Origin of the sequence: Cysteiniphilum sp. JM-1 (assembly GCF_008711525.1) — a bacterium.
In the GTDB taxonomy this organism is placed as follows: domain Bacteria; phylum Pseudomonadota; class Gammaproteobacteria; order Francisellales; family Francisellaceae; genus Caedibacter.
In genome coordinates this window covers 1-57,671 of sequence record NZ_VXKS01000014.1, presented here as the reverse complement: position 1 = coordinate 57,671, position 57,671 = coordinate 1, and the positions used below count along the sequence as shown (strand labels likewise).

The 57,671-nt window shown below is 36.2% G+C and carries 51 protein-coding genes (1 of these 51 running past the window's edge); 21 read left to right on the top strand and 30 right to left on the bottom strand.

What is annotated here, in order from left to right:
- Positions 1–4,024, bottom strand: partial view of a conjugative transfer relaxase/helicase TraI gene (gene traI / locus F3D68_RS07540; RefSeq protein ID WP_151193833.1) — the 5' portion only. It extends 2,423 nt beyond the left edge of the window; only the first 4,024 of its 6,447 coding nucleotides appear in the window; the start codon lies at positions 4,022–4,024; its stop codon lies off the left edge, out of view.
- A 207-nt stretch (positions 4,025–4,231) separates the two neighbouring features.
- On the opposite strand from traI (F3D68_RS07540), the gene F3D68_RS07535 reads away from it, so the two are divergent.
- Positions 4,232–4,642: a hypothetical protein gene (locus F3D68_RS07535; RefSeq protein WP_151193832.1), complete on the top strand. Its 411-nt coding sequence runs from the start codon at positions 4,232–4,234 to the stop codon at positions 4,640–4,642.
- Positions 4,643–5,103: 461 nt separating this feature from the next.
- Here F3D68_RS07535 and F3D68_RS07530 read toward each other — a convergent pair whose 3' ends face one another.
- The 4 genes from F3D68_RS07530 to F3D68_RS07515 all read right to left on the bottom strand — a co-directional run bounded on the left by F3D68_RS07530 (position 5,104) and on the right by F3D68_RS07515 (position 9,973).
- Positions 5,104–6,036 carry a DNA cytosine methyltransferase gene (locus F3D68_RS07530; protein ID WP_151193831.1) on the bottom strand — a complete coding sequence of 311 codons (933 nt, stop codon included), beginning with the start codon at positions 6,034–6,036 and terminating at the stop codon, positions 5,104–5,106.
- The gene (locus tag F3D68_RS07525) at positions 6,029–6,931 is read right to left on the bottom strand and encodes a type II restriction endonuclease (protein WP_151193830.1); all 903 of its coding nucleotides are present in this window, start codon (positions 6,929–6,931) and stop codon (positions 6,029–6,031) included. Before F3D68_RS07525 ends, F3D68_RS07530 begins: the two co-directional genes overlap by 8 nt.
- A 193-nt stretch (positions 6,932–7,124) precedes the next feature.
- Entirely contained in the window at positions 7,125–9,095 is a 1,971-nt protein-coding gene (gene traD / locus F3D68_RS07520; RefSeq protein WP_151193829.1) for a type IV conjugative transfer system coupling protein TraD, read from the bottom strand.
- A gap of 104 nt (positions 9,096–9,199) precedes the next feature.
- Positions 9,200–9,973 carry a complement resistance protein TraT gene (locus F3D68_RS07515; protein ID WP_151193828.1) on the bottom strand — a complete coding sequence of 258 codons (774 nt, stop codon included), beginning with the start codon at positions 9,971–9,973 and terminating at the stop codon, positions 9,200–9,202.
- A gap of 86 nt (positions 9,974–10,059) precedes the next feature.
- Here F3D68_RS07515 and F3D68_RS07510 point away from each other — a divergent pair, with 86 nt between their 5' ends.
- The 3 genes from F3D68_RS07510 (at position 10,060) to F3D68_RS07500 (ending at position 11,086) form a co-directional block, all read left to right on the top strand.
- A complete protein-coding gene (locus F3D68_RS07510; RefSeq protein WP_151193827.1) occupies positions 10,060–10,326 on the top strand; it encodes a type II toxin-antitoxin system RelB/DinJ family antitoxin in 267 nt (88 codons plus the stop codon).
- Positions 10,313–10,594, top strand: coding sequence for a type II toxin-antitoxin system YafQ family toxin (locus tag F3D68_RS07505; RefSeq protein WP_151193826.1), 282 nt, complete (start codon positions 10,313–10,315; stop codon positions 10,592–10,594). The genes F3D68_RS07510 and F3D68_RS07505 overlap by 14 nt, the downstream gene beginning before the upstream one ends.
- An 84-nt stretch (positions 10,595–10,678) precedes the next feature.
- A complete protein-coding gene (locus F3D68_RS07500) occupies positions 10,679–11,086 on the top strand; it encodes a hypothetical protein (protein WP_151193825.1) in 408 nt (135 codons plus the stop codon).
- 7 nt (positions 11,087–11,093) lie between these two features.
- Here F3D68_RS07500 and F3D68_RS07495 read toward each other — a convergent pair whose 3' ends face one another.
- Positions 11,094–11,966, bottom strand: a complete 873-nt coding sequence (locus tag F3D68_RS07495; protein ID WP_151193824.1) for a hypothetical protein — start codon at positions 11,964–11,966, stop codon at positions 11,094–11,096.
- Between the two features lie 223 nt (positions 11,967–12,189).
- Between F3D68_RS07495 and F3D68_RS07490 the strand changes: the two genes are divergently transcribed.
- From F3D68_RS07490 to traI (F3D68_RS07445), 11 genes are all read left to right on the top strand, one after another.
- Positions 12,190–17,133, top strand: coding sequence for a DUF4347 domain-containing protein (locus tag F3D68_RS07490; RefSeq protein ID WP_151193823.1), 4,944 nt, complete (start codon positions 12,190–12,192; stop codon positions 17,131–17,133).
- A gap of 44 nt (positions 17,134–17,177) precedes the next feature.
- Positions 17,178–18,851, top strand: coding sequence for a TolC family protein (locus F3D68_RS07485; protein WP_151193822.1), 1,674 nt, complete (start codon positions 17,178–17,180; stop codon positions 18,849–18,851).
- Positions 18,852–18,996: 145 nt separating this feature from the next.
- Positions 18,997–19,821 (top strand): efflux RND transporter periplasmic adaptor subunit, encoded by an 825-nt coding sequence (locus F3D68_RS07480; protein WP_151193821.1) that lies wholly within the window; start codon positions 18,997–18,999, stop codon positions 19,819–19,821.
- Between the two features lie 12 nt (positions 19,822–19,833).
- Positions 19,834–21,174, top strand: coding sequence for an efflux RND transporter periplasmic adaptor subunit (locus F3D68_RS07475; RefSeq protein ID WP_151193820.1), 1,341 nt, complete (start codon positions 19,834–19,836; stop codon positions 21,172–21,174).
- Between the two features lie 3 nt (positions 21,175–21,177).
- The gene (locus F3D68_RS07470; RefSeq protein ID WP_151193819.1) at positions 21,178–23,367 is read left to right on the top strand and encodes a biotin/lipoyl-binding protein; all 2,190 of its coding nucleotides are present in this window, start codon (positions 21,178–21,180) and stop codon (positions 23,365–23,367) included.
- A gap of 178 nt (positions 23,368–23,545) precedes the next feature.
- A complete protein-coding gene (locus tag F3D68_RS07465; protein WP_151193818.1) occupies positions 23,546–24,223 on the top strand; it encodes a recombinase family protein in 678 nt (225 codons plus the stop codon).
- A gap of 4 nt (positions 24,224–24,227) precedes the next feature.
- Positions 24,228–27,278, top strand: a complete 3,051-nt coding sequence (locus F3D68_RS07460) for a Tn3 family transposase (RefSeq protein ID WP_151193817.1) — start codon at positions 24,228–24,230, stop codon at positions 27,276–27,278.
- A 58-nt stretch (positions 27,279–27,336) separates the two neighbouring features.
- Positions 27,337–28,023 carry an RHS repeat-associated core domain-containing protein gene (locus F3D68_RS11415; RefSeq protein WP_224728266.1) on the top strand — a complete coding sequence of 229 codons (687 nt, stop codon included), beginning with the start codon at positions 27,337–27,339 and terminating at the stop codon, positions 28,021–28,023.
- A gap of 3 nt (positions 28,024–28,026) precedes the next feature.
- Entirely contained in the window at positions 28,027–28,449 is a 423-nt protein-coding gene (locus F3D68_RS07450) for a hypothetical protein (protein ID WP_151193815.1), read from the top strand.
- A 529-nt stretch (positions 28,450–28,978) separates the two neighbouring features.
- Positions 28,979–29,152: a hypothetical protein gene (locus F3D68_RS11250; RefSeq protein WP_191092749.1), complete on the top strand. Its 174-nt coding sequence runs from the start codon at positions 28,979–28,981 to the stop codon at positions 29,150–29,152.
- A 16-nt stretch (positions 29,153–29,168) separates the two neighbouring features.
- A complete protein-coding gene (traI, locus tag F3D68_RS07445) occupies positions 29,169–35,786 on the top strand; it encodes a conjugative transfer relaxase/helicase TraI (protein ID WP_151193814.1) in 6,618 nt (2,205 codons plus the stop codon).
- An 83-nt stretch (positions 35,787–35,869) separates the two neighbouring features.
- Here the strand turns inward: traI (F3D68_RS07445) and F3D68_RS07440 are convergent, their stop codons facing one another.
- From F3D68_RS07440 to F3D68_RS07425, 4 genes are all read right to left on the bottom strand, one after another.
- Positions 35,870–36,205 carry a hypothetical protein gene (locus F3D68_RS07440; RefSeq protein WP_151193813.1) on the bottom strand — a complete coding sequence of 112 codons (336 nt, stop codon included), beginning with the start codon at positions 36,203–36,205 and terminating at the stop codon, positions 35,870–35,872.
- The gene (locus F3D68_RS07435) at positions 36,196–36,642 is read right to left on the bottom strand and encodes a hypothetical protein (protein WP_151193812.1); all 447 of its coding nucleotides are present in this window, start codon (positions 36,640–36,642) and stop codon (positions 36,196–36,198) included. The genes F3D68_RS07440 and F3D68_RS07435 overlap by 10 nt, the downstream gene beginning before the upstream one ends.
- 761 nt (positions 36,643–37,403) lie before the next feature.
- A complete protein-coding gene (locus F3D68_RS07430; protein WP_151193811.1) occupies positions 37,404–37,715 on the bottom strand; it encodes a hypothetical protein in 312 nt (103 codons plus the stop codon).
- On the bottom strand, positions 37,687–38,034 hold the full coding sequence (locus F3D68_RS07425) for a type II toxin-antitoxin system RelE/ParE family toxin (RefSeq protein WP_151193810.1): 348 nt from the start codon (positions 38,032–38,034) through the stop codon (positions 37,687–37,689). The genes F3D68_RS07430 and F3D68_RS07425 overlap by 29 nt, the downstream gene beginning before the upstream one ends.
- 127 nt (positions 38,035–38,161) lie before the next feature.
- On the opposite strand from F3D68_RS07425, the gene F3D68_RS07420 reads away from it, so the two are divergent.
- A complete protein-coding gene (locus F3D68_RS07420) occupies positions 38,162–38,437 on the top strand; it encodes a hypothetical protein (protein WP_151193809.1) in 276 nt (91 codons plus the stop codon).
- 28 nt (positions 38,438–38,465) lie between these two features.
- On the opposite strand, the gene F3D68_RS07415 is transcribed toward F3D68_RS07420, so the two are convergent.
- The 16 genes from F3D68_RS07415 to F3D68_RS07350 all read right to left on the bottom strand — a co-directional run bounded on the left by F3D68_RS07415 (position 38,466) and on the right by F3D68_RS07350 (position 49,570).
- Positions 38,466–39,407, bottom strand: a complete 942-nt coding sequence (locus tag F3D68_RS07415) for an ArdC family protein (RefSeq protein ID WP_151193808.1) — start codon at positions 39,405–39,407, stop codon at positions 38,466–38,468.
- A gap of 272 nt (positions 39,408–39,679) precedes the next feature.
- Positions 39,680–41,308, bottom strand: coding sequence for a DUF4942 domain-containing protein (locus F3D68_RS07410; RefSeq protein ID WP_151193807.1), 1,629 nt, complete (start codon positions 41,306–41,308; stop codon positions 39,680–39,682).
- Between the two features lie 57 nt (positions 41,309–41,365).
- Entirely contained in the window at positions 41,366–41,941 is a 576-nt protein-coding gene (locus F3D68_RS07405) for a single-stranded DNA-binding protein (RefSeq protein ID WP_151193806.1), read from the bottom strand.
- 54 nt (positions 41,942–41,995) lie between these two features.
- Positions 41,996–42,142 carry a hypothetical protein gene (locus F3D68_RS11245; protein WP_191092748.1) on the bottom strand — a complete coding sequence of 49 codons (147 nt, stop codon included), beginning with the start codon at positions 42,140–42,142 and terminating at the stop codon, positions 41,996–41,998.
- A gap of 58 nt (positions 42,143–42,200) precedes the next feature.
- Positions 42,201–42,413, bottom strand: coding sequence for a hypothetical protein (locus F3D68_RS07400; protein WP_151193805.1), 213 nt, complete (start codon positions 42,411–42,413; stop codon positions 42,201–42,203).
- A gap of 265 nt (positions 42,414–42,678) precedes the next feature.
- Positions 42,679–43,566, bottom strand: a complete 888-nt coding sequence (locus F3D68_RS07395; RefSeq protein ID WP_151193804.1) for a hypothetical protein — start codon at positions 43,564–43,566, stop codon at positions 42,679–42,681.
- A gap of 189 nt (positions 43,567–43,755) precedes the next feature.
- Positions 43,756–44,571 carry a PD-(D/E)XK nuclease-like domain-containing protein gene (locus F3D68_RS07390; RefSeq protein WP_151193803.1) on the bottom strand — a complete coding sequence of 272 codons (816 nt, stop codon included), beginning with the start codon at positions 44,569–44,571 and terminating at the stop codon, positions 43,756–43,758.
- Complete coding sequence (locus tag F3D68_RS07385) at positions 44,568–44,813, bottom strand: hypothetical protein (RefSeq protein ID WP_151193802.1); 246 nt, start codon at positions 44,811–44,813, stop codon at positions 44,568–44,570. Before F3D68_RS07385 ends, F3D68_RS07390 begins: the two co-directional genes overlap by 4 nt.
- Entirely contained in the window at positions 44,810–45,100 is a 291-nt protein-coding gene (locus F3D68_RS07380) for a hypothetical protein (RefSeq protein ID WP_151193801.1), read from the bottom strand. Before F3D68_RS07380 ends, F3D68_RS07385 begins: the two co-directional genes overlap by 4 nt.
- On the bottom strand, positions 45,097–45,324 hold the full coding sequence (locus tag F3D68_RS07375) for a hypothetical protein (RefSeq protein ID WP_151193800.1): 228 nt from the start codon (positions 45,322–45,324) through the stop codon (positions 45,097–45,099). The genes F3D68_RS07380 and F3D68_RS07375 overlap by 4 nt, the downstream gene beginning before the upstream one ends.
- Before the next feature lie 71 nt (positions 45,325–45,395).
- The gene (locus tag F3D68_RS07370) at positions 45,396–46,070 is read right to left on the bottom strand and encodes a hypothetical protein (protein ID WP_151193799.1); all 675 of its coding nucleotides are present in this window, start codon (positions 46,068–46,070) and stop codon (positions 45,396–45,398) included.
- Between the two features lie 83 nt (positions 46,071–46,153).
- Complete coding sequence (locus tag F3D68_RS11240; RefSeq protein ID WP_191092747.1) at positions 46,154–46,330, bottom strand: hypothetical protein; 177 nt, start codon at positions 46,328–46,330, stop codon at positions 46,154–46,156.
- Positions 46,331–46,779: 449 nt separating this feature from the next.
- Positions 46,780–47,550: a hypothetical protein gene (locus F3D68_RS07365; RefSeq protein ID WP_151193798.1), complete on the bottom strand. Its 771-nt coding sequence runs from the start codon at positions 47,548–47,550 to the stop codon at positions 46,780–46,782.
- The gene (locus F3D68_RS07360) at positions 47,550–48,464 is read right to left on the bottom strand and encodes an Rpn family recombination-promoting nuclease/putative transposase (protein ID WP_151193797.1); all 915 of its coding nucleotides are present in this window, start codon (positions 48,462–48,464) and stop codon (positions 47,550–47,552) included. Before F3D68_RS07360 ends, F3D68_RS07365 begins: the two co-directional genes overlap by 1 nt.
- 9 nt (positions 48,465–48,473) lie before the next feature.
- Positions 48,474–49,157, bottom strand: a complete 684-nt coding sequence (locus F3D68_RS07355; RefSeq protein ID WP_151193796.1) for a hypothetical protein — start codon at positions 49,155–49,157, stop codon at positions 48,474–48,476.
- Positions 49,151–49,570: a hypothetical protein gene (locus F3D68_RS07350; RefSeq protein WP_151193795.1), complete on the bottom strand. Its 420-nt coding sequence runs from the start codon at positions 49,568–49,570 to the stop codon at positions 49,151–49,153. Before F3D68_RS07350 ends, F3D68_RS07355 begins: the two co-directional genes overlap by 7 nt.
- A 171-nt stretch (positions 49,571–49,741) precedes the next feature.
- Between F3D68_RS07350 and F3D68_RS07345 the strand changes: the two genes are divergently transcribed.
- The gene (locus tag F3D68_RS07345) at positions 49,742–50,047 is read left to right on the top strand and encodes a hypothetical protein (protein ID WP_151193794.1); all 306 of its coding nucleotides are present in this window, start codon (positions 49,742–49,744) and stop codon (positions 50,045–50,047) included.
- Here the strand turns inward: F3D68_RS07345 and F3D68_RS07340 are convergent.
- From F3D68_RS07340 to F3D68_RS07325, 4 genes are all read right to left on the bottom strand, one after another.
- Positions 50,044–50,328, bottom strand: coding sequence for a hypothetical protein (locus F3D68_RS07340; protein ID WP_151193793.1), 285 nt, complete (start codon positions 50,326–50,328; stop codon positions 50,044–50,046). The two genes, F3D68_RS07345 and F3D68_RS07340, sit on opposite strands and share 4 nt — an antisense overlap.
- A 43-nt stretch (positions 50,329–50,371) precedes the next feature.
- Positions 50,372–50,623 carry a helix-turn-helix domain-containing protein gene (locus F3D68_RS07335; RefSeq protein ID WP_151193792.1) on the bottom strand — a complete coding sequence of 84 codons (252 nt, stop codon included), beginning with the start codon at positions 50,621–50,623 and terminating at the stop codon, positions 50,372–50,374.
- 857 nt (positions 50,624–51,480) lie between these two features.
- Entirely contained in the window at positions 51,481–52,095 is a 615-nt protein-coding gene (locus tag F3D68_RS07330) for a recombinase family protein (RefSeq protein WP_224728265.1), read from the bottom strand.
- 146 nt (positions 52,096–52,241) lie between these two features.
- Positions 52,242–52,472, bottom strand: a complete 231-nt coding sequence (locus F3D68_RS07325) for a hypothetical protein (protein ID WP_117001776.1) — start codon at positions 52,470–52,472, stop codon at positions 52,242–52,244.
- Positions 52,473–52,650: 178 nt separating this feature from the next.
- On the opposite strand from F3D68_RS07325, the gene F3D68_RS07320 reads away from it, so the two are divergent.
- From F3D68_RS07320 to dnaB, 4 genes are read left to right on the top strand one after another with little or no spacing between them, the layout of a single operon-like run.
- Positions 52,651–53,616, top strand: a complete 966-nt coding sequence (locus F3D68_RS07320) for a ParA family protein (RefSeq protein ID WP_151193791.1) — start codon at positions 52,651–52,653, stop codon at positions 53,614–53,616.
- A 4-nt stretch (positions 53,617–53,620) separates the two neighbouring features.
- The gene (locus F3D68_RS07315) at positions 53,621–55,339 is read left to right on the top strand and encodes a hypothetical protein (protein ID WP_151193790.1); all 1,719 of its coding nucleotides are present in this window, start codon (positions 53,621–53,623) and stop codon (positions 55,337–55,339) included.
- A 4-nt stretch (positions 55,340–55,343) separates the two neighbouring features.
- Complete coding sequence (locus F3D68_RS07310) at positions 55,344–56,150, top strand: DUF2786 domain-containing protein (RefSeq protein WP_151193789.1); 807 nt, start codon at positions 55,344–55,346, stop codon at positions 56,148–56,150.
- Entirely contained in the window at positions 56,147–57,505 is a 1,359-nt protein-coding gene (gene dnaB / locus F3D68_RS07305) for a replicative DNA helicase (protein WP_151193788.1), read from the top strand. Before F3D68_RS07310 ends, dnaB begins: the two co-directional genes overlap by 4 nt.
- The last annotated feature ends 166 nt before the right edge of the window (positions 57,506–57,671 follow it).

Sequence of the window (57,671 nt, the reverse complement as noted above, 5' to 3'; positions counted from 1 at the left end):
TTAATACATCCTTAGCAATCGCATCATATAAATTAGTTAACGAGGGTTTGCCGTTGTCATCTAGTAATACTTTGCCTTGACCATCCTTTGCAGCACCAACTTCAATAAACGAAATAGACTCGCTACTGTAAAAATCCTTACGCTGAATATGATCAAAAGGATTAATACTTTCAAGATTGATCAATGCTCTAGCGGGTTGCTTATCTGCGGCTAGTACCGCCGACATTTTTAATTGTGGGTTAGGATTTTGGCGCACAATTTCATTCATTGAGGCATATTTTAAGCCGTTATTCATGCTTAACTCTTGTGGTTTCCCGCTTTCAATTGCCACCTGCTGCTTAATGTCGCCTGAGAAGATGCCCCTGGCATTGAGACTAACAATTTTCTTTTGAATATCATGATAAATACGATTACCTAACATCGAGGACTCATCAATAATAAACAGTGTTTTGTTGTTATCTATCTTGTTCGTATCGTGTCCATCATGCGTTATATTTGCTTTATTAATAAAACTATGTGCAGTAATCACCGGTATCCCTGCTTTTTCAAAGCGACTACCCGTCACTTCTTTATTGATAGACTCATCAAGCATTTGCACTGCCTTATGTGTTGGCGCAATGCCAATGATATTGAATCCAGCCTTTTCAGCATGTTGTTTTAACTCTTTCATCATCGTGGTTTTTCCTGTACCGGCAAGCCCTTGCACTCCAATGAAACGATCATTGGTGGTTAAGGCTAAGCTCACCGCATCTCTTTGTCCTTGGGTGAAGCTTATTTCTTTACTTAGTGTTGGTGCTTTATCGTAGATGGGCATAACACTGCCGTGGTTGTCTTTAACGGTTTGGATAATGCTTTTTTCTAACTGATAGGCACAAGGTGTTGTGACCGCTTGTCCCGTGACTAGCAAATCCCCTTGCTTGGACTTATCAGCAATGATTTTTTCAATCTCCTCAAGTGATACCGAACCAAGAGCATATTTCATCGACTCTTTGAGTAAGTCGTTCAGATGAAATCCTGCTTCACGTTCAGCAAGTTTCGCAATACCATAAGAAACAGCAGTATCCGCCTTGGTTTTGTCATCACCGGATAAGGCTTTAGCCACCACCTCTAAGTCTTTTCTAATAGCTTCCTCAGTCCGTACAATCGGGTTATAGCTTTGTGCTTTACCACTGGCGACATCTAATGCTAACCATGAGACTTGCTGTGCATTTAAAGCTTGGGTGCTTTTTTCCGGATTGTCGGTAAAAAGGGTGACTTTTTTCGCAAACTCAGCAATCTCACCAATGTTATTTTGATTAACCTGATAACTTGAAAGCGCAGTTAAAGCACTATCAGTATCTTTGTTTAACTGATGCGGCTTAATGACATAGCCATGCTCAATAAAACTTCTTTGCAGCTTTTCATTGGCTACAAAAATGGTTTTATCTTTTTTATTGTCGTGCTGAATATGGATACCATTTTCAGCAATTGATAGCACTTTAAAGGTGCTGTTTTTGTCAATTTTGACGGTTTCAACTGTTTCAACCTTGCTATTCTTATTACTTTCACTGCTTTTAGCATCGTTGTTTACTGAATCCACCGGATAATCCAGATAAAGGTTACGAGTGGCGCGCAGTGTTTCACCGACAGCAATTGCCATTGTTTTGCTTTTATTGGCTTCAAAATTAACTTTAAAGCTGCCATCAGCATGAAATAAATCTTCCTTTTTCAGTGACAATTGCGCTGTCTCACCGTGACGGTTCGTTAAATGTAAAGCTTGATTGTCGCGATCAATACCGGTCACAAGATAGTTTTGCTGTTTGTGCTTTTCGCCATTTTTTTCATTTTTTACACCTTTTTCATTTTTCCCAGTTTGGGCAAACGGATTCAATGTCACACTATCACCAAGTTGATAGCATTGTGTTTTGGTTTTTTCAATGTCACTTAAGCGACTGGTTGATAGTGTTTGGTAGTGGTTCTCCTGCAAGGAAAGTTCGCCCTTTTCTTTCAAGTGGTCACGAATCTCTCCAGTAATTTCTGCTTGCGCTTTATTGGTAAAAGCCACAACAGGCATATTTTCTTTAGCTTCATTATCTAAGCCAGCATAATGATATGCTAAAGCCTTATGTGATTCACTGGAGCTTGCCACCTCCACTAACGTGTCTTTGGAAATGCTTTGTGATTTTAACTGATTAACACCAGACTCTTTTAATAGCTTCATTGGATTGCCCGCACTAAAACCAAGAGTTGATTCGGTGTTATTTAAAAAGGCAATCTTAGCCTTACCTTTTTCGGCTAATGTATTTAAACGTTCAACGTCTTTAATGCCAAGTTTTTGGCTATCTGCGACAATAATTAAATCCTGCTTTTGGCTTAATTTAGCAAAGGGATTATTGAGCTTTTGCGTATAATCATGCTCAAACTTACCAACGGTTTGCAGTAAGTCATGCTTGAAATGGTTTTTAAAGGTTTTCCATAAGCTTGACCCATCACGCTTGACATCTTCTTTAAGCATATTTAAGCGCGAGTAGTTTTGATGCAATACATAGACATTTAAACCGTTGTTCTCAGCCGTTTTAACCAGTCCATCAATAAGTTTCGCCTCATTGCGTAAGCCTTTAACATCAACCAATTGCAAACGATCTTTATGGTCAAATAATGAGGCGTCTAATCCAGAGCGATTAAGATTGACTGACCATGAACTAGCCATTGATGCTTTGGCAGACTGCATGAAATCTTTTTCACCTTTTACTAATTGATCTGTCGTATAGTATTGATGTTCACGCCCAATAAGCTCACCTGTTTTAAGCTTATCCGACAATACCGCTTCTAAATGATCATGCTCAACCAGTCCGGCTGAAAAAACAAAGGCTTGGCGAATAATATCCCCATGCTTTATCTGCACGCCATATTGAGATAAATGAGCAATCGCGTCACTAATGGCTTCTTTAGCGTTATGTGATCGTGTTTGTAAGTCACTGGTAACATAAGTTTTTGTGGTTTGCTGTGTCTTCAGCGTATTGTTTTTAGTGCTATTGGTTTCATTTACCTTTTCTGCTTCTTTTGTTTCTTTTGCTTCTTTTTTGGCATCTTGCTCAAGGTTGTTAATAGACTCCATAAACACTTTGCCAAGGCTAACCCCTTGTGCTTTCGCATCTTCAATCCATGCGGCTTTTAATTCATCCGGTGAAATATTACTTTTAGCAATACGACTGTCTAAGCAAGCGTTTTGCGCAGCTTTAGCGCCACTAAAGCCTTTTTCTTCTAGCTTATCCAGAATCTGTGTTCTGCGTTTAGATTGGCTTTCAAGATAGTCTTGTGACAATCCAACAATATCAAAGTTGCCATATTGATCTTTAACTTTGATTTCATAACCACATTCAACAGTGCCTTTAGCAATTTCACTATTATAAATCATGCCCAGATAATGCTGATTGGCATAAAGCATTTCTCTAAAGCCATTTTCAAGATGCTGTACATCATTCTTTTGTCGGGAAGATAGCGCACGCCATTGCCCGTCTTCTCTTTGCGTAAAATTCATCGTAACGCCATGCGTATGCAGTTGCGGGTCTTTTTCACGGGATGAGGTGTGACGAAAGGTTGCAATGGTTAAGTTTCCCGTTTTTTCATAACTTGTGATGCCATTTTCAGTAATGCGTGCTTCCGCATACAAAGCTTCAATCTTGCCTAATGCTTTTTCAACAGCTTTGTTATGGACTTCAATCAAGCGTGTATCACCTGCAACAAGACCCATGATAGATAACGATTTAGGTGCTGAAAAGGTAATGTCCGTTGCAGGGCGATGTTTGACAGAACCATCACGCATAATGCCAACTTGCTCACCGTTAGGAAGCCTGCCATGAAGTAAATCTAAAAATAACTTTTCATCGACTTGCTCACCTTTAATCCCGAGTAGTTCAGCGCCTTTGCCATGCCAAGTTGCCGCTTCTTTTAACTCAGACTTATCGGTTAAATAGTAATTATCTTTGTCGATGAAATACTTGTGTACATTGCTGCCTGAACTGACAACGCCAATTGACATCATGATGTTTTACCTCCGTGAATGAATAGTTATCTAATGATTGATATTTGCTATGTTGTGTTTTACTTGAATTGACAATCAAAACGGTTAGCATGACCACCGTGGATCGCCGATTATTCCCTTTCTGGTGAGCCACACCAGAATCCACTTGAAGTTTTAAGCTTAGCCACAATCTATAGCTTCAGTTAAAAATTGAATTAAAAGTCACTAATGCAAAAGCTTGTATTTAAAACAACAGAGGATGAAAAAAACTTTGAAACCGCCAGAAAGTTACTGAAACGAACTTTAAAATTGTTTAAGGCAAATGGTGGAATTGGAGTAGCTCAAGATCAAAACAATAATATATTAAGCTATGATTTTGTGATCAATATGGGCAGCGACCCCATAAATTTTGGTACATGCCTGACTACATATGAGTTAGTTGCTAAAACCAAACTTTACCATGAGCTAGTGACTGATAGTGTTGAAAATAAAACAGACCTTTATCAAAACTGCGTATTAAAGGCGACGAGTAACCCAAGCTTCCGCCCACTATTATTTGATTTGCAGATAATGGCTGAAAAAATAAAGTATATTCATGATAGTGAAATCAATGCTATGCCGAGCAAGAAATTACATTAAAAACATAACATGAGCTTGCTCTACTTCTGTTTGTTTTGCCTTTTTAATCACAAGCCCTGTTAAATAGTTAAATGTCGCTAGTTCATAGATTCCTGAAAAAAGTAGATAAAAAAATGCTGCATTAAGTTGTTGTTAATATTTACTCAACTATACTGAGCAACAGTTAGTCAAGGTTGCTTTCTCATCATCTCCCCTCCCTCCCCTCGATAAAAAGCACCTTGACTACAACCCTATGGGTTGCAGGATGATTAAGCAAGCTCATAAAGTTACAAGCAAAAATAATCGGTTAGTGACAAATCTGCCTAAGAGTGCTACACTTCTTTTATCTAAAGGATTTTCAACTGATTTCCCAGAAAATATTTACACTTTTCACTCTATAGCACCAGAGTGAAAAAGCGTCAAGATGGCTACCCTCAACACGCATTGAAAACTGAAAAGATCATTTAGACCAGATAACACATCTAATTTTTCGTATTTAATGCTTTGCGAATATTACTTGCTATCGCATATATTACTGGGACGCATACACTATTTCCAAATTGTTTATAAGCCTGAGTATTTGAAACTGGAATTTTAAAATCTTCTGGAAACCCCTGAAGCCTTTTTGCTTCAATAGGTGTTATTTTTCTTGGGTTTTTTCCTTTCTGTTCAATTAAAATCTCACTACCATCCTTGTAGTATCTGGCAGATAATGTATTGGTGTATTCGGAGCTCTTATTAAATAAGCCATAGCCAAAACCTTTACCATTTTTTTTATTTTCTAGTTTACGGCGCTTATGCCCAGACCAAAGTCTATCTGATATAGTGTATTTGTCATCTACATTATCTTCTAGAATATCACCTACACGTGTTTTTTTATTCAATGGATTGGGAAAATCAAATTTTATATTTTCATCAAGGAATCCAACAATATAAATTCTTTCACGATTTTGAGGTATGCCAAAATCTCTAGCTTTTAAAACTTCATACTTGGTGTTTTTATAGCCTATGCCATGTAGATGGTCTAGTATTGTTTTTAGAGTATTCCCTTTATCATGCCCTTTTAATTGTTTAACATTTTCTAATAAAAAAGCCTTTGGCTTCCGATATTTAAGTATTCTTTCAATATCAAAAAACAAAGTACCTCTGGTGTCAGAAAATCCCTTTTTTAACCCCGCTTGAGAAAATGGCTGGCAAGGGAATCCTGCTAACAGAATATCATGCTCTGGAATGTGCGATTCTTCAATAGTGGTAATATCACCGTTAACCTCTGCCCCATTAAAATTTGCTTGATATGTGATAATTGCGTGTTTATCAATTTCTGAGGTAAATACACACTTTGCGTCCTCAAAAGCTTGCTCAAAACCAAGCCTAATGCCGCCAATTCCTGCAAATAAATCAACAATCTTAGTCACTACACTTCCCCCAGTAGTTAATAACACTAGGGATTTCTTTATCAAAATATGTTTCAAAATCAATAATATTTCTCATATCATTCAAATGCTTAATGGTTTTTACGTCACTGCGAACAACTAAAACAATATTATGCTCCGCCATTTGCTTGGCTTTTGATGTTGAAATATCATCATCAACTGTTAGTAAATAAATATTTGGTAAATTCGACCTTGATATCTCCTCTACCACTTCCTGCCATCTTTCTCGCAGGGTAGTTTTCATTGACCCAACTATTGTTTTATTTCTAAATTCTTGAAATGCTTTAGTGCTTGGTAAAATTGAATCAACGACCTTCCCTAAACCCAGACTTGAAAATGCTTTTTTGCCAATGGATGCTTGCGAATCATAAGAAAAGCCAAAGTATTCATACAGAAAGTATATTATCCCCTCAAATACTTTACCTGCCCTTGATCTTCTTGACTGAGTATTACTCAGACATAGTTGATAAATATATGGGCTTATACATCCAGCAAATTCACCAAAGAAAAATCTTACTTTTTCTTGGAAATCAATTTGAGAAAGGTCTTTAAATTGATGAAGGTTTAACGAGATATTATGTAGTATTTTTTGAGGAGCATTAAATTTTTTAGCTATTTCACTTAATACTACGCCATTAAAATGTGACTCCTCTAGCAAAAATTCATCATATGAATATTGCCTTAATTTAGTAATAGATTCAGTAATAAGTTTATTTTTTAGCAACCCCTCAATTTCCTCTTTGTTCGATTCCATTGCCTTCCTAGCGGTATCTTTTGGCGGGAGAATCAATTGCTTACGCTTTGCTTGGATGAACTTAGCAAATTTTTCTTCCTCATCATCACTTAGTTTTATAATTGCTTCAAAATCTCTAATCATTTTGTTTTTAGTAACATCAGCTTATATTGATAATATAACACTATTGAGTATCTTAAAAAATAAAAACTCGATGATTATGTCATGTCAGAGATTGGAACTTCGATCCAAGATTATTCTTCTGCTCTCTGCTCATTTTACGACAAAGTCAAATCGGCATACTCCATAGCTATATCGAAATTGCATTGCTCTTGATTTATAACTGATGAAATACATATGTGCTTTCTTGTTCTTCAACTTTATGAGCTTGATTATCTTCCGCCTCCACTACTTCTACAAAGTTGGCATTACTTCCAACCTTATCATTAACCTGATTAACCTTTTGCTCCACTTTAACCGCCTCATCACGCTCTGGGTTGTTTTCCGCTTTCAAAGCTTCCAATGTCACTTTTTCGATCGCATCGTAATCAATAGCGCGTTCTATCAGTGGTTGTTCTAGTAGTTGTTTGCGCTCCTTATAATCAATAGCAAGTCGAGTAATAGGATGGTTGCCTGCTAATCTCACATAACAGTTTAAATTTTCAAGGTTCATAATGGTGCCAGTATCAACCGTTCTTCTGGTGACGCGTTGTCTGGCTATGGTATTACCATCACGTATGGTGTTGGGACCATAGGACTGGCTCTCCCTGATTTCTTCTAAAACATGCTCTCCCAAGTCTTGCGATACCCATTCAGCAACTTGTTTTTTGGGTGATCTAAAGTAAACACTGGTGTTCATGTTATCTGTAATGGCGTTGGCTTCATCACGCCCATAGATAAAGTTGACTTGTGAGTGACTTTGTAAACCAAGCACAACACAGCCACCAAACTTGCGAATATCAGCAACAATATCAGAAAAGCCCTCTAGTCGGTTTAAACTGGCTTTTTCATCCATAATCACCCATACCCGTCTTGTTGGATTGGGTTGTAATGATTGAATCGATTTTAATGCCATACCTAACCATGCCGATATAAGCGGTTTAATCTCAGCATGAAAGTTAGCGCGTGAAGTCACAAACAGCCAGCCTTTTTGGTTTGCATTACTCATCACTTGTGCCTGTATCCAATCACGAATTGCAAAAGGTTTTTTTAACTTATCTTTATCAAGACCCTCTAAGAACCTGAGTGATTTGGTATATGTAGCCATCACCGCACGTATCGAGATAGCTGTTTTTTCAATATCTTTTGACACTAGGTTTTCTGCTTCGGTACCTTTTAATATGCCGCGCAACTCATCTAATGAAGTAGTTAATAAAACTTGTAACAACTTGATCACATTTTTATCTGGCTGATCACGCATTTTCCATGCCACAGTAGCAAAAATAGTACGTGCTGCATCAACCCAAAAGGGATCACTGCCCTGTACTGCCTTCGGCATAAGGTAAGTCGCTAAAGAACCCATTTCAATTGGCGTTTTACACTCTTTCCAAATATCCCAGTTTTCACAAAGTACCGATAATGGGTTTAGCTCTTTATCGGTTGCTTCATTAAAGAAGTAGGGTTTTAGGGTACATTCTTTGTCGTAAACAATAGCAACATCACCAGTGCGCTTAATCTCATCCAGTAAATACATAATCACTTGAGTTTTACCCGTACCAATGGAACCATGAATAAAGATACCTTGCCGCTCAGACAATCTGGGCAAAGGCAATGCATTAGCGATTGTAATATCACCCGCACCCTCTTTGGATTTGTTGACTGATCTAATGGTTTGCTTTTCACTCCTGGCTAACGTTGTGCCAGATATAAATTGATCAAGACTGTTTTTATCGCCCTTTTTAACAAAAGCACGAATAAAAAACGCCATCGCAATCAAATATATGACACCACCAATCAATGCCGAAATAATGGCATGTGTGGTAAATCGCTGTAAGGCTTCTGTAAAATACGATTGATCAATGGGGTTATTAGCAATTTGTGCAGCAGTTAACGAGATACCGCGGGCTGCATCACTCGCTACTATCTTATTCCCCAATGTGATTGAGTTTAGAAAATTTGCCCATATTTGCACAGATAAGGTTTTCACATCCGCCATACTGGTCAATAAAAACATCAACACAATAAATATGCCAATGTAAATTAAAACTGCCCATATGCCGATGCGCCTCATGCTCTGAACAAACATCGCCAGATTATAAAAAAATATCTGGGTGCCGCGAATGAATGATTTTGTTTTTTGCGGGGTCATTGTTGAATACTCCAGAAAAATAATAAAGTCTGATGAATAAGACAAACACCTAAGGATCAGACGAGCAACGTTTGCTTTACTTGCTTTGGTTAAATCAAATTGAATTAACCCAAAATACCTGATACTTGTTTAGCCACCTGAGCCTGCAACTCAGGCTTGGCTTCTTCAAATTTCAAATTTACTTGATTTGCTACCGATACAATGCGTGTTCGATAACGTACCCAATTTGTTTTTTGACTATAGGTTTGCTTGGTCGCAGTCTGTGATCCCTGTGCCAAGTTTGCTTGAGTGGTTTGCGTTACCTCACCATTGACTTTAACCGATACTTGCACATCGGTGATCATGCTGTAATAAACGTTTTCAACTAACTGATTAGCCAACCATGAAACACCGGTAACCGCAGCACCTACACCAATGCCAGCGCCTACGGAATCAGTCGCCACACCCGCAGCAAGTCCAACTAAACCGCCAGTAAGAATATCCGCCCCAAAACCACCACTTAAAGCACCCCATGCAGCCGCTTCATTTTTAGCCTGACCAGCTTGCAGGACATTGATTTGAATCATGTCATGGGCTTTGTCTATATCATTGACAACCTGCCAACCATTGTTTTGCAAATCTTGCGCTAATATTTCTTTTAAGCCTTTAAAATCCTCGGTTAATGTACTTTTTACTTGAATGTAAACCGTCTTATCAGCAGATGAAACAGGGTCAAGAAATATTGACTCAGAGGTTTTTGAACTCACCTCCAAATTTCGATGTTTTATCGCTGTTCCTATCGCTGCACAACCTGAGAGTATCAACAATGACGCTGCCATTGATGCTGTGATTGATAGTTTCAGGATGTTGACTTTCCCCTTTTCTTTCATTTTTTCCATTTTTATTTCCTTATGGGTTGGTTGAAAATTGCTTTGTAGTCACAAATGGACTACAATTAAAGGACAGGTACACATTGGAGATGATAATGAGTACAAACAATACCTACGTAAGAGCAAGAATTGACATGAATACCAAAGAAAGAGCCGCAGAAGCATTGCAGGCAATGGGGCTGTCTATTTCTGATGCTATTCGCTTGCTGATGCTCAGAGTTGCCGATGAACATCGATTACCGTTTGAAGTAAAAGTGCCAAATAAACAAACACTTGATGCCATTAACGAGCTAGAAACAGGTAAAGGCAAAAAGTTTAACTCCATTGATGCACTAATGGATGATTTGAATGCGGACGATTGAGCGAGCAAACACATTCAAAAAAGACTTCAAACGTGAGTCAAAAGGCAAGCATAGAAATCAACTCGGTCAAATATTGCCCGTGATTCTAAATTACCTAGTGAATGATCTCCCGCTTGAACCTAAGCTGCGAGACCATGATCTAATTGGTAACTGGCAAGGTTATCGAGAATGTCATTTAAAGCCCGACTTGCTTTTAATTTATCGCAAAGAAGGTGATGATGTCTTAAAGCTCGCAAGACTTGGATCACACAGTGAAATTTTTGGTTAGCTAATCATTGGTAATGATTGCGTTTTAACCGATTTTATGTTAGGTTGCTCAGAGAGCAAAGTTGCTAAAAACAAGGATAATGCTATGAACGAGAATCAAAAAGAAAGATTATTAAAAATCGCAGAAACAAATCCTGAACTGGCTAAAGAGATGATGGACTTCATGAAAGAAGAAAGGCAGTCATCTCAAGAACCAGTTGCAGTTAAAATTGTTAAAACAGAAGAAGATAAGCTGACAATCACTGATGCACAAAAATCCAAAGCAAAAGAGGCTATTGCATTTTTTATTGTATCAGCAGTATGCTTAATCATAGCTGTCTTATATATACCTGTTAGCCTTGCTTTTAATCAAGTCCCAAACACAATAAGCTTCATTTCTTTAATATTTGGTTGTGTAGCCGCTGGAGTTATTGGTGATTTAATTATTGCCAAAACAATTGGTTTCCCATTATTTAAGCAGCATATTTCTAAATATATAAAATTCAGCAAATAACACATGATTATTTGCCATCACCAAATAAATTATTCCACGCCTCGCGACCTAATTTACCGCTTTCAGGAGCAGCGTTTGCATTTAAGTTAGCTATACCTAACGCACTACCAGCATCTGCTTTTGATGATTCAACTGCTTTGTCAAGATAGCTCTTTTTATTTTCCATTATCTCTGATCTTAAAGCATCGGCTCTTGAACGCAAATCTTGACCTTGCGCATCAACTGGCACATTCATCTTTGGAGGCATTACCATTTGTCGATTAAAGCTCGATGGATCGGTTGCTTTAAAACTATTATTAGGCAACCCAAATTGACCCAATGTTTTGTTAACTGCTTGCGCACCTACATCAATACCTTGAGCATTTACCTTTTGCTCAAACCCAGACTTGCTTTGACCATATTGATTTGCAACCACCGCATTATTAGATTGATATGCGCTGTTAATGCCGCTTACACCACCCAGCTTATTATCGCTATTATGCTGAATTTGCGCACCCGTTGATGACTCAAGTTGTGCTTTATTAGCAAGGAACTCTTGTTTAAACTGATCCGCTGAATCTTGCTGATAGTTATGTACCAGATTTCTAAACTCTGCACTGCCTTGCTGTTGCGGGCTATTGAGATAATAGCTTGCTTGCTCAGAACCCACCTGATTATTCAACCATGATTCAAACTGCGGGATGTCATTATACGACACTGATGAGCCATTGGTTTGCGCATAACTAGCTGCCTGCTGATAATCCATTGCTAAGCGATACTCATTTGCCGCATTTTGGCTATGAGTTTGCGTTTCAGTCAGGCTTGATTGTATCGAGTTACTCTTATCTACCCCAAAATGTGATTCCGCACTGGCAATTTCAGATTTTGAAGACTGACTCAATACATTTAGAGAATTCCTAAATGGGGCACTGGTGCTATAGAGTGAAATATGTAAATATTTTATATTTCAATACACAAGATTACAAAATGGACTATTTTAAAATGAAAGCAGGATGAAACTTGTTACCCCGCAAGCATAACACAAGATGTGTTAGATAGAAACATAACATGCGCTGTAGCAAGTTGATATTACGTTAACTGAATCAATTGTAGAGGTATTGATTATGTTACAGTTTAAAAAATCATATCAAAAAGTAAAAGGTATCCTTGTATCACTCAATGTGAAAAAGGATAAAGATTCTCAAACAGGTTTTCTACCTTATGAATATCCTTCGCTATTACAGGAGCTAGAACCTCGACTGATGTTTGACGGTGCCGCGATTGAAACAGTTGATATTGCAGATGGGGTTAGTGATCAAGAGCAGGCATATATACTCAATTCCCTTGAACAGAATGAAAATGCGCATGCTACTGATAGTCTATTAGCAGCAATTGAGGCAGATCCTGAAGGGTTTCAAACTGACTATAGTCAATTTAAAGAAGTAGTAATTATTGATGCTCGAGTCCAAGATCCACATGTGCTTATTAACTCTATTTCAAGAGATGCTGCGATAGAAGTTATTTTGAATAATCAGGATGGCGTGGATCGCATTGCTGAAATACTTGAAAAATATAAAGACCTCGAGGCATTACATATTGTTTCATATGGAGATCAATCACAGCTGAATTTAGGAAATGCAATTTTAAATCATGAGAGCATTTTAGATTATAGTAGTCAATTGCATAAATGGGGGTTATCACTCTCAGATGAGAGTAATATTTTATTTTATGGCAATAATCTTGGGGAGGATGAGAGTGGAAAAGCTTTTGTTGATCAAATGAAAGAACTCACTGATAAAAATATTTTAACAAATTTTGATAGAGTTGATGTCGCTAATGAAAGCATCACACCCCTCCAGTTATTAACAATAGATGATATTACTAGTGAACAAATAGAAATTTTAGATACAGCTGTAAATAAAGTTGAAGCAACTCTTAACGAGCTTTCCAGTGGCGAGTATTTTTATAGGGTAATTGAAACTGCATTTATGAACAGGTACGATAAAGATTTGCTAGATAGTTTGAAGTCACAATGGATCAGTTCGGATTTTTCTCATTTACCAGAGATTAAAATAATGTCTTCAAATCAAATTTTGGGAGGATATTCTGCATTAGAAAATATAATATACCTTAATAAGGATATTCTTACTTCTGAGAGTTCAACATACCACGTATTATTAGAAGAAATTGGACACTTTATTGATCAGCATATCAATAAAGTTGATAGTAATGGAGATGAGGGTGCTATTTTTGCAAGTTTACTTCTTGATGTGAAAATTCCAAAAGAATATTTGAATCAATTAAAATATGAAAACGATAATGTGTTAGTAACTATAGGCTCTAAAGCATTCAACATTGAAGCGCATCAAACTCATGCCAACAGGGTGATCAATGTAACTGAAAATGGATCTGGTTCTGCCAATTTTGAGCACACACTTGGCGTGTGGTACGAGCCCCCAGGTTGGGTCGTGATATTTAAAGATAGAGTTATATCTTCTGGAACGCCATCTTGGGTCAGCTGGAATAATAGCTCTACATGGTACAATGCTGGTAATCTTGAATATTTAAATCAAGGTCAAACAACAAGCTTTACATATCAGGTATGGACAGAAGAATGGACTCAGTGGTTTGGATCACCTGTAATATTTAGGTCTGATCGATTATCTTATTATGTGACATTTAATGTTACTGGAGAAAATGATAATCCAATTGCAAATGTTGATGCTGGAACAACTACAAAGAATAATGTCGTTTTTGTTGACCCTCTTGCAAATGATACTGATGTTGACTTGGATGGAAACTATGCAAATTTCAGCATTGTAAGTGCAAGTACTCCGAAAGGCTCAGTGAGTATAAATGGTAAGCAAATTATATTTGACCCAAATAGTCAGTTTAATTACTTACTCCAAGGGCAAAGTGAAGTGGTTAATGTTAGCTATACGATGTCAGATCAATATGGTGCTCAATCATCATCAACTATATCAATAACCGTAAATGGTGTTAATGTGCCGCCAGAAGCTTTGGCTGATGTGATGATTACAAATGAAGAGTCAATTAACACTATTGATCCTACAAGTAATGACTTAATATTGGATGCTGGAACGGGACCGCTTAGTGTATCAGGTGTTTCAGCTCCAAAAGGTATTGTGAGTTATATGGGCAATACAGTTACTTTTAATCCAAATGGAGAATTTGAATATTTATCTGTTGGCAATTCAGAAATTGTTAATGTGAGCTATGCTATTACTGATAGTCGAGGTTTGCAGGATTCATCTAGTATTGCAGTTGTCGTTGAGGGTCGTAATGATGCACCCGTAAATAGTGTGCTAACAGCTCAAAGTGTGCAAGAGGATGTATTAACTGCTATTACTGGTTTGTTTGTTAGTGATGTCGATGCTGGTTCAAGCACCATAAATACAACGTTATCTGTAACCAATGGGACATTAGATGTTTCATTAGCTGGTGGAGCAAGTATTATTTCAGGTGCAAATAATAGTACGAACATAACCTTAAGTGGTACGATTACTCAGATTAATGCCGCTTTAGCCACTGTGCAATACCAAAGTAATTTACACTATAATGGTGCTGATGTCTTAACGATACTTACTGATGATGGTGGGAATAACGGTGTTGGACCTTCTCTTCAAGATACAGATACGGTAAATATTACCGTGGCACCAGTGAATGATGCACCCGTCAACAGTGTGACAACATCGCAAAGTGTGCAAGAGGATGTGTTAACCACCATTACAGGATTGTCTGTCAGTGATGTTGATGTTAGTTCAGGAACTATTAGTACGGTGTTATCCGTAGCTAATGGGACGTTAAATGTTTCATTAGCTGGTGGAGCAAGTATTATTTCAGGTGCAAATAATAGTGCGAACCTAACCTTAAGTGGTACGATTACTCAGATTAATGCTGCTTTAGCCACTGTGCAATACCAAAGTAATTTACACTATAATGGCGCTGATGTCTTAACGATACTTACTGATGATGGTGGCAATACTGGTAGTGGTGGTAATCTTCAGGATACAGATACGGTAAATATTACCGTGACACCAGTGAATGATGCACCCATAAACAGTGTACTAACAGCTCAAAGTGTGCAAGAGGATGTGTTAACCACCATTACAGGATTGTCTGTCAGTGATGTTGATGTTAGTTCAGGAACTATTAGTACGGCGTTATCCGTAACTAATGGGACGTTAAATGTTTCATTAGCTGGTGGAGCAAGTATTATTTCAGGTGCAAATAATAGTGCGAACGTAACCTTAAGTGGTACGATTACTCAGATTAATGCTGCTTTAGCCACTGTGCAATACCAAAGTAATTTACACTATAATGGCGCTGATGTCTTAACGATACTTACTGATGATGGTGGCAATGCTGGTAGTGGTGGTAATCTTCAGGATACAGATACGGTAAATATTACCGTGACACCAGTGAATGATGCGCCAACGTCAATTAATCAAGTACGGAATATTTTTATTAATGAAACTTATAATTTTCAGATAACAGATTTTCCTTATTTTGATGTTGAAAACGACGCCTTCCATAAGATAATTATTCCAAATACCGTTTCTAAACCAACATTTCAGAAATTAAGTGATGCACTTGTTAATGGAGCAGAAGTTTTAGCATCTGACTTAATCAATATTTCATATACGCCAATTTACTTTGAAAAAGGCATAAGCCACACATCCTTTAGTTATCAAGTTGATGATGGAAGCATACCATCACCGGTATACTCTTTTACCTTTAATGTCTTAGTGGCTGGAGATATTAATCAAAATGGCGTTATTGATGTAGGAGAAGTTGCAGGGGACGTCGATAAAAATGGTATAATTAATGATTTAGAAATAGCTGGTGATCTCGATGGTGATGGGATTATTACAGCATTGTATGAGGTCTCTGGCGATTTAAATGGTAATGGTGTTATAGATTCACCTTATGAAATTGCAGGTGATGTGAATGGCAATGGTCTTATAGATGAGCTAGGTGAAATCGCTGGAGATGTTGATGGAAATGGTTTAGTTGATCGCCCAGATGAGATTGCAGGTGATGTGAATGGCAATGGTGTTATAGATGAGCTAGGTGAAATCGCTGGAGATGTTGATGGAAATGGTTTAATTGATCGCCCAGATGAGATTGCAGAGGATCTTAACGGTAATGGTGTGATTGGAGATTTGGATGAAAAAGTCGGAAACATTATTATTCATGAAGCTAACATGAAACCGCAAGTGTCAGGAAGTGAAAACAAAGTTTCCAATGAAAAAATCAACGATGCGGTGGTAAACTATAAACAAATTGACTTAGCCGTTAAAGTAGATAATGTTTTTAGCAATAATACCCAGAATATTCTAAATGAATTTGGAAAAGCTCTCAATGAAAGAGCATCGGTAGACACATTGTCAGATATAGCATCAACGGCGATAAAAGAAACGTTAGAATCATCCTCTATATCTGATACATCTGGTATTGTTAAAGGACTGCTCAAACAGGCTATTGATGCGGGTGAATCAACAGTTCGTATTGCGGCAATTGCTTCGAGCATGTTAGATGTTTCTAGAGAAAGTAGTTATGGAAGTGATATTGTTATCAGAAACATTATACAGCAAATCGTAGATTCAGGACTATCAACAGATCAAATTGCTCAAATTTTATCGACAATGCTGTTAAATACGGATGATCAATATCATGATGACTTTATTTTATCGATCGTCTCAGAATCAAATGTTACTGATCTGCATTTATATCAGATGAAACAAATTTTAGAGCAACAGGATCCAGAGTTATCTGATAAGCTGTCAAAAGAAATGCAGATGATCAGAGGTAATTTGTTATCAAACGCTCTTGATGAAACTGATTCACAAACTAATCCTTCGAATAAAGGGTTATTAGCTAAACTGAAAGATATGCTTTTAGGTAATCGTCAAACTCAAGCTGAGGAAATGACCTCCTATGATATAAAGGAGCATAAATATAAAATAGAACTGGCAAAAGCAGAATTATTAACTATGGTTAGGGATAGGTCAGTCGATGATAATCAAGATCGTAAAAAGCGCTAAAGTAATATTTGGCATTAATCATTCAATATGGAGCATTGAAAATTATGAAAAAGCAACATCAAAAGAGTAAAGCTCATCTTAAAGTTAAGTCATGGCTTTGGTTAATTGCAGGCGGCATTACCTTAACAGGGTGTAGCATTACGCCAACAGCAGTCACTAATGAAGCACAGTTGAATAATACTTATAAAGGATTGCATGAAGCTATTGAAAATCAGCAAGAGATAAACCGTAAAGTGACTTTAGCTGAAGCGATCGCACGTACTTTGAAGTATAATCTTGATCACAAGGTACAACAGGCACAGCTTATGCTCGAATCGGGGAATTTAAAAGCTGCCTATATGGAAATGTTACCTGCATTAAATGCAGGAGTTGATTATAGTTTTAGAAATAATGAGCTTATCCAGAATTTAGTAGATTCAAATGGTAACGTTGTAAGTGGTGATCAGAGTTATACACCACGCGAGGTGTTGAATCAATCGTATGGATTGCAATGGAGTTTACTGGATTTAGGATTAAGCTATACCAGAGCGCAACAGCAGGCCAACCGAGTGATGATTGCTGAAGAAGAAAGACGGCGGGTAACACAGCAGTTGATTCAGGAGGTTGTGTCTGCTTATTGGAAGGCATGGACTGCACAATCGATGAAAGAGGAGGTGGTGCGTTTTAAAGCAAAAGCAGAACTTGCCTTACAAAGATCAAAAGAAGCTTCTGAGAAGAAAGTTAATACACCGCAAATTGAGTTGGATTATCAACAGGTATTAATTAAAGCGATTCGTAAAATTAATCAATTAAATGCTCAGATTGCCGATGCTAAAGCAACACTTGTGCGGTTGATGAATGTTAAACCAGGTAGTGAATTTGAGTTGGCTAGCCCAACAAAAGATTTAATAGATTTACCAGATATCTCGCCACAATTTGAGAAAATGGATACCTTGGCACTTGTCTATCGTCCTGAATTGCGACAAGCTTCATATCAAGCTGAAATTGCAAGGAAAGGTATTCAAGCGGCTATTGTAAATATGTTACCAGGTATTGATTTTAGTTTTGGCTATAACGTAACAAACAATGAGTTTATGAAAAATCAATATTGGTGGGGTGGTAATATCGGTGCATCTCTAAACCTAATTCAAACTGTCTTAACAGGTCCTTATGCCATTAAATTGGCAAATGAAGTTCATAGTTTTGAACAATTAAAACAAATAGCAACGACAATGGCAGTATTAACACAGGTTCGTGTTGCTTATGTTAACTACCTGTTATGGCAAGAAGATGCTCGTTACGCCATACAGGAAGCGAAAGTATCCATGGCATTATTTGAACATGCTGAAAAGCTTGAAAAGGCGAGTCAAGGTAATGAGCAAATCACCATTAGAAGGGGAGTTGAAGCAATTTCAGCACAATTTGATAAAGATGTGTCATTGGCCAGAGCGCATGAAGCGTTATCTAAACTGTATCAATCGATTGGCTTAGATATTCTACCTGCTGATGCACGCTATTTACCATTAGATGAACTTGAGAAAAAAGTACAAGTTATATTAAAAGAGCAAAGCCAAGGACAATTTAATGGAGCTATCAATAAAGCATATGATGGTCTTAAACCTACCTTAGATAAAATTAAAGCTCAAATGTTAAAAGATGAAAAAATGACAGAAATAATAAAAACACCAGAAATTAAGGAAATGAAGGAACCACCACCATCTCAAGCGACAGATAAATAGTGAATGAAATAGGAAATGATTTTTATATAGCCTAATACACCTAATCAAAGTGACTATCTAAAGATTTCTCATTTATAGCGTGGTATATATTTGTGATAGGGTGAATAGTAAGAAACTTATCACATGGAAAAGTAAGGAAGCAATCATGTATAGAATTCTATGTGTGTTATTATTAGCGATCAGTTCGACCGCATACTCTGCTGAAAATTATCATGAAGTGTTATTTAAATCGAAATCAAGTGATTCAAATAGCACCTATGCCTCGATTTTTCCTGTGCAAAAAGCAGCTCTTTCGAGTCCAATGACGGGCGTGATACAGAAAATAAATTTTCGTTCAGGAGATAAATTTAACCAAGGGGATGTATTAATACAATTTGATTGTGAAGAAGTTGATTTGAAGTCCAAGCGTGCACAGGCTGAACTTGACGCGGCAAGGGCACAACTTGAGAGTGTATCAGAACTGATGAGATTAAACTCAACCAGTAAGATTGAATTAGCTAAAGCAGAAAGCCAGTTCAAAATTGCTCAGGCTGATCTTAATATCATTAATTTTCAGCAGAAGCAGTGTCAAGTAAGGGCACCCTATCATGGTGAAGTTGTGCATCAAGTAGCCCAAGAAAATGAAACGGTTAAAACGGATGATCCCTTAATTGACATTATCGATAACCGTGAGCTTGAAGTAAGAATGTATATCCCCTCAATTTGGCTTCAATATGTTCACGTAAACACCCTATTTACTTTACATCTGGATGAGCTCCCTAATCAGACGTTCTACGGAATTGTGACTAAAATGGTTGATCAAATTGATCCTGCAAGCCAATCGATTTTAATTTTTGGGCAGTTGAGAGTTGATGATGCGGCATCATCAACTTCATCGATTGATGTAAGTTCAAAAAATCTTTTTTCAGGCATGAGCGGTATTGCATACTTCGATTTTTCATCTGAACATAAGACAAGCAAAAATAAATAAGGACGCGGTAGTATGAAGGATGCATTAGCCAATTTATTGTCTTTACAACAAGAGTTGCGTGAAATAAAAAAACTTAATGAGATAGCTTTTTTCATTACACATCAAACTAAACTACTTATTGAGTATCAACGCGCTATTGTCTGGAGCTCGTGGCAAACTAAGCACATTAATATTTTAAGTATTTCTGGTGTTGCACGATTGAACAATACCAGTCCTTACCATATCTCCAGTGTTAAATTTATTGAAAAACTCATTACTTATTATGGGGCAAATGCTGAAGTTCAAACCATTGATAATGAAACAACTGTTAATAGTATCAAAGACATTTGGATTGAGCCATTGTCAAAATATGCGACTTTTTATTTTTTTCGCAATAACAGACAAGAAATTATCGGCGGAATATTGTTATTAAATAGCCAACCAGCCGAAGACAATGAACTTAAACAGTTTGAATGGATAGTTCATTCATACAATCAGGCTTGGGCTCATTTAAGCAAACCTAAACATTTCTTTGGGCAAATCAAGCATTATTTTAAAAGTCGTAAACGCCGACTTTTTTTGTTAACACTATTAGCAACCTTTCTTGCTATGTTTATTCGCATACCGCAAAGCGTACTTTCGCCTGCTACGATTATTGCTAAAGATCCTGTCATCATTACAATTCCAATGGAAGGTGTTATCGAAACGGTTTTTGTCAAACCTGAGCAGCATGTTGTTAAAGGTGAAGTCTTATTTGACATGGATAAGCGTGATTTAGTAAACGCCAATGAGCTAGCACAAAAAGAACTGGCAACAGCAACAGCAAAATATAAAACAGCTGTACAAAGTAGTTATCAAGATATTGAAAAGCGTGCTGATATTCAGGTTTTACAGGCTGTTATGCAAGAGAAGAAACTTGAAGTTGATTATACGGATCACTTAATCAAGGAGTCAGATATTAAAAGTCCTATTAATGGTATTGCAATTATTGATAATCCGAACCAATGGTTTGGAAAACCTGTGGTTACTGGAGAAAATATCATGCAGGTTGCTATACCTGATCAAATAGAAATGGAGATTTGGTTACCTGTTTCTGATGCAATAAATTTTACAAAAGGAGATCAAGTGAAACTATTTTTAAATGCTGATCCTTTAAGTCCCATACATGGAACTGTTGACTATGCAAGTTTTGAAGCAACCATTACACCATCGCAAATTTTAGCCTATCAAGTAATCGCACAAATTAATCCTGAGCAAGGGATTCCTAAAATTGGTAGTCAAGGAACGGCGAAACTAATGGGTGGTCATGTTAGTTTATTCTATTACTTATTCCGTAAACCAATCACAACATTAAGACAGTTTTTCGGGTGGTAAAGTATGCAAATGTCAATGAATTCAGAGTTGCCTGAAAAACTTCCACCTTTACGCTCTGGGGTTTCAATTGAGAAAGGTGGTATGGATTTTAATGGTAGTCCAACATGGGTCATTCAAGATCATATCAATAATCGATTTTTTCATCTAGGATGGAAGGAGCATGAAATACTATCTTGTTGGCAAGAAATAGCACCACAAGATTTGATTGATCAGGTTAAATCAAATTCATTGGCACCGGTAAGTTTAGAAGACATTACGCAAATCTTAAAATTTCTATCTCAAAATTGTCTTATTGAGCAAAGCTATGGTGTACTTAAAGGTATTAACGATATGCAGCACTCAAAAAAAACCAATTGGTTTTTATGGCTTGCTAAAAACTATCTTTTTTTTCGGATTCCGCTGGTAAAGCCTGATCGTTTCTTAAATGCTATATATCCTTATGTTTCTTTTATGTTAGGCAAGGGATTTGCCGTTAGCATGATGATTTTAGCGATTATTGCTATCATTTTTACTTTACGACAATGGGATCAATTTACGCATACTTTTTTTGCGCTTTTTTCTTTAGAGTATATTTTACTATATGCTATTGCACTGATTTTTGCTAAAAGCTGCCATGAGTTAGGTCATGCATTAAGATGCAAAAAGTTTGCACTAAACGTCCCCACAATGGGTGTAGCCTTTTTAGTGATGTTTCCCATGCTTTATACCGATACCAGTGAAAGTTGGAAGGTCAATAATCCCAAAGAGCGTATTACCATTGCGATTGCTGGCGTTGTTACTGAAACATATATTGCTATTTTTGCGTTGTGTGCTTGGTTGCTATTGCCGGATGGTGCACTAAAAAGCATTTGTTTTTTTCTAGCAACCTATAGCTTATTAACAACCTACTTGATTAATATTAGTCCATTTTTACGATTTGATGGATATCATGTTTTATCCGATATTCTTAGTATGCGTAACTTGCAAACCAGAAGTTTTGCACTAACCAAGTGGCGTATGCGTCAGCTATTTTTCGGGCTCAAAAACCCCCCGCCAGAAATATTTACAGTGTCACGTCAACGATTGTTAATCATCTATGCAATTGCAACGTGGATATATCGCTTTATCTTATTTTTGGGAATTGCGATATTGGTTTACTATTTGTTCTTTAAAGCACTCGGTATCATTCTATTTGTTATCGAAATTATTTATTTTATTTTACAGCCTATTTACCGAGAGATTAAAGTTTGGTGGCAAATGAAAAAAGATATAAAGCTTAATAAAAATACTCTGTTCTTCACGTTAGTATTATGTGCAATTATTGTTCTAATGTTTGTTCCTTGGCAAAACCAAGTGCGGTTACCTGCTACTTTGTCTTATCAAACAAAAACGCTTTACACAGACCTGGGTGCTCGTGTAATAAATGTATATGTTAAAAAAGGAGATTTAGTTAAAAAGGGGCAGCTTCTTGTGCAACTTGAATCTGATCAACTTAATTTTAAGATTGCCCAGACGAACGAGAAATTAAAACAGCTTATATGGCAACAACGTAATAGCGTTCATTTTCAAATGAAATTTGAACAACAACTAGTGCTTGAAACGCAGATCAATCATTTCAAAGCTCAATTGAAACAGTTATTAAATCAGAAGGATAAGCTTCAATTTAAATCACCATTTGATGGTGCCATTGAGTCATTATCTGATGATTTACAACCCAATGCATGGCTTAAAGCAGATCAAGCACTAATGCTTTTGATTAATGATCAAAAAGTTAGTGTTAGAGCTTATATTAATGGTGAGAACCAAGAACAATTAAAAGTAAATCAAACAGGATATTTTGTGCCTGAGGACATTGATTTATCTTCATTACCAGTTATGGTCAAATATATTATTAGCTCACAAGCGAGCACTTTCCTTTCTCGCCAGAAAAATAGTGCTAATCTAAAATATATTCATGAATCAGCCCCTTTAAGCGCTTATCATGCATCAATATATGGAGGCAGCATTGCAGTTAATGCTGAGCATTCAGGCAGTGGTAATCTTCAGCCTCAAGAAAACAGGTTTTTAGTATTGTTTGAACCAGAAGCGCAGGCGACTTATAAATTACCGCATGTTATCCGTGGCACTGTCTTTATTAATATGCCACGTAAATCATTAGCTCAACGTTTATGGCAGCAGATATTAATTTTATGGGTTAAAGAAAGTAGCTTTTAAAGGTATACAGTTAAGCGATAATCCAATTTTATCGATAAAACATCGGTACAGAAAAACTAAAATATTTTTGTACAGACTGTAGCCCTAAAAATAACAGTACAGCATAAAATATATTTTGATTTTTTAGTACTATTGTGGTACACCTAGATATACAAGATTATAGTGTACCAAATCAACTATGAAAATCGGTTATGCCAGAGTCAGTAGTACCACACAAGATTTAGAGCTTCAAAAGCAAGCTTTAGTCAATGCGGGCTGTGAAAAAGTATTTAGTGAATCACTCAGTGGCAAGGATAATCACCGCCCAGAACTTATTAAACTGCTTGAGTCTCTGCGCAAAGGAGATATTGTCGTTGTCTATAAAGTCGATAGGATTGCTCGATCTTTAAAGGGATTAATTGAGATTATTGAAAATTTAAATGCCAAGCAAGTTCATCTTGTCTCACTGGACTCAGGTGACAAGGTTGATACCACATCGCCAATGGGAAAGGCATTTTTCCAAATTGCTGGTGTCTTTGCTGAGTTAGAACGAGGCATGATTAATGCAAGAACTAAAGCAGGCATTGATCACGCCAAAAACAATGGTGTTAAATTTGGACGTACCCGTGGACAACAAAATAAAGGAACAAAAGAAAAACTCGATAAGATCAGAATATTTTTGGATGCGGGGAAAACCTATAGTTGGATTGCTAAAGAACTCTCTGTCAGTAAAAAAACGATTGCTGATGTAAAAAAAGAAAAGAAAGAAGTAAAAGAAAAAGAAGAAAAGGTCAAAGATCAAACCATCCAGAAAGGAGATATGGCAAGCATAAAGCCGATCAAAAACAATATAAAAACAAAAACAAAAAAGGCATAGCACCATGCCATATACGATCACAATTGCTAAAAACAAACTGCATTTTTTACCTGAGTCATCCCTCAATTATTATTTTGGATTACCCAGTTTTTCAGATGATGAGCGCAAATTGTTTTTTGACTTAAGCAACGAAGAAAAAGAAGTGGCTGAAAGCATTCATAACTTTAAAAGCCGAGTGCACTTTATTTTAATGCTGGGTTATTTTAAAGCAAAAACTATTCTTTTTGACTTGCAATCACAATCGTTGATTAATCATGATGACATGAGATACATTGCTGATCTATATGATCAGACAATATCTTATGAAATGAGTATTAGTCGCCCTATCCATCAGCGACACTTGGAATATGTATTAGCGTTGACAGGATGGTCACAATATAAAAGTGCCATCTATCGAGATGAATTATTAAGACAAGCGCAGCTACTTGCTCAAAGAGATTGCAAGGCAATGTATATTTTTACTGAATTAACGCAGTATCTGATAAACAACAAAATAGAAATGCCTAAATATAGTGAGTTTCAATTAATTATTAGTGAGGCAATTCAACACGAAGAATATCGTTTGAGTACATACATAACCACAGTCCCAAATAGATATAAAAACTTAATAAACCAGTTAATTGATAATACAGTATCCAGTGAATCAATGAGTCTGTCTGATGTTGCTCAACCGCCAGCTTCAATGAGCAATGAGGAAATTGTGAAAGAGATTAAACGCTTTAATTCAGTGGAGTCGCTCTTTACCTATTCATCACAATTACTAAAAGAAATGGCGTTATCACCAGAATCGGTTAAATACTACGCCTCATTAGTTGATTACTATGGTCAAGGCAAACTGACACGCATGCGCAATACACTTGTCCCATTATATATACTTTGTTATTTGAACACGCGCTGTAAACGCATCAATGATAATCTTATAGAAACCTTCAGGCACAGGATCAGTAAATATTGGAACAAAGCAGATGAGTACGCCAAAGAACAACTTCAGGATGATAAAGCACTCTATTTTAGAACCAGACCTAAATTGGCATCTATCCTCAGTGACTGTAAAAATCCTAAAAATCAGAAAAAAATGATCAGCACCTTGAATGCTCAAATAAGTCATATTGGTGATGATGATTTTGATCAGGCAGTCGATTATATGGCAAATAGCAAAAAACATCACCAGACACTCAAGTGGCAGTATATTGGCAAATCTGAAAAGTATTTTAAATTAAATTTACGTAGGATCTTTATTCATCTTGATATTGATTATGGAAAGCATAACTCATTAGCCAAGGCTTCCCAGTTTTTAAGAGAATTCTTAAAAAAACCAGATGAGCAAAGAAAGCTAATACCTTATCGCGATTTTCCAATGGAATGCATTCCTAGTACGACGCTTGAGTTTATTGTAAGTGAAGATGAGGCTAAGGACAAAACCGTAAACTATCAGGCATATGAGTTTTTTATTTACGATCAAATTAACCAGAGACTTAATGGTGGTGACATTGCTGTAAAAAGTAGCTTTGGCTATGGTTTTTACGAGGATGAATTGGTTGAGCTGTCCAAACTGGATGAACTCAAATTAGATTTTGATTGTTTAAAAATACCTATTGACGAGCAATTGCAGCAATTAGAACAAAGCCTTGAGTTACAAATTAAGACAACTAACGATAATATTAAAGAAGGCATAAACACAGCAATTGATATTAAGTCCTATGCTAAGCGTAAATGGACACTTCCTTATAACGCAGATCCCGTAGAAATCAATCACAAAGTGTTTGATATGATTGAAGTGCTCGATATTGCTGATGTTTTTACTGTTGTTGACCAGGAGTTACATTTTTTATCTGAGTTTAGGCATATTCTGGATAAAAATATTAAAGGTAGTATGGATAAGACTGCCTTATCTGCAGTTATTATTGCGAAAGCGACTAATCATGGCATTTACAAAATGTCGACCTTATCGGATTACACCTATGATCAGCTCAAGCAATACAGCAAGGCTTATGTAAGTCTTGAAGCAATTAATAATGCATGCGATGTCTTATCAAATGCTATCCATGAACTTCCTATATTTAATCATTACAATATCAACAGTGCCGTTCACGGTGGTATTGATGGTCAGAAGTATGCAACAAAGCACCGTACGTTTAAATCAAGAAACTCACCTAAATATTTTTACTTGGGATCAGGTGTTTCATCCGCCACTTTGATCGTCAATCATATCCCAGCCAATGCCACAATGTTCGGTGCTGATGAACATGAAAGCCGTTTTATTTTTGATTTAGTTTATAACAATCAATCTGAGATACAACCAGAGATTATCTCAACAGACAGTCATGGCAGTAATAGTGTGAATTTTGCCTTACTGCACTTTATCGATCGTGAATTTGCGCCGTGCTATAAACAAATCAATAATAAAGAAAATATGATTTATGGTTTTCAGGCACCCTCGACATATAAAGAATATCTAATTCGACCTAAGCATAAGATTGATAAAGATAAAATCACAACCCAATGGGATGGAATCAAACAAATCATTGCCTCATTGATACTCAAAAAGAGTAATCAGAGCATTCTCATCAGAAAGCTGACGGACAATAAATTTAAAAATGATACCAAAGAGGCGCTCTGGACATATAACAACATTCTCAGGAGTGAATATATTTATCGCTATATTGATAATGAGCAGTTACGAAAATCAGTGAGAAAAGCGCTAAATAGAACAGAAGCCTATCATCAATTAAAGCGAACAGTTGCTACTGTAAACTCAGACAAGCTCAATGGTAAAGATGATGAGTGTTTGACGATCAATGATGCCTGTGCTAGACTGCTCTGCGAAGTGATTCTTTACTACAATGCTACTATACTATCAGGTGTGCTTACTGCCAAAGAAAAAGAAGGCAAGGCAGAAGAGGTAGAGAGAATTAAGAAAGTATCCATAGTGGCATGGTCGCATGTTAATCTTCATGGCAACTACACCTTCAAAAACAGATCAAAGCGATTCAATTGGGATCAAATCATCCAGAAAGCGGCTTCCACAGAGATTCAAGAAACCTCATCAAAATAAAAATATTTACACATTTCACTCTATAGCACCATAGCCCCAGAAACAATGGTCGGGTAACATTAATCCATTCGCAGTCAACGCCACCGGACAAGTCCAACAAGACTTAAGATTTGCAGGTCAATTCAATGACAGCGAAACAGGCTTGGTTTATAATAATGCCCGTGCGTATGTACCGTTTTTAGGTAGATACTTACAGGCTGATCCGTTAGGGCTAGCCAGCGGCTCTTTGAATAACTATGTGTATGTTGGCAATAATCCGGTTAATTTGGTTGATCCGAGTGGGTTGTGCTTTGAAGATGCCTGTGTTGGAGAGGCAGTGCTTGCTGGCATTGCAATTCGTGCAGCAGTGCCTTATGTTGCCCGTTTGGGGGTTGCAATGGCAGGGTGGTTTGCTTTAAATGAAGCAAAAGCACCAGAGGAAGTTGCCAGCGACACAGGTGCAAATACAACTGGGCAAGTGTGTCCGAAATCTGGGTCAAGTGGTGGAGATGGAGCGGGGAAAGGTTTTTCTAAAAAGATTAAAGAATTAGCCAGAGAAGAAAGTGGTGATACTTGTGTCTTTTGTGGAACAAAAACCTCAAGTGATCCGAGCCCAGAACGCTCTGAAATCGATCATGCAATACCAAAATCGAGAGGCGGAAATAATACGATAAATAATGCTCAAAACACTTGCAGAACATGTAATAGACAAAAAGGTGCGAAAACCACAGAAGAGTTTTTAAATAAAATCATCCAAGGAGTGTAATTGATGTATAGCATTGAAATAGGGGAAAGCAAAAAACCATCAAAGTGCTTTTGTTGTGATCATGATTCATATACAAGTCATGGTTTTGTGTATAAAAATAATAAGGCTTACGCTGTTTATTACGCTGCATGGTCATACAGTCATATTCAAAAGAAAATAACCTTAGCAATTGCTATTGGTGATTGGGATGACAACTCGTCATCAACAGATAGAATTTGTTTTGGTGTTGAAATAACTGATGATAATAAAAATATGAATTTTCATGTTATTGATCCAGAGGAGTCTCCTTGGGCTAATACAGAATTATTGGGCAAGATGATCGAAAGGAAAAGAGCTTTACATAGTAAATTCTTAACAGAAATATTCACCATTTTAGAAGACGTGATACATGAAGATAAGGCAATAAAAGAATATATGGAAATCTAATTTTATAAGCCAATAGCCAAACTGGTTGAGTTGCCCTTAGCATCTGTATGGGATTATATTTCAAACAACACCTTAGCAATCTCCTATGGGGTAAGGGCTAGAGAGCGATTTTCAAATCACTATGACCGGTTTACTGACGTATTCCGACTACGCTATGGGTTCCCTGCACAGCCCTCCATTTTTCCCTTTTTTGAAACAAAAAAATCACTCAACACAATATACAGTAAGGCTTTAAGCAAACGGATATTTTTTGTTAAAACGGTAATATTCTGCCGAGATGTCCTAATATTGCACGTATCCGGTCTTAACGATTATCGATAATGATTTCAAACAGGGGCAATAAATCTGATTTAGTCAAGGCGCTATTTATCGAGGGGAGGGAGGGAGATTTCAGACACCCTGACTAATGACGCTAAGTATAGACTGCTAAAGATTAACCGCAACTTAACACAGCAGTTTTTTAGCGTTTTAATTTTTCCTAATCAAGTCACTAAATGCACACTCATTTATCTATCACAGGAAATTACTTATGAGATACACAAAACCAAAAAATAATCACCTAATGCACGTCAAAAAAACCAACGACAATTACCACCCGCAATATATCCATTGGACGCAAAACCGAATTGTCCACAATGCTTTAGCTAAAGGTTGGCATGTCGTTGTTCAGAAAATGGGAAAAAGAAAGTTAGTCACACAATAAAATAAGGGGGCAAATTATGATGTCAATTGGCATTGTGAAGTCTGGTGCAGACGTACACAAATATTTTACTGACAAAGATAATTACTATTTAACTGATAAATCCGAGTTGAAAGAAGCAGCTACATGGTACGGTAAAGGAGCGGAAGCATTAGGGATTAAAGGCGAGCAAGTCGATGAAAAGCTATTCTTAGATTTGCTTGAGGGGCGTATGCCTGACGGTTCACAAATTGGCATAATGAAAGATGGTTCAATCAAGCATCGACCCGCAACGGATATTACTTTTTCAGCACCCAAATCAGTATCATTAATGGCATTAGTTGCGGGTGATACACGCCTTGTTGAAGCACATAACCATGCCGTTAAAACGGCACTTGATAAAATTGAATCCATGTATGCGGAAGCCAGATATACCGAAAATCGCATAACGACTTATGAGAAAACGAATAATTTAACCATCGCAACATTTAGACATACTACATCAAGGGAGTTAGATGCTCAGTTGCATACGCATGGTGTTGTCATCAATGCAACGCAACGTGAAGATGGGCAATGGCGGGCATTATCTTCACGACATAAAGCAGATACTGAAAACTTAGAGCATGGTTTTCGCGAAAACCTTTACGCCAATCAACATTATTTGGGCATGATTTATACCAGTGAGCTTGCCAAAGCTGTTAAAGAATCAGGTTATGACATACGCATTAAAGATAAGCATGGTAATTTTGAAATTGTTGGATTATCTCAAGAATACATTGATAGCCAATCTAAAAGACGACAACAGGTACTGTTTGCGTTACAAGAAAAGGGATTATCAGGTGCTAAAGCTGCACAGGTGGCTACTTTAAACTCAAGAGGAATTAAGCAAGAAACAGAGATTGATGTTATCCGTGAATACTGGATAAAAGACGCTAAAAAGCAAGAGATACAATTAGGTGAAGTGTATCTTAATTCTCTCAAAAACCTTGATGTAAAAACTCAAGGTAATACACAAACCAGTGATAATATGCCTGCATTCAGCCAAAATGCTAAAGAAGCAATTAATGATTCACTCGCGCATTTATCACAATACGATGTTCAGATCAGGCATGGTGATATTATCCGACAAGCATTTATCTTTGGTGCAGGAGCCATTGATCATGAGCAATTAGAATCCGTATTAAGTGACAAGATTAAATCAGGGGAAATCATTGGTAAGGCGGATTATTACTATACCACTAAGGCATTAATTAATACTGAAAAGAGATTAACAGACAAATTCGAGCAAAGCAAAGGAGCAGGGTTTTCAGTTGATACTAAACAATCAGGGCTTGTTGCCAATGTCTTAAAGCACAATGATCGCTTACAGGTGATTGATGTTAAAGGCTTTAAAAATGAAGCTAAATTGTTAGATAGCTTAGTAAAAGCAAGTGAAGCTAATGGCTTAAATACTTATGTTGTCCATCAAAATCAATCACGGTTAAATCGACTTGATGGTCAAGTTGAACGCGATAATTCAAGTTTTTGGAAAGCGATTAGCAACCATTTTAAGCATGACTTGATGACCACAACAGGCAAGTTTTTACATGACTATGAAAACAAGCTTAATCAAGGCTCATTCTTTTCAAGCTTTACTCAAAATAAGCAAGATTTAGTAGTAATCACTGACGCTCAAAAGCTGTCTTATGAAGATGGTGAAAGGATTGAAGCATTGACACGTGCAGGGAAAGCTAAAGTTGTTTTTTTGAATAACACCGAATCAACCAAAGGTTTTCAGGCGGGTAATTTTGTTAAGTTATTAAAAGACTCAGGCATTGAAAGCCATAAAAGTACCACGGCTAAAAAAGATACTTTGGTCAATGTTGCTGCCAGTAAAGAGATTTATCAGGACTTAGCTAAGGCATTTGTGGCACATAATTATGATTTAAACAATCACAACAACCTTAATAGTAAAAATGGCGTTGTCACGGCAGTAACTTATACCAATAAATCACAGGTAGAAGCTACTCGACATATTCGTGACGAGTTGCAAAAGCAAGGGGGATTATCGCTACAGGAAATTGCCTTTGATACCGTTTCAACAAAAGGTTTAAGTGATATTGAAAAAACTAAGCTTAAATGCTATCAAATTGGCGATTTAGTGACCCTTAAATCCAAAGAGGATAGTAGTAAAAATAGTAACAACAAAGCATTTCAAAGTTACTTTGTCACAGGGCTTGATAAAGACAACAACCAACTATTACTTAAAAAGGTCGTTGATTTTAAAGCTCAGCATAATGAAAGTGGATTATTGCAAAGCTTTGTCGCTTCAATTGCAGGGCATAATGGCAATAAACAAGGTAGTGATATTTTTGCTTTTAATCCCACCAATACTAACACAACCAAAGGCGAAGATGGCAAAGCTGTAGATTTTGAGGTACGTAAAAAGCAAACACTTAATATCTCAGTAGGTGAGCAATTACGTACCACACGCAATCTTTATCTTGATGCTAAAGATCAGATTAAAGGGTCTCAATCATCAAGTATCTTTGCCAAAGGTGACAGTGAAACAACTAAAATTGAGAAAAACAGCACGTTTACGGTTACTGCGATTCATCAGGATAACGTCACAATAGCGCATGGTGATAAACAATTTAGTCTATCCAAAGATAAGCTAAAACAAAGCTTTGTTGATTATGGTTACGTGGTTAAACCGCACCAATTAACCAAAGATATTGATCATGTGCTAACAGGATTGTCAGGCTATCAGGTCAATCAAAATAGTATTGGTGAGGTGGCTGAATATGCCAAGAAAGTGACACTTTTTACTGACAATCCCGATAAAAGTATTAAGGCACTGGATAAGGAAAGCATTAACTGGATAGCGCAAGAAGTGGCAAGCGGTCAAGTTGACCACACCTACAATCCAGTGGTGCGGACTGAAAAAGCGATACGTAAAGATTTAGAAGTTGTAGCAATGGCATTGGCGGAAAAAAGCAATGTAGGTAATGGAATTACTACACAAGATGAGAAAAGCAAAGTCATTGAAACAGCCGTTGCTTATGGCATTGCCAAAGTCGCTGAACGTGAAGCGGGCTTCTCTCGTAACGAGCTGCTTAAAAGTGCCATGTTTTTTGCAGTGGGTAATGCATCATCACAGGATATTGAAAAAATCATTGCCGAGAAAGAGCAAAAGGGGGAAATTCTTGTTTCTACGGGTGGTAATTTGATGACAACACCTTACGTTTACACCCTTGAAAAAGGCATTATTGACAATGTAACGCAAGGTAAAGACAAGATAGCGCCTATCTTTACAACAAGTCCTGTGATCGATGACAAACTTGGATTAAAGCAAGGGCAAAAGGACGCTGTTTGTTTGTCACTCACCACAACTGATCAATTTATCGGTATTAATGGCGTGGCGGGTTCGGGTAAAACAACGATGATGAAAACCTTAAAAGAGTTAGCGGAATCTAAAGGCTATCATTTGGTGGGTATTGCACCAACACATAAAGCGGTACAAGAGCTTGATGGCTCCATGAATAAGGATATTAACAGCCAAAGACTACAACAAAATCAAGCGCAGCATGGTACTAACCGACTTGAACAGGCGGGCATTCCAGTAATGACGGCACACAAATTTGTTGGTCAAGACATGAAGCAATATAACGATAAAACAATTTTTGTTATTGATGAGGTATCTATGATTGGCAATCGATTATACAAAGATATTCAAGATAAAATTATCTCGCTTAATTCACGTGGCATTATGACAGGTGATATAGGGCAACAAGTCTCTATTGAGCATGGGAAGCCCCAAGAATTGGCGATAAATAATGGCATGAAGTGCGCCTATATGAAAGAAATCGTGCGCCAAGATAATGAAATCATGAAAAAAACGGCTGAATATGCGTCACAAAAGGAATCAGCACAATCACTTAGAAATTTAGAAAAATTGAATCCTCAAGATCATGTTCAGCGTGATAGTACATATAAAAATATTAATTTTGAAGCGGGTAATTATTTTGAGGCGAGTAATCGCATTAAAAAGGATATTGATTTTAAAAGCATAACTAATTCATTTATCGAAATTGGCATTGATACTGAAAATATAGTTGATGAAAATGGGCGAGCGCGTAAGCAGCAAATTTGGGAAGGTGGGTTACCTAGCACTCAGAATTTATTTGATGCGGTAGCCAATGATTACTTATCACGTGAAAAATCACATCGTGATCAAACCATTGTTGTTGCGTGTATGCACGAGTTTAGAGATTCGATTGATGCACGTATCCGTGAGGGATTAAAGCAAGAGGGGGCAATTCAACAGGAAGTATCAACACAGCGTTTAATGTCAAAAAACCTTGACCAAGTGGATTACCTCCATACCAAAAACTATGAAATAGGGGATGTTATCCGTTTTGATCGCACCTATTCAATCGCCAAAAAGGGTGATCACATGCACGTGGTTGGGATTAATACAGAAGAAAATAAGCTTAATATTTTAAATAAAGTTGACGGTAACACGTACACCATTAACCCTGCTAAATATGCCTTTAAGTCTGATATGGCAGTGTTTAAAGAACTTGATGCTCAGTTAGGTAAAGGGGATCGTATTCGCTTACGAATGAGTGATGAAACCAAAGGTTGGATAGGTGGCGCTGAATATACGGTTAAGGATATATCGAACACCAAAGCTTTATTAGCCAATGACAAAGGCACCTTATTACTAAATCTTAAAGATAAAAAAGAGCAACTTTGGGATTATGCTTATACGCATACCTCATATAGCGCACAAGGAGCAACCTCAAAGCATGTAATTGGTGTTGAGTTGAACGATAATTACCGATCAAACTACATCACAGTGACACGTGCTAAAACGCATACGGTCATTTATACACTTGATAAAAAATGGCTTATTAAGCATTTAACCAATGCAAAGAAAATGGAAAATGCCGATAAAGTATCTGCATATGAGGTAATGAATAAGGTAACGGTTAATCAAGAAAAGCAAATAAATGTACAGCAAATAAGAGAGGTAAAAGCCAAACTTAAAGCAGAGAATGAAGCCAATAAAGATAATGAGATCAAGAAAAATAGTGAGATAAAAAATCAAAAATATCAGCAAGAAAAACACAAAACAGAATTTATCACACGTGAAAAACCAGTATTAGCCGAGGATTTAAAACCACTGCTTGTTAATCGTATTGAAGATTTAGCCTTGACGTTAATGGGTGAGCCAAACAAAACCTTTTCAAATGCAAAGCAATTACGTTATGGCAGTAATGGTAGCTTTGTTATTAATAAGGAAACTGGCACATGGTTCTCACATGAAACACAAGAAAAAGGTGATATATTTAAACTGATTCAACAAGAGGCAAGGCTAGGCGATTTTAAAAGTGTCTTGGAATATGCTAAAAACTTTACAGGGTTTACACCTGAAATGATTACAGAGGCTAAAGCTAAGATAACCAAAGATCATACTAAAATTGACCTTGCTGAACAGCAGAAAAAAGACAGCATGTATCAATATGCTAAGTCTTTGTATGATAAATCACTGCCATTGAAAGGAACACCCGCTGAGAAATACTTAAAAGATAAACGTGGATTAAACAATTATGATCATGCTAATTTACGGTTCTTACCGAAAGTTACTGCTTATGATGAAGCGACAGGTAATAAAATCAATGTGCCTGCTCTACTCTCATTTGCTAAAGATGAGCAAGGGAAGTTCAACCATATTCAAGTTGTTAGGTTGAATGAAGATGGTACTAAAAACAAAGACGTTAAGATCAACAAACAAACCTACGCTGAAATAAAAGGTAATGCGATTGAGCTTAATACTCAAGCCGTTAATAATGGTAATAGCAAGAAACTTACTTATTTAGCAGAGGGAGTTGAAACAGGGTTATCAATTCTTAATGTCAAACGTGATGCGCATGTCATGGCAGTTTTAAGTGTCAGTAATTTTAAAAAGGTCAACCTTAATAGTGTTGCTGATAAAGTCATTGTTTGTCTTGATAATGACTTTAAAAGTGACAAGGTTTTTACGGATAAGAAAGCCTTAGAACAACATACTAAGTCAATGAGTATACGCTCAAAACAGCTTAATGAGTTATCACAGCACTTTAGAAGTCATGGCAAAGATGTACGTTTCATTTTACCTGATAAAGATAAGTACGACTTTAACGATGTATTAACAAAGCAAGGATTTACAGAGTTAAGCAAGCAGATAAGCCAATTAATCACTGAGCAGGACTATCAAAAAATCACAGATAAGTATGTTGAGCTTAAATCAAAAGGTGCGTTTGTTGACATGGATAAAGTCATACAGTCCGTTAAAGATGAACAGAATAAACTGCAACAATCAATAAAAGGTGCTATCGATGATCAAAATAGTACGGCTCTAAAATCATTGAATAAGACACATAATGATTTAATAAAATTGCAAAATATCGATAAGGAGAATAGTAGGGTAAACAATATTAATCAGATTAATGGAATTTACAAAGTTAAGGATAATATAAATATTGACACTCAAAAGCTAACTGATATTGAGCGCAATAATAAGCTAAATGAGCAGCGTTTAGCGCAACAAGTTAAGCGTGATCAAGTTGAAAATATCCCTCAAAATATCCCATCACCTAGAAATAATACGCAAGAAAAAGGATTTGAACGCTAGCCTATTTCTATCAATAATCTCTATAATTTTATCGAAGTAAAATTTCTCTAATACCTATTTATCATACGTAAATGACGCATATTTTATTTACTGCTTTTAAGTTTTCCTTGTAAAAATGCGTCAGTCTCATTTTCAACCATTGTTACTAATGTATTCGCATCAAAGACGCGCATACTGGTTTTAGTCTTTTCAAATACACAGCGCATGACTTCTTTAACAATGCGGTTGTTCTCAATCAATAGCCTTTCTTTTTCATCAATGGCAGTATCTTCTTCATTTGAAGATTGATTAGCCTTGTGTATCCGTAAACCAAGATCAAGTATTTCAGACGCAAAAACGTCAATATCTTTATCCTCACCCGCAGCATATTTTGCTAAGTCTTGATAGGTATGCTTGCCTATATCAATTGTTATTTCCATTTATTTTTATCTCCCTCTATCGGTATTGTCTGCATTTTTTTGTTATCGTATGACAGAAATAAGCTATGGTAAGCATATTTTTGATATTCCCCACAGATTGCTACCGTATCATTTATGGCATTTTCTTTGAATTTATCTATAGACTCCTCTGATACATTACTGCTTTTAAGTGCAGCATTACAGTACCTTAATGTGTATCTTGTGTGATACATAATGTGAGGTATAGCTACGTGAATTTGCTCTAAAAGTTGCAATATTTTGTCATTATCTTTTGTACTTTCTCCAGTATTACTCGCCATTTTCTCATCAAGAATATACTTCATGGCTTTTGCTGTTGAGGGCGACTTATTGGGTTTATATAATTTTTGCTCTACAGCAATCTGTTCCAAGAAAGCCACTTGCTCATCATTTAATTTTAAGTTTATATGCTCATTCATTGTGCAACATGTCCTATTTTTTAGGTAATACCATTGTATTACTAAATTTATAATTAAGTCAATCTTAAGTAATACGAAATAATACATTGAATTACTTTGTAATACTTTTGGACGCAATTAAAGCATTTATACTGGTATTACTTTTGTATTACAGTATGACCTTTTTGATTTTTTCAGTAATACTTTGTATTATTAGTATTACATTTTTAGTATATCCCTTATTTTATAATGGTTTCATGGTATTACTATTAAAACCTTATAATTCAGCTTGTTATTTATACTTTTTGAAACTTGCTCAAAAAAGCTAAAAGCCTTATGCTATGGGCTTTTGAACAAGCCTTTTTAGGCAACAAATCATTGCGTGATGTGTGCTGAGGGGTATAGATGGTGTCGGGGACTAAAAAACTGGTAAAATACTATAATAGTAATCATTATCAATTAAAAGCAACGCTAGAAATTCCCAAGACAACCCTATGTCGTTTGAATGGAAATTGAGATTTTAAGTAAAAGATTTTTGAAAATATTTAAGAGAAAATAAAAATAAAAAAACCAAGACAAGCTTGGCAGTGATTTTAAAAAAAATATTTTGAAAATTATTTTAGATTTTTTTCAGATTTTTTTTGCGTTAGTGATTGAAAAAAGTTTTAGATTTTTTTGGGAGGACTTTTGAAATTTTTATTTTTTGATCTATCTAATTTGATAAAATTAAAAATAAATATGGAAATAAATAAAAATATATTTCTTGCATTGATTTTTGTTTGCTATTGAAAATTTAAAGTAACCTTTTTACCAAGAAGCCCAAAAATTTCACTGATAGATTTTATCGTAAAATTTCCAGTTCCTTTTAAAATTGAGTTTAATTTGTTTGATGATATTTCTAAATCGTTTTGAATTTCATTAAATCCTTTGCCAGTGTCATTCATATATTTTTTTACTGCATCGGCTAATTGTGTTTGTAGCGTTGTGATATTTTCAGCAATCAATTCTGCTTCATGATCTAGCTGATTAAAAACATCATTGCCTAACTTTTTTTGCGCTGTTTCTCTAAAGCTGCTCAATGTTTGACTGTTCATAAGTACCTCGCTTAATTTCCTCTAAAAGTTGCCTTGATTTTTTAATGTCACTGTCTTGTTGCTTTTTAGTGTTTTTATCACCGCCATTTAGTAGCAAAATAATTTTGTCTTTATGAAAAGCATAATAAGCTCGCATGCCAAGCTGTTTGTCTCTTAGTTCATACAAGCCTTTACCAAGCGACTTGCTCCCTTGCTTAATAGTTGCTAGGTTGCCAATCTTCTCAATCACTAATATTTTTTTAGTGATAACTAAGGTTTTTGCATTATCTAAGTTTAAATACCACTCTTTAAACTCTTTGGTTTGCAGTAGTGTCCACATCAAAAATTACCTTGTGCTATCTAATAATTTATTTTACTTCAATATAGTGAAGTTGTCAAGAGTTAAATATTTTTATATATTACTAACCGTATTAATTTTTTTAAAAACAAAAAAAGGAATCACTAAAATGCCAATGATCGAAAAACCAAAATCACCAACCTACACAACGCTACCTAAAAAAGTTAAAGTTACTGAGGATACCTACTTAAAAACCATCGAATATTTAGACTGGAATAATTCCCTTGACGGTGAAAAAGATTTAGACTTTTTAATTGATCAAGCCTTGCAACTTGTTTTTGAAAGTGATCGAGAGTTTAAAAAATATTTAAAAGAAAGTAAAAACAATCACCAGAAAAAAATAACTGAAACTAACAACGAGCAACTAGCTCAAGCAGAAGCTTAAAAACTTCGCTTTATTTTTTAATACTTTTTTACGCAACCTTTTCCTTGTTGCTATCATCTACACCAACCGCCTTTAAATGCCCACCAAGCAAATAATTCAAAACTTTGGCACTTTGCCTTACCGCTTCGTTAAAATCTTCATCAGTCAAATTTGTAAGCCATGCATCAATGTAGCTTGCATGATTTTGTAAATCGGTTTTGATACCAAAGTGGGCACTCAACATTGCACTGGACAGCTCGGCTACCAACTCCTCTTTGGCGTAACTTAACTTGCAATTTAAATCTACACTGCGGTTTAATCTTTTTTCGTGCATGGTGCTGTGTGCTAACTCATGCAGTAAAACCGCTTTGTAATCCTCGTCATTGTTAAAATATGTTGAGCTTGGCATTTTGATAATATCTAAACTTGGCATGTAATAAGCTTGCCCTTGGTCATGTGTAATGATCTCGATATTTTGAGCATCAACTACCTTTTGCAAATCATCATTAAAAACAACCGCGTTTTCTGTTTCTGCTAGTGTCGTTTGCGACAAATTAAAAACCGCATAATATTTCGGGCATAGTATGTTTACCTCGTAAGTGTCACCTTTTTTTATCACTCTGTCGCCAGTTTTAAAATCATCTTGTGCGATTTTTTCCTTATCGTAGCTAGTGAAGAAAAAAACACGGCTTGATTTTTCGCCTTTGTTTACGCTACCGTTTAACGCTTTGATCTGTTTGAACGTCAACCATTGATTAGATTTAAAATTGTTTTTAAGTTGTGCCATGTAAAGGTTTAATACATTAACGCCACTGTATAGGTTCCCTTTTGCATTTACTGGTAATTTAGCGCAACCGTCACGATGAAAAACATCTTTCCACGTGGCACCGCCAGTTTTAATAATCTCTTTAATGCTTTGGGCGATTTCGTTTACAAAGTCGTTGTAGGTTTGTTTAGTGTTTTCTTTGTTATTTGATTTTTTAACTGTCATTTTTCTAATTCCTTTTGGTTGTGGTTTGTGTGTGTTCACAACCCTTTTGCAACAAGCAATAAAAATTAAATGCAAGGGTGCCGTAGGCACTTGCGTAGCCCTTGCATTTCAATTTTGGCTTGTTACAAAAGACATTAAAAACTAGGTTGTCACACGTGAGCGTAAGCGGAGTGTGACACAGTTTAAGGCGACAGATTTTTAGCAATGTAATTGCGTGTAATACAAACAGATTAAGTGATGACTTTTATTTTTTAGATTTTTTTGATTTTAGATTAGGCTAACTTTTGCAGCATAAGTATATTTTGGTTTTGCAAGACTCTAACATTGTTGCTAATCGGCTTGTAATCCTTTTGATTTTCAAAGGCATTAACAACTTGCTTGCTTTCTTCGTCTAACTCATTGTAAGCCGTGTTCGCATACTCCATAGGTAAAAAGTTTTTAAGCTTGCACGCTTCAATGTTAAATCGTCTTAATAATTCCATATCTTTAAATTCAATATGGATAGTGCCTTTTTTGAAAATTGAGATATAAAAATATTCAGTGTCAATTTTCCTGTTTTGTCCGCTATAGATTGCATACTTGCATATTTCTTTTGCTGCTTCGTACTCATTGCTTGGCTTAAAGTAAGTCATTACTTTTTCAAGATCATCTAAAAATGATTCTTCATAACTCGACATTCTATAAACGCCACGATAATCAGTATCATAACGAAAAGGGATAATTACTTTTTTATTAACCTTGTAGCCACTGTTGGACTTCCACGCATTAAAATAGTGAATATTTGCCTTGTATTCATTCTCACCCCAACGATTGTCACGCAAGGCGTTCTCTGTCATTTTGTCAAACAAAGATTCGATAGCATCGTTTATATGCTGCGGAAAGGTTTGTACAATATTTAACACAAACTGCCTAATGTTACTTTCGGTAAACTCTTTGCAGTAAAAAGTTTTTATATTGTTGTTTAAAGAATAAACTTGCCCGCTCGTGAGATACTTTTCAACCTCTGGCAATTTGGTTATCTTTTCCCAATAGTCACGCTTTAACTTTTTGATAAAAATATTTTGCTGCTTCTGCATAAGTTCAGTCATGTTGTTATTTTTATATTCCTTGGGCGTAAACTGCCTATATTCACTTTCCCATACCGATAAAGACATATACCCCGAAACATTTTTATAATTGCGATAAAAAGTAAGTAAATGCTCGGTTACTTGGTCTCTGGTGCGATTATAGGCTGCGACTAGATCAGCATATTTGTTTTTAGTGGCAACCTCGTTTTGCTCATAGTCCACGTTGATTATTTCGTCTGGTACTTCGTCTTTTAAATCCCCAAAAATATCAGTCTCAACGTCTCGTTCAATATTGATGTAAATTAAGGCAACCTCAACGCCAGTCTTGCGCTCTGCATCGATAAAAGCATTTTCGATATACTCTATTTCAGCGTTTAAATTATCAAGCTTACGCACAAGGTCTTTACGACTATTGCTATAGGGGTTCTTGATAGTCTCGGCATTCAATAGGCAAACAATCTGACCGCAAAACGTCATATCAATTGCTTTGTGTAGGTGCTTGTCACCATCTGAAAAGGGGAAGTTCGCTAAAATTAAATCGTAGTGAATTGTGCCACTATAAGCCAAAAAATCACTGTCAATAACTGCTATATCATCGTCTTTTAAAATTGCCTGTAGCTCTGGTACAATTTCTATGGCGTGAATTTCGCAATTTTCTTTAAAATAATAACTGTGATAGCCTGTTTTTCCGTAGTTTTCAAAAGCTTTGATTAAATCACCCTTGCCCGCACTGGGTTCAAGAATCATTTTTATTTTGTAGTCGCTAAAATCTACTTTATCGAGCATCTTGTGCGCTAAAGTTTCAGGTGTTGGGTAAAAATCTTTGTTAAACATTGCTTTATTTCCTTATATTCTTAATCGATTGAAATTTTTTATATTGCTATGACTGACTTAAAACGGTACTTCGTCACTATCAATTTCCGCTTTCTGTGTTCCTTGTGTCTGTTGCTGCCATTGATGATTGCCGTTTGATGGTCGATCTCCCTTTGCCTTAGCGTATTCATTATTTGCCATGCTTGGCTGCGTGGTTGTCTGGCTCGTAGTTGGGTTTATTGGTTGATTAGATGGTCTGACGATATTGTTTTGCTCGTAACTCTCAAGCGGTGGCGTATTAGCTCCCTGTCCGTTATTACTTGCCATTAATTGAATATCACTGGCGACAATCTCTGTTGTATAACGATCTTGTCCGTTTTGATCAGTCCATTTGTTAGTGCGTATTCTGCCCTCGACATATAGCAAGCTGCCCTTTTGTGTAAACTGCTGTACTACTTCGGCTTGTTTGCCAAAGATTACAACACGGTGCCACTCAGTCACATCGATGTACTGCCCTGTTTGCTTATCCTTGTAGCCGTCATTCGTTGCCAAGCTGATATTAGCCACAGCAATACCATTAGGCATATAACGCACTTCTGGATTGCCCCCTAGTCTGCCAATTAAAACAACCTTGTTTACTGTTCCTTTAGCCATTATTTATTACCTCTCGTTATCTGTGTTAATTTCTCTATTCGTTTACTTACTGGGTTACTTGCTCAATTCATGTTGCAGCTCTGGTAAATTCTCCCCTTTACTGTCGCTTTCGAGGTCATCTAAGAGAAAATCCTCATTTAATGACGCTTGGGCGTAAATCTCATCAATGGTTACATCTATATGACTGTTTAAAATACTCATGCTTAAAACTCCTTTTTTTTCATCGTTCGTTTTTTACTTTTTGCTTGTCACATTGTGATTAGCGGTTGCATCGACCCATAAACTTAATCGCTAAGGTGTTGCTAACGTCTCTGACGGCTTTTTTATACTCGCCATGCGTAAACCTTAAATCGCCTGTAATCGCATCGTCTGGGTCGTCTGTGAATCCATCATTTGCCCTTATCGCGCTAACATAATTGAAAAAATCAAATTCGCTGTTTTTGTTGTCGATCTGTTTTATTAAGTCTCTCATTTCGCTAACTCCTTTATCTTTTTTTATTTGGTTTGTGTGTGTTCACAACCTTTTTGCAACAAGCAAAGAAAAAATAAAGTCAAGGGCGCGTAGCGTGCCATTTACCCTTGACTTTATTTTTTAGCTTGTTAAAAAAGACATTAAAACTAGGTTGTCACACGTGAGCGTAAGCGGAGTGTGACTCAGTTTAAGGCGACAGATTTTTGATTTTTTAAAGCAACTCAGTTGCGTATAATGAGAATAGATTGAGCGGTGACTTCCCTAACTATGCAGCCTGACTTTGGCTATCCCTAACCACTTCCTTAGCTTTGATCACTTTACGCATTAGTTGCTCGTGACTTTTGGCGATTAGCACCTGATTATCTAACTTGGCAATATAGGCTTGCTCGATCTCAGAGTCTCTAAAAATCTTTTTAACTTTCAGTAGCTCCGCTTGGTACATCTGGCAATCTTTGATAATGCTATCGTACGGCGTTAAGGTGATGGTTAAATATTTGCTGTCGATGACTTCTAATCCTGAGCCTAAAACGTCTGTTTTGTAGGTATGAGGTAACGTAAGTTGTGTACTGTAATTGTCGTTATACTCAAGATTAAAACGATCACCAAAGTACAAATAGCCGTCAATCACTCTATACTTGCCTGTGGTAGTGTAGACGTTGATATGCTCTAAACTAGCACGGTTTAAGCTTTGCCATAACTTACGCGCTAGCATAAGTTTATACAAACTAGAAAAACCTTTGTTTTCGTTGTTAATGGCTGAATTAATATAGCTGTCATCGCTAATTTCTTCATGCCTATAGCTTGGCTCCACGTTATACCAAACATGATCAGCAAATCTTGAGTTAGGCAATTCATGGCTTAAGGTAAACAAACGCTTTTGCACAAAGTGATCAATACATCTATCGGCTGACTTGCCCGCTTGATATTTAATGTCTCCTGCAATCTCTTTGTGCAGTCTATTCATGCGTTCAGTTACCTCTTTACGGCTACTGTCACATAAGGTATTAAGGTCAACTTTGCGTAAAATGGCTAACTTAAAGCCCTGTACAGCGTATGCTTTGCTGTAATTACCTAATCCATACATACCGCTAAGGTAAAGGTTGGTGTTATTTGTTGTAATTTCTGGCTGATTTGCTTTGTTTTTGAATAACATGGTTTGAATCCTCTTAAATTTTTCGTATGATGATTTTGTGTACTTGGGCTTTATGGTTTTTCTAACACCTAATCCTTATCCTTTTAGCCAAGTACACGCCAGTTTTAAATCTTTGTAGACTTAGCATGTAGCGCTTGTTTATTGCGTTATCTCCATGATGTGCCTAAGTCTACAATGCTTGCGAATTAACTAAGCCACTAACTCGATCAAGTTCCCTCCATTGTAAGGTACGTTAAAATTGCCCCTTTCCCTTGCCTTGGCAAAGATTTCTAAGGCTTGGGTGTACTTTCCCCTGCCTTGTTCAATTAAACCGTGTGACAGATTGTAAACGCCATAATTAAATGGGGCGTTGGTTTCTATTGCGATAAAATAAAAATCAAAGTCTTTACCTATCGCTTGTTTGAATCCGTCCACGTAAAAACTTGCGGATAGGTCATAATGGTATTTTTTGGTGGTAAAGCTGAAATTAATATCATCAGCCAAACTTGATGTGGTTTTTAAATCGACAATATAACCTTGCTCAAGATTGATATAGTCGGCTCTTGCCTTGCAATTTACCTTGCTTACTTCATCTATCCAAAAAACAGACTGCTCGGCAATACCGCCACTTAACAGCGTCCTGACTAACTCATTTTTCGCTAAGTTGTGACGCATTTCCTGCGCCTGCAAAAAATCATCGGTACTGACAAGCTGCCTTGTGCCTACCGTTTCAATTAAGTCCTGATAGTCCGCTTTACCTTGCTTGGTGTTGCGCTTGGGAATATCTGCAACCACATATTCATTATCAAAGGTCTTAGGTTCAAGCACCAACGAATGAAACATTGTGCCGAATTTCATTGCGGGCGTTGAATCTGTTTTGTTTTGACGTTTGTAATTGTAAAGCCAAGGACTGATTAGCAAGTCTTTACAGTTGCTTGATGAAATAGGGTCGCTTGCGTGGTAATCCTCGTTGCTTAGGTTGTTTATGATCTCGTTTAATGGGTAATTTTGTTTAATCTGTTTCATAGCTTAACTTCCTTATGCTCGATAATTTCCGCACATTCATCGCCTTGGTATTCTTCATCATAGCGTTTGTAGCTATCGTTATCACAACAGCCTAGATGCAAATCCTCTACTAAACTTTGCATGTCACTGTAACGCTTTCTGATTGCTTGAATTGGCTCTTTAGTGGTGATCATATAGGTTCTTGCTTCATGATCTAAAATTTTGTAGTGCAAGGTGATTTCATAGGTGTATTTGTTACTCATGCTAAGATCTCCGCTATATCTTCCTCGATTATTGGCAGCATATAGTGCAAAGCATCACTATTAGCATGTACGTTTCCTATACCAAAGTCGAAAGTGTCGTCTAAAATCTCCATAATTTTGTAGACTTGGTCATCACTAACCACTTTGCCATTTTCGCCATAGTCGGTGATCTCGTTGCGTACATCTTCGGCTGTGAGCCAGTCAATGATAATCTTGTCACTTGACTTGTGCATTTGCTTTAAAAGCTCAATGGCTTTTTCAACGGTAAAAAATTGTGGAATGCTCATGCCAAAAATCCCCCTAAGTTGCTAACGTCACGCTTCAAATACGGCAAGATTGATATAACCGTATCCTTTTTAGTGTTACTGCCACTTTTAAGAACGCTGACGCTGTTTTTAACGTCTTTCTTGACGTTGTACCTATCCCACTTGATAACGCTGATTGTGCGCGATTTAAGGCTGTTTTGCTTGGTGGTGTTCTTTTTACTTTTGGTTTTTGCTGAAAAAAACATATAACTTGCTCCCTGTGCCTGTAGCACACGTTAAAATTTCACTGTATTTTTTGGCTTAAATGACGCTTAAACTAAGCGGCTTGCTGTCCTTGTTCGACTAACTCAAAGTGCCATAGTCGGTATTGATGATTCCCTTTGCTTTTCTTGGTTTCGCCTTTGGATACTTGAATTTTTAACTGTGGGAGTTGGGTTATTTTGCCTTGAAGTTTTAGCTGCATGAAAAAACCGCTGACTCTTGATACACTAGTCGGAGATATGGATAGCACCACTAACTTTTTATTGTGCTTGTCGTTGGTGTGAAGTTGCACGAGTACATCGAGATACCGCTTCACTATAGGTTTTCTGCCTTCTTCTGTCATTTCAGTAATGAAGTGCTTTAGTGGCTCTCCGTCTGTGGTGACAATGCCATCAGGGGAATATTTAACGTCTTGGTAGTTGTCGTCGTTAGCGTCACTCAAAACGTGCTTTTCAGTGGTCTTGATCACGGTAACAATGAAGCTGTTAGGGTTATAATCAGGGTCGGCTTTCATCTCAAACGCATTGCCCTTTAAGCTAATAATAGGGAAAGAAGCATAATCAAACTCTAAGCCGTCTAAGCCAAGTTCGGCTAATTCTTGCTTGATACTATCCTTGCTAAAGGCTGTTTCAGTGGTGATTGTGGGCTGATTGGTTGGGGTGTCTTTCGTTACTATGACGTTGATTTGTTCGTTTGATGTTTCTGTAACTGTTGTTGTCTTCTGTTCCATTGTGATTTTTCCTATACAAAATTATGCTAATGCCCTTTTGTGGTTAGGTAAAAGGACGGTTTAACTGTGGTTGATCTTGATTGTTACGCTGACAGTGAAGCGATACGTTGAGCTAATTGCTGTTGTTGTGCTTTCCACTTTGCGCTTATCTCAGCAAAATAGCTGTCGAATTTGTCGCAAGCGTCAAGGTAGCCATTGATCGATTGTATAGGGGATTGATTATTTTGATTTGTCGTGTTGACTATTGATTGGATAGACATTATTATTTTCCTTGTATCTAAAAAGGTGATTGTTAAGTTTTGACGGACTACTACAATCGCCTTTTTTGTGCCTAAAATTTAGTGAACTGCTTAAATATTTTACAACTCTAAGCGTTAGTTGATGCCTTAATTAAGCATGTATTTATTATACCAAAGTGACAGGAAAAAGCAAGCGCAAAGCTATATTATATAAGGTTTTTAACAATATTTATTTACTGTTTTTGAGGCGTTTTTTTCTGGTCAAATTCTTTAAATTGTGATAGCATAGTACGTACTAATGGGAGTGCGTGCGCTCGTTTCGGAAAACCCCATTGACTTATAACATCAACCTTGACCACTTAACCAAAACCAACCATTTTTGATTATATTTCAGGCTCCGCAAATTTTTTTACTGCAACAAGCAAAAGAAAATGAGCAACGATAGTTGCGTCATAAAAAAGTATCTTGCCTTATTTAAAGTATTCCAATATCCCTTTCATTCGTGCTTGTTTTTTACCAAAGTAACTGATCTCTTCCCAGTCCTTTTTTTTCTTTGGCAGGTAGTCTTTATATGAGCTAAAATCTGCATTTTTAATATTAAATTTTCGATATTCTAATTTTGAGTATTGCAACAACAGTTCTAAGGATTTAAGTGCAAAGTATAAAGTGCTATCAATCTGCTTTTTAAAGTGATCAATCATGTCTTTAATCATTCTAAAATGAGATATGGCATCGTTATTTTTCATATTCTTATCTTTATAATCGCCATGTATATATTTAAGATAGTCATTATATTGATTAATAATAATATTTAACTGTGCAATAGCCGATTCAAGCTGTTGAAAAATTGATAGTATATTTGGATTATTTTCAGACAAAAATGCCAATTCACTTAATCTTATCGACAAAGTAATATCTTGATGTAATATAAATTTGCTACACTCATCAAAGAGTAATGCAACGTCACCATCATTATGGTTCAATACTTGTTCATTTTTTTGTATTTCATTTTCTCTAGGTACTAACACGCTTTTTTTATAACTGAAAAGTATATTTAGAAGTGCAGATAACGATGAAATATTATAAGCGATATTCATCCTGTTTCTTGCTGTAGTAGCACTACGATTTAACCATAAATTTAATCGAAAAGCAGAAAACGCACCAGCAACTGCACCAAAACCTGCGGTTGCGAAAGGTATAAAGATGCTAGATGTTTCCCTAGAAAATATTTGTATTAACATCAATGCTTCTTAACACTATCAACATCTCTTTTAAGCCTAAGCACCGTATCAAGGTCAAGTCCAGTACCCTTTACAACTTGATCAACAGATACACCCATGCCTAAAAAGTTACGTGCCGTTTCCTGTTTCTCAAGAAAACGTCCTTTTTGCATACCCTGCTGTTCCCACTGCTGCGCTACCGTCATAACATCACCTTTTAAATCTGGTTTACTATCGATAATTCTATCATAAAATGCGTCAGTTTCCATATCTGAATATTGCGACATATACCGAATTAAAACTTGTCGGGCTATGTGGTCGTATGCTTCAATCTGATTAATGGCAATGCCAAGCTTGCCGTCAATATTCTTTTCTCTGATCGCCTTTAGTATCAGCTCATACCCTGCTATAAAGCCATGCTCTAATATTTCCTCGTCACTGTAACGGTTAAGGTCAATAAACTGTGTCGTGAAAGCGTACTTTTCAGCTAACTCAGTATTGGCAAAGTAATCGTTAATGTTAAGGCTATGACTAAATGGCTTTTTATTGGCATAGTAAATAATCGATACAACTAACGGCAAATCTTTCGTTGTCTTGTGCCTTTTAATATAATCTAGCAAGTAAGACGTTTGGTAATGACGAGTACGAATTACAATCGTGCCATCGTCACCTGTTTGTGATTCAATATGAACAAAGACAGCACCGTTTTTGCCGTCTTTGAATTTAAACAGAAAGGTAAGGTCTGACTGCTCTTTTTGCTTCTTGTTGTCCTTTTGCTGTTGGCGAACATGCTCGACATTAGCAGATTCTAACTTAACACTATGCCAGTCAACTAAAGCAATAAGCTCCTTGGGTAGGTAAGTCATCAGAAAACAAATAGCAAAGTCTCTGTTGCTTATGAGGTCTTTGAATACACGGTCGTGTTTGTCTGCCATTATGTTGCCTTATTTACTTGTATTACCAAAATACTTACCAAACATTTTTTTACAATAGCCTTTACAATAGTTAAATAATCTAAGAAATGGATTTTTCATATCTGAGATTATACTTATAAGAGCTTGGTCTAGTAATTTTGTATAGCTATTATAATTGCCTTGATTAAGAGGACCCAAAAAATAAGAAAGCCTATAAGAAAAATAACGCTGCAATGCTTCTTGGTTGTCTAACTTAAAACTTTCCTTATTAAATAAATAGCTAACACAATTAACAAACAAAAAAAGTAATAATAATCTGTGAATAGGTATTAGGAATCTAATATAATTAGACACAAATTGAGCTAATTCATCAGTGTGTACATTTGTTGTCAACGCTCTGCATCTATCATCACTATATGCACTACTAAGACTAGCAACCCTTTCCTGTATTTTGGCATAAAAATCTTTAGATATTTTATCAAATTCATCAACATCTTTTGATGTCAGAAGCATGACCTTTAATGAAAGGTAAGCTTCATATACTAGATAACCATCCGAACTGTCTTCTTCCCTTGTTGTTAACCATCTATAAAGTATCGTTAATGACTCAACTATAATTTTTCTTTTTTCCCTATCTTGATTATAAATATATACTCCAAAATTAAGGATTAATGATGTCAGTGCTATTAGAGCAGATATTATACTAATCAACACCCAAAAACCTCCACACGATCCTCCCTCGTCAACTTAACCGTCATTTCCTTATCAAGATAAACCTCACGCACATAATAAACATTTTTGACATACTCATCATCAGACTCAATCGTCCACATCACCAAATCCTCCCTCACAAAAGCTGACCCTTTAATCTTCACTGATTCACTCGGTATCGTATAAGGCTTCTTCAAATAAAACACGCCAGTATACCTATGCCTTATCGGTAACTTTTGCCTTTTATCTTCAATCTTGGCTATGGTTTTGTTGACATAATCAAGGGCGTTGTTGAAGTCGTCCTCACTGGATTGTTCAATAAAGGTTTTCTTTTTGTAGTTGAGTAAATGGGTTATTTGATTGAGCGTTGAAATATCTGCTTTTAGGTTTTTGCGTTGGGCAAGGTTAAAACTCATCGTTGAGCCTTTGGTTTAGGTGGTGTTGATGGTTAAGGTAGTGTGGTTTGGAGTTGGTGTCAATCAAGTTTTAAAGTGATAATAATACTTAAGCACTTTGGCAAGTAACCTTAATACTTCCTTAATCTTAACCTATTATTTTTTCCCTTGTACTGTAAAAAGAGGGATAACATGGCAAACCAATATTCAGATAACTTTATTGATATTCTTGAACGCAAAACTAAAAAATCCGCTAAAGAAGCACTGCTTGATTTTCAAAATCAGTCACTTACCTATATTGAAGTGGCTAAATACATGGGATTCAAAGAGGGTACGGTTAGAAAATGGTGTAGGCGATATGGTATTGAGCTAGTCCACCCTATCATTAAAGAGAAGAATAATGCGCCATCATATCTTGATGTTATTATAAACAGCTTAAAATCAAAGCGCATTGATAGTCATAATTTTTTATATAAGCCTTGGCTTAGTAATGCTTAGATGAAACTACTATTAATTTTTAAACATGATGATTTTCGATTTTCCTCACTCCCAAATTTTATAAAGAAATTGACCACCCCACTGCCATAATAACCTCTAATCTTGGCACTGGCTCCATCTTCACTTACCACTTTTAAAGTACCAACAGCATAAGCATGTCTACAAGAACAAATATCACTCATTACTACTTTGGCGTTGCTTGGTATGTATTGAGTTAGTGATCTTTTTAGCTCTTTTGGCACTGATTTATGCCGTCCTGATATTTTTATCATTAAAATCACTCAAGTTGCTAACTCAATGACAATTTTCTAGCATTAGCAGAGGTTATTCCACATTTTTTGCAATGTAATCAAGGAAATCATTCTCATGCAAATTGTCATTTTTTTCTTTAGTTAAAATATATTCAATTATTATCTGAGCAGAACCGTTGGGTTGTTTATCTCCTACTTCCCATTCCCTAATTCGCCTACCATCGCTTAAACCAAGAAGATTGGCAAATTGATTTTGTGACAATTTGTTTTTATTTAATATTCTACCTGCTATATACCTAGCTTTTTTAATGTCACTTGGTCTCATGGGGTACCGACATCACGCTTAATGTTTGTGAAGTGTCATATTGATTGCCATCTTCACAATCAATATATGACGGAAATAAGTGGAAAAAACTATGCTTAATATCATAGCAAACAACAACTCTTTTATCAGGCAACATTACATAATACTGATCATTTTCTGTATATGTACTAGCTATATACAACCACGTTATGCTGTAACCCAATATAATCAGACTGATAATTGTAGCCGAGATTATAATGAATATGTTCTGAAATTTATGCCATGTCATGAGTTGCATATACCGCGCTTTAATTTAGGTTTGAAAAATTTTATTAGGCACAAAATACAAGTTAGCAAATATATAGTCAATAATGGGGTTATCCAAAATAAAAAAACGTATATAAAGTTCATCCCAATTACTTCACAAAAACCTAGCATCATTAAAAAAAGTAAGATAATCGTAAGCCCAATATATGGAACGTTAGAAGTTTCAACATCGCTGCTAAGGTAATTAAGTAAATTATCATAGTGTTCACAGAATAAAAAAAATAGTACAAAGAATGAGATTATTACGAATAATAATGTACAAGCAATTCCCATAAATAGTAGTACTAATCTCGCTTCTTTAAATAAAACCACTAATGTAAGCAATATGATCGTTGAAAATATTATTCCTGTGGTAATCCTTATTTTAATACTCATATATTTCTCCATTTTTCCTTTAACTAAAATATTTAATTGAAGTGGCTAGCAATTTAGCCAAGTCATATAATAGGCTTTTAGAGCCTTTTTGTAAATAGTTGTTATGATATGAATTATATATTTTTTTGATTAGTTGATCGTTCTAGTAACATCTAGCCGCTTTTTGTAAATTACTTTCAAATCATTTTATTATCAGCATACCATTTCACATAGTTATAAAATGTCTTGCGACTAACGCCAATAATATCAGCAAGTTTTTCAACACTCCTTTTATTCTTGCTATTTTTTGAATCCTTAGCTAATTCAGTTTGATAAAGATTATAAGCAATCTCAGCTTTGTCCTTGGCTTCATTACTTAAGCCTTTCTTACGCCCTCCAGTTCTACCACGTGCTTTAGCTGCTTTAAGTCCTATTTGTGTTCGTTCAATAATTAAATTGCGCTCAAAATCTGCAATCGCAGCAAAAAGATTAAAAACCAATTTGCCTGTTGCTGTCGTGGTATTAATACTTTCCGATAAGCTCACCAGTGCAACACCCTTTTTATCAAAAATTGTCATTAACTCTATCAGGTGTTGAATAGATCGCCCTAACCTATCTAGTCGATAAATAATAATTTGATCACCTTTCCTCAGTGATTTTAATAACTCATTTAGTTGAGGTCTTGAAGTGTCCTTACCACTGGCTTCATCGATATATATTTCATCGTACCCATAATTTTTAAGCTCGTCTAATTGGCTGTCGATATTTTGCGCTGTCGTTGAAATTCTGGCATAAGCTTTTTTCATTGTCATAGTTGTGGTCGTCAACTCATGTAAATATTCAAAATTCATATATGATTTATTATATGACACTTTTACACATACGCAAGCTGATAACTTCGTTGTTACATCAAATTTAAAAAATGGGTAGCCAAACGATGGTTTCAATACACAACTTTTTATGGTGCTCTGCCCTTTTCATCGACGCTATCAATTCTTCTGACTAATTCCTTAACCGCTATTTTGACCATTGCGGTATTACCTGATTGTTTTGCTTGTCTGTAACATCGCGCTATTACTTCAATCAAACCAGTGTCTGACAACTTTTGTTCGCTGCCTACACTATCGAGCAACAATTGATAGTCACGCTCACGTTTGGCTTTCATTCTTTGGGTGCTTGATTTGGACATATAATTTTTAGCCTCTTTCATCGTCACTGTGACTGATATAAATGTTAAAGAAAAAATTCTCAATATCAATAATAATTTTGTTGAAAATTACTATTACGCAAAAATTGAAATATTATAATTTGACTTTCAACGAATTTATGTTAAATTCTAAATATGTGTTAAGACAAAGGATTTTACAATGCACTTAAAACTTGCTCAACTCTCTGAAATAACAGGAATAAAAAGACATACTTTAAATGCTAGACTTAATAATTTATACAATAAAAATGACCTCCACAGGACGGCAGGGAACCAAATATTATTAACCCCTGAACAATCAAAAAATTTAATACATGATAAATTATGTTTTGAAGAAGGAAAAATAATATACATCGGTAATTTAAAAGGTGGTGTAGGAAAAACAACATTATCATTTTTGCTAGCAGACACTCTAAGCTCAATAGGAATAAAAACATGTATGATTGACTTAGATGTGCAAGCAAATCTAACCAATCAATTTACTACAATACCACCTAATCAGCCTGTTTTTTATGACATTATACATGGAGCTAAAAAAGTTCATGAATGCATCGTTAATATAAGAACTCACTTAGACCTAATCCCCTCATCTCTTAAAAATAGTTTAATTGAAAAAGAGTTGGCATTACAATCACCAAAGCATTATCTGACTTGGTTCAACAAGCTATGCTTAAAATACTTAAGAAGTAATTATGATGTAATAATAGTTGATACACCACCAAGTCTTACTACACTAAATTCAGTATTCTCTCTATCTCTAACTGACTTCGATAACATTATCATCCCTGTTAATCCTGAAGAATTTTCAATAATGGGAGTCCAAATGTTTCTTGAAGATATTAATGACATTAGATCATCATATGAGGTCAAAAAAGATCCAAGTATTACCATTATGATGAACCGATTTTTTCAAAATCAAAAAACAAACCTAGAAATACTTTTGAAAATGGGAAATCTCTTTGGACAATCGTTATCTGAAAGTGTTATTAAGGACAGTGCCAAGCTTCGTGAAATGATTAATGAAAAATTATCAATATCTGAAGTTAAAAAAGGAAAGGATGTATATGAAACTGTCCGAGACTTATTAGTTGAGTTAAATATACTAGCACGGATCAACGAGGACTAATGGTATGTCACTTAAGCTTCAAGATTTATTGAAAACAGCAAAAAGCAAAGGATATTTAGCTAAAGATGATCAAACTTCAAAAGAATCAGTTGTAAAGCCATGGCAATCAGGAAATCTTAATCCTTTAAACAATGCAGATACAATACCGACACAAAAGGTAAACAATGCAGACACAATACCGACACAAAAGGTAAACAATGCAGACACAATACCGACACAAAAGGTAAACAATGCAGACACAATGTCGACACAAAAGGTAAACAATGCAGACACAATACCGACACAAAAGGTAAACAATGCAGACACAATGTCGACACAAAAGGTAAAAAATGCAGACACAATACCGACACAAAAGGTAAACAATGCAGACACAATGTCGACACAAAAGGTAAACAATGCAGACACAATACCGACACAAAAGGTAAACAATGCAGACACAATACCGACACAAAAGGTAAACAATGCAGACACAATACCGACACAAAAGGTAAACAATGCAGACACAATACCGACACAAAAGGTAAACAATGCAGACACAATACCGACACAAAAGGTAAACAATGCAGACACAATACCGACACAAAAGGTAAACAATGCAGACACAATACCGACACAAAAGGTAAACAATGCAGACACAATGTCGACGCAAGGAATTTCATATTTTAAACTAGTCGGTGGTCAAAAAGAGATTGTTGAATGGATATATGAGAATATCAAAACTAATAAGCAAAAATACACCAGTAGGCTAGCATTTCAAGACATCGTATCTAATGTAAACATTACTTCAAACAGTGTTAAAACAACAGTTCATCGGTTACTGAAAAAATTAGTTTTGCTTAAAGTAGATGAAAAGCGTGGAAGAAATGGTTGGATGATATTTTCATTAAATGATTCTGTTTATAAAGAACTAGAGTTACTGGATAAAGGTACACAATCATCTAACCAGAAAGATAAAAAGTCTCTATATAATAGTAATACTACTAATACTATAAACAAATATAGTAGCGACACAGAAGAACAAAAAACAACCAATACCCAGAATGATCAGTTAATCGAACTAATCAAACAGCAAAATGATAAAATAGCCGAACTCCAAAAACAATTTTTGCAACAGGCTCCACAAGTTCAACCTGAAATAAAAACTGTCACTGTGACAGAATCAACCGAAACCAACACCCCTGAATCAGACAATGACGATTGGGCTAACCTAGATTTTTCATCATTAACTGAATTTGGCTTTACTAAGCGACACGTTACCCAGATTAAAAACTTTAATAAAAGCTTAGGTGCTGATAACCAATTAACTGTCGATAGCGTTCAAGAGTCCATCGAGCATTATGCGTGGGCTTTACAAAATCGTTTAGATGAAATGGCAAGCTATGCTCCTGCTAATAATCGGCTACGTGGATTGATAGGGGTGCTTAAAAAAGGTGGCAACTGGACGGAAGCTAATTACAAATCACCTGAAGATTTAGCGTTTGAAGCGTCATTGAAAGCAAAAGAAGAACGCTTACTTAAACTTAAAGAGCAAAAAGAGCGTGTATTTAACATTGAATTTGAACTCTGGCGTGAATCTTTAACTGCAACTGAACTTACTGACATTGAGAAAAATGGCGAACTTCAAGGCAAGATGCCACCCTCAGCTTTCAAGAATAAGGGTGACAACAAGCACTATGTAGCCGCGTTGAAAACGTACTTTAAAAACAACGTCTACAAGGGATAATAGTATGACAAATGATAAAATAAATCAAACTGAGAAAACTGACAAAACTAACAAATTAGACAAATTAGACAAACAAAAAGACAAAATCAGAAAATTGCTTGAATTATCGTTATCAGATAATGAAAACGAAGCAAGTATCGCTTTAAAACAAGCGATGTCATTGATGAATGCACACAACATCACCAAAGATGAAGTGTATGGGCAAAATATGGCAAATAAAGTGATTACTACGCCTTATTATCGTATTCCTGATTGGTATGTAACGTTACATAATACGATGGCAAAGGTATCAGGCTGCTTTTCTGTGTACTGCAATGGTGATTCTTATGATGATACGTTTGGCTATATTCAAATCACAGGGAGACAACGTGATGTTGGTAATGCGGAATACTTAATAGTTTTTTTAAGTCGAGAGATCGAGAAAAGCGTAAATCAATATAAAGCCCAGTTGAAAAAAAGAAACGTTAAAACGCAAATTGCATCACGAGTAAAAGCCTATCGTATGGGTTTTATCAGCAGAATCTATAACAAGATGTATGAATGTCAAAACCAGTTTTTTAGTCGTGCTAATACTGAAAATGAAACAGGCAAATCAAAGGGAAGTGAAGTGATTTGTATTGATATAACATCAAGAATTGATGATGCTAGAACTTACTATACCAATGTTTTAGGTCAGACATTTTACACGGCATCCTCTCAAGCAAGATATTTAAATAACTCAATGAATGACGGTTCAAAAGCAGCCGAACAGTTATCGATTAATCAGGCAATGAATCAGCAAGAATCAATCAAGGGGTTGGAGGTATTATGATGAACACCAATCCAGTTAATGCGAATAAACTTAATAATGACAGCTCATTATCAGCCGAAAGATCAGTGATTGGTTCATTGATTTTAGATAACGATGTCTATGACCGTATTAGTGATATTTTAACACCACAAGATTTTTTCACCCCTGCACACAAGATTGTCTATCAACATATTCAAAAAATGGCAAACGAGGGTAGGGCATACGATTTAGTGACACTTTTTGATTCCTTGGAAAGTGAAGACTTAGGCGAGTTAGCAGGGGGACTGCATTATTTGGCTGAAATTGCCAAAGATACGCCCACAACATTGAATGCGAAAGCCTATGCTGAGATTGTCAGAAATAAAGCGATTAAACGTAAACTATCCAAAGCACTGCTTGAAGCAAATGAGATGTTACAGGGGCAAGGCTTATCTGAGGAAGATGTTTTAGATAAGGTTGAACAAGCCGTTTTAACAGTACGCCAAGATATAGATAGCGGCGATAATGATTTTATTTCAGCTAAGGCAGTGATTCCGCAAATTATTGATTACCTTGATGAGCTTTCTGATAGTGATGGTTTAGCAGGTCTACCAACAGGCTTTATTGATTTAGATAATAAGCTATGTGGTTTACGTGAAGAACAGTTAATCATTGTCGCAGGTCGTCCGGCAATGGGTAAAACAACCTTAGCGATGAATATAGCTGAAGCGGTGTTAACACAAACGGATAAATCGGTTTTAGTGTTTTCGATGGAAATGTCAGCTAAGGACATTATGATGCGTATGGCATCCTCTTTAGGCTTGTTGTCATTTTCAAAGATCAGATCAGCACAACTAGAAGATGACGACTGGGCTAAATTGACCTTGGCATTTACCAAAGTAGAAAACATGAAACTATCGATTGTTGATAAGGCAGCGTTGACACCAACAGAAGTAAAACACAAGGCACGCAAATTCAAACGTGAGAATCCAGATTTAGGTTTGATCGTGATTGATTACTTACAGCTAATGCAAAGCCCTGCGTATCAAAACAATCGTAACCTTGAAATATCAAACATATCAGGTCAATTAAAAGCGTTAGCCAAAGAGTTAAAAGTGCCTGTGATTGCTTTGTCTCAATTGAATCGTGGCTTAGAAGATCGTGCCAATAAAAAACCGATGATGCGTGACTTAAGGGATTCAGGGAGTATTGAACAAGATGCCGATGTGATTATGTTTGTTCATCGGGAGGAAGTGTACAAGCCTGATGATCCAGAGTTAAAAGGCTTAGCAGATATAGTGATTGGCAAGCAGAGAAATGGTGAAATAGGCGATATTGGCTTGATGTTTAGGGGTGAATTTTGTAAGTTTGCTAATAGAGAGTATAGGTTTTATTAGGAGATAGAAAAAACTGGTCATATTTCATGAACTTATATACTTATTTGGGCATGGTTCAGAAAAAGGGTATTTTAGTAAACACAATGCGTGACGAAATCCTCCCATTTTGGTATGCTTTACTCGTACACATGATCTTTAAAAATTTAGGTAATTTATGCGACTCTTT

Bases quoted from the DNA above. Each gene is read 5' to 3' on its own strand.
- F3D68_RS07535 (WP_151193832.1), top strand. From the start codon at position 4,232: ATGCAAAAGCTTGTATTTAAAACAACAGAGGATGAAAAAAACTTTGAA.
- F3D68_RS07525 (WP_151193830.1), bottom strand. From the start codon at position 6,931: ATGATTAGAGATTTTGAAGCAATTATAAAACTAAGTGATGATGAGGAA.
- traD (WP_151193829.1), bottom strand. From the start codon at position 9,095: ATGACCCCGCAAAAAACAAAATCATTCATTCGCGGCACCCAGATATTT.
- F3D68_RS07515 (WP_151193828.1), bottom strand. From the start codon at position 9,973: ATGGAAAAAATGAAAGAAAAGGGGAAAGTCAACATCCTGAAACTATCA.
- F3D68_RS07510 (WP_151193827.1), top strand. From the start codon at position 10,060: ATGAGTACAAACAATACCTACGTAAGAGCAAGAATTGACATGAATACC.
- F3D68_RS07505 (WP_151193826.1), top strand. From the start codon at position 10,313: ATGCGGACGATTGAGCGAGCAAACACATTCAAAAAAGACTTCAAACGT.
- F3D68_RS07500 (WP_151193825.1), top strand. From the start codon at position 10,679: ATGAACGAGAATCAAAAAGAAAGATTATTAAAAATCGCAGAAACAAAT.
- F3D68_RS07490 (WP_151193823.1), top strand. From the start codon at position 12,190: ATGTTACAGTTTAAAAAATCATATCAAAAAGTAAAAGGTATCCTTGTA.
- F3D68_RS07485 (WP_151193822.1), top strand. From the start codon at position 17,178: ATGAAAAAGCAACATCAAAAGAGTAAAGCTCATCTTAAAGTTAAGTCA.
- F3D68_RS07480 (WP_151193821.1), top strand. From the start codon at position 18,997: ATGTATAGAATTCTATGTGTGTTATTATTAGCGATCAGTTCGACCGCA.
- F3D68_RS07475 (WP_151193820.1), top strand. From the start codon at position 19,834: ATGAAGGATGCATTAGCCAATTTATTGTCTTTACAACAAGAGTTGCGT.
- F3D68_RS07470 (WP_151193819.1), top strand. From the start codon at position 21,178: ATGCAAATGTCAATGAATTCAGAGTTGCCTGAAAAACTTCCACCTTTA.
- F3D68_RS07465 (WP_151193818.1), top strand. From the start codon at position 23,546: ATGAAAATCGGTTATGCCAGAGTCAGTAGTACCACACAAGATTTAGAG.
- F3D68_RS07460 (WP_151193817.1), top strand. From the start codon at position 24,228: ATGCCATATACGATCACAATTGCTAAAAACAAACTGCATTTTTTACCT.
- F3D68_RS07450 (WP_151193815.1), top strand. From the start codon at position 28,027: ATGTATAGCATTGAAATAGGGGAAAGCAAAAAACCATCAAAGTGCTTT.
- F3D68_RS11250 (WP_191092749.1), top strand. From the start codon at position 28,979: ATGAGATACACAAAACCAAAAAATAATCACCTAATGCACGTCAAAAAA.
- traI (WP_151193814.1), top strand. From the start codon at position 29,169: ATGATGTCAATTGGCATTGTGAAGTCTGGTGCAGACGTACACAAATAT.
- F3D68_RS07440 (WP_151193813.1), bottom strand. From the start codon at position 36,205: ATGGAAATAACAATTGATATAGGCAAGCATACCTATCAAGACTTAGCA.
- F3D68_RS07435 (WP_151193812.1), bottom strand. From the start codon at position 36,642: ATGAATGAGCATATAAACTTAAAATTAAATGATGAGCAAGTGGCTTTC.
- F3D68_RS07430 (WP_151193811.1), bottom strand. From the start codon at position 37,715: ATGAACAGTCAAACATTGAGCAGCTTTAGAGAAACAGCGCAAAAAAAG.
- F3D68_RS07425 (WP_151193810.1), bottom strand. From the start codon at position 38,034: ATGTGGACACTACTGCAAACCAAAGAGTTTAAAGAGTGGTATTTAAAC.
- F3D68_RS07420 (WP_151193809.1), top strand. From the start codon at position 38,162: ATGCCAATGATCGAAAAACCAAAATCACCAACCTACACAACGCTACCT.
- F3D68_RS07415 (WP_151193808.1), bottom strand. From the start codon at position 39,407: ATGACAGTTAAAAAATCAAATAACAAAGAAAACACTAAACAAACCTAC.
- F3D68_RS07410 (WP_151193807.1), bottom strand. From the start codon at position 41,308: ATGTTTAACAAAGATTTTTACCCAACACCTGAAACTTTAGCGCACAAG.
- F3D68_RS07405 (WP_151193806.1), bottom strand. From the start codon at position 41,941: ATGGCTAAAGGAACAGTAAACAAGGTTGTTTTAATTGGCAGACTAGGG.
- F3D68_RS11245 (WP_191092748.1), bottom strand. From the start codon at position 42,142: ATGAGTATTTTAAACAGTCATATAGATGTAACCATTGATGAGATTTAC.
- F3D68_RS07400 (WP_151193805.1), bottom strand. From the start codon at position 42,413: ATGAGAGACTTAATAAAACAGATCGACAACAAAAACAGCGAATTTGAT.
- F3D68_RS07395 (WP_151193804.1), bottom strand. From the start codon at position 43,566: ATGTTATTCAAAAACAAAGCAAATCAGCCAGAAATTACAACAAATAAC.
- F3D68_RS07390 (WP_151193803.1), bottom strand. From the start codon at position 44,571: ATGAAACAGATTAAACAAAATTACCCATTAAACGAGATCATAAACAAC.
- F3D68_RS07385 (WP_151193802.1), bottom strand. From the start codon at position 44,813: ATGAGTAACAAATACACCTATGAAATCACCTTGCACTACAAAATTTTA.
- F3D68_RS07380 (WP_151193801.1), bottom strand. From the start codon at position 45,100: ATGAGCATTCCACAATTTTTTACCGTTGAAAAAGCCATTGAGCTTTTA.
- F3D68_RS07375 (WP_151193800.1), bottom strand. From the start codon at position 45,324: ATGTTTTTTTCAGCAAAAACCAAAAGTAAAAAGAACACCACCAAGCAA.
- F3D68_RS07370 (WP_151193799.1), bottom strand. From the start codon at position 46,070: ATGGAACAGAAGACAACAACAGTTACAGAAACATCAAACGAACAAATC.
- F3D68_RS11240 (WP_191092747.1), bottom strand. From the start codon at position 46,330: ATGTCTATCCAATCAATAGTCAACACGACAAATCAAAATAATCAATCC.
- F3D68_RS07365 (WP_151193798.1), bottom strand. From the start codon at position 47,550: ATGTTAATACAAATATTTTCTAGGGAAACATCTAGCATCTTTATACCT.
- F3D68_RS07360 (WP_151193797.1), bottom strand. From the start codon at position 48,464: ATGGCAGACAAACACGACCGTGTATTCAAAGACCTCATAAGCAACAGA.
- F3D68_RS07350 (WP_151193795.1), bottom strand. From the start codon at position 49,570: ATGAGTTTTAACCTTGCCCAACGCAAAAACCTAAAAGCAGATATTTCA.
- F3D68_RS07345 (WP_151193794.1), top strand. From the start codon at position 49,742: ATGGCAAACCAATATTCAGATAACTTTATTGATATTCTTGAACGCAAA.
- F3D68_RS07335 (WP_151193792.1), bottom strand. From the start codon at position 50,623: ATGAGACCAAGTGACATTAAAAAAGCTAGGTATATAGCAGGTAGAATA.
- F3D68_RS07330 (WP_224728265.1), bottom strand. From the start codon at position 52,095: ATGACAATGAAAAAAGCTTATGCCAGAATTTCAACGACAGCGCAAAAT.
- F3D68_RS07325 (WP_117001776.1), bottom strand. From the start codon at position 52,472: ATGTCCAAATCAAGCACCCAAAGAATGAAAGCCAAACGTGAGCGTGAC.
- F3D68_RS07320 (WP_151193791.1), top strand. From the start codon at position 52,651: ATGCACTTAAAACTTGCTCAACTCTCTGAAATAACAGGAATAAAAAGA.
- F3D68_RS07315 (WP_151193790.1), top strand. From the start codon at position 53,621: ATGTCACTTAAGCTTCAAGATTTATTGAAAACAGCAAAAAGCAAAGGA.
- F3D68_RS07310 (WP_151193789.1), top strand. From the start codon at position 55,344: ATGACAAATGATAAAATAAATCAAACTGAGAAAACTGACAAAACTAAC.
- dnaB (WP_151193788.1), top strand. From the start codon at position 56,147: ATGATGAACACCAATCCAGTTAATGCGAATAAACTTAATAATGACAGC.